Here is a 54,656-nt window from a genome sequence, read left to right on the forward strand (position 1 = left end):
CCCCTCCTTCTTCCCGTCTTCCCGGCAAAATTTTTGTCGCCATGGATTGCAGCCCATGGTAATATTGAAGCATCCTCGCCGTTTGTGGCTTAACTTTAGGGCCAGAGAAAAATTACAAAATGTTCAGACATCAAGGTAAGACCCGGACTTTAAAACATAACCTGAGGATTGCTTCTTTATTATCTTTTGTAGCCGGAATTGTAAATGTGGCCGGTTTTTTTGCAGTTCAACGATTGACGACAAACGTAACGGGGCACTTTGCTTTTTTTGTAGACGAGGTTTTCAAGCTCAACTTCTGGCAGGGGTTTATTTATTTCCTCTATATCTTTTTCTTTTTCCTGGGCTCTTTTGTATCCAGCTTTCTCATAGAGATCATCTCCCGCAAAAGCGACCAGTATATTTATGTAGTGCCTGCTTCCATTGAATGCCTGATCTTATTAACCGTTGGCTTTTTGGGGCACAGGCTCATGCTCAGCAGCCCCGATGCCATTGCCTTCAGTTTACTTTTTGCCATGGGTTTGCAAAATTCACTGGTAACAACCATTTCCAACGCAAGTGTGCGAACAACGCACCTGACCGGGCTTTTTACCGACCTGGGTATCGAATTATCGCAGTTGTTTTTTTACAAAGAAGATCAGCAAAAGACCAGGTTGCTTTCCTCCATAAAATTGCGGTTGATCATCATCAGTTTCTTTTTTATCGGCGGAATTGTTGGCGGCATCTTATATTCAAAACTGGCCCTGTACTCTTTAATTTTTGCCGCAGCTGCCTTGCTATCCGGCCTCATCTACGACAATATAAAATTCAAACTGATCTTACTCAGAAGGAAACTCAAAAGTGGCTGAAAAAAAACGGTGAAGATTGGGCTCGTTTTCGACAATGTTATTTTGGAGCGGGCAATATATTTTGCCGGGCTTCCTGCGCCATAAATAATTTGTGCAGTTGCTGAGATCTTTCGATAATAAAGTAAAACTGCACAACAAAAATTTGTGCAGTTGCGGAAAAATTTTGATTAAAAATTAAAACTGCACAATTACAATTTGTGCAGTTTTTAATTTTTGATTCAAAAAAATAATTTCTGCACAAATATTTTTGTGCAGAAATTTTGTGCAGTTACTCAACTGCACAAATTTTTTGTGCAGTTGTTAAAAATAATTATCTGCACAAAATATTTCAGCATTATTATTAAATTGTGTGATAAGTCGTTGAAAATGCGGCTTTACCCTTAATCCCTTTATTACCGGCAAAACTATCTCACATGTTCCACCTTCGTCTCCTTCGCGATCAGATCCATCTTACCCAGGCCGAAATGGCCCGCGAACTCGGCCTCAAACTAAGTACGTACGCCATGATGGAGCGGGGCGACCGTAAAGTACCGCGGAAATTGTACCCCCTGGTAGACCAGCTGGCCGCCAGGTACAACATTACTTCGCAGGAGGTGAAACCCCTTAAGGCAGCCGAATCTCCCGCCATAGCCGAATTACGCGAAAAATATGAAAGTCAGTCAGCCATAGACATTAAGATGGAAGGCATTAAATGCGATGTTCAATTATACAAACTGGAGAAAGAGCTCAAAAAGATGAAGCAGGATTTTGAGATCGCCATGGAAGTGGTGAATGCGGCAGACAGCGAATTGCCATACCTCAAAGCCAATCCTAACCTCGGGTATGGATACGCTGCCGTGTATACGAGGAGAAAGAAAGCCATGGCCGTTATGGAACGCATTACCAAAAGGAACCCGCGGAAGATAGCGATGCAGATAATGGCGCTCAAACAGCAGCAACTGCTGCTGGAGCAGGCAAAGGACAAAGCGCCGGAATATTGGCTGGAGTTTAAAATTTGATTAACATTACTTATTAGTTTTAGAAAAAATTGACTCCACCATGAAAGGGTTCGTTTCCGGTTGGTAAAAACAGAACCTGTCTCAACCCACCCTTATAATTGTCCCGCCAACACCCGTTATTACAAATTTCAGAACAGTATCTTTAGCAGGCATCAAACCTTATTAAAAAATCAAATTTTTCAACATGAAAAAGATCATCATCCCCGTTCTGCTACTGGCTGCACAATTCAGTTTTCAACAGGTGTGTGCCCAGGAAAAAACTGCCACTGCTACCATAGCGTCTACTGTTCAGCTTACTGCTAAAGAAAAGGACGATGCCGTTAAACTTCTGTCCGAAACGGAAACAGGCGTTTTTAATTCGGTGAAAGGGTTGTCTGCTGCCCAGCTGGCATTCAAGCCCGCGGCAGATAAATGGAGCGTGGAAGAAGGTATCAAACACATTGCGGCAGCCGAAAAAAGTTTGTGGGCAATGGTAGACGATCTGCTCAAACAACCGGCTAATCCAGAAAAAAGGGCCGAGATAAAATTTACGGATGCCGATCTTGTCAAAGCGGTAGAAGACCGTTCGCATAAATCAAAAACATTCGCCATGCTGGAGCCGGCCAATTCTCCCTATAAAACTACGGAAGAAGCACTCGTCGCTTTCAAGGAAAACCGCGAAAAGCTGATTGACTTTATAAAGACCACCCAGCTCGATCTGCGCAATCATGTAGCGGTACTTCCTATCGGTACGTACGATGCCTACCAGTTCGTGCTGCTGATTGCGTCGCATAGCAACAGGCATACGCAACAGATAGAAGAAGTGAAAGCGAATGAGCAATTTCCAAAGAATTAAACTCCTTTGTATTTAACAAAGCCATCTATGCGCCCGTTAACCGACAAAAAATTTACCATTGAACGCCAGGCAACAAAAGGAGGCTGGCATTATGTAACCATAAAAGATATTCCTGCATCCCTTAAAACTTCACAGGGATTGGTAAGGGTAAAGGGGTTTATCGATACTTACGAGATCCGCCAGTTCAACCTGCTGCCCGTCAAAACCGGTGAAATGATGTTGGTGCTGAAAGCCGCTTTGCGAAAAGCGATCGGGAAAAAAGCGGGAGATGCAGTTCATGTAAAACTATTCCCCGACGAATCTGATGTGGACATACCGGAAGAGATCTACGATTCCTTACTGCAGTCTCCGGAGGCTTACGATTTCTTTTCAACGCTTAGTGAAAGCAACAAGAAGTATTATATCGACTGGATCAATGAAGCAAAAAGAGCGGATACAAAAGTGTCCAGGATAGTGAAAACGATCCGGCAACTGGAAAACAAAAAAAAGTTCTGGGACTGGCCAGCTAATGGCTAAATAAAGCCTCTCCGAGCGATGATTTTTCTAATTTTTTTCTAATGTAAACGTAACCTGTTTTGTTGGCAAAATTTTACCAAATCTCTTTGCATAATTCCCCCGCGTTCCTGTAAATTCGTGTCACGATTGCTTGTCAATTTATCAGCCTTTGCAGAGTTTCATCCCGGTATTATTGGGGATGTTATTTTGCGAAGGCTGAGTCAATTTAGGGCAATTACGAATTAAAAATTACGAATGTCGGAACGTGCCTGTGGCGCGTTCTTTTTTTGCCGGGTATTTATGATTCATTTACGTCTGGAATAAATTCCAAAATAAATTCCGAATATCAGCAGGTATAAAATAGTGATGGCAACGATCGACCATTTGATGATGGAAGCTATAAAAGTGATGGCTGCAGAGCCATCAGAAATATTTCCAGAAAGGCTTAGTAACATGCCCGTATTTTCTATAACGTCCAGGAAAGCGGAAACGATGACTGCCTTGCTAAGGAAAGTGCCTAAGAATGTGGTATGCCCTTGATTATTTAACCAGCGTACAGTTGCTTTGCAAAGCATGTAGAATAAGGCTGTGTAGAAGAGAATGAAAATAAAATCGTAGTAGGTATTTTGTTTGGCAGCTTTGATTTTAGCGCCGGTATGTCCAAAAACTGCGGCCATCGACCTGAATCCCCTCGCACGTCCTTCAGGATTTGCAAAGAAAGGAAAACCCCAAGCTGTCAATACTTCTTCTACTTCCGCTTTATTGCCCGCCAGTTCCAGCGCAATGATACCCGAAGGAGTTTCGGGAGTTTTCAAAGGCTTGCCGGTGATGGACATTACTACCACCATCACCAGCGTACCCAATATGATTATTATCCAGGATAATTTTGATCGCATAACCACGAATTAAAAGAATTTTCGCGAATTACACGAATTAACGGCATTTTTTACAAACCTCAAATTACCCTAACAACCTTCGAAGGTTTGACCATTCACCATTCACTATTCACTAAACCGCTGCGAAACGTTTTTCCACATACGCCCAGTTCACCACATTCCACCAGTTGTCGGCATAGTCGGCACGTTTGTTCTGGTATTTGAGGTAGTAAGCGTGTTCCCACACATCGAGGCCGAGTAACGGAAACCCTTTGATATCGCTCACATTCATCAAGGGGTTATCCTGGTTGGGGGTGCTGCCGATCTTCAGGGTTTTATCTGCCGCATCAACATACAGCCATGCCCATCCGCTGCCGAACCTGCCGGTGGCAGCCGCATTGAATTTTGTTTTGAAAGAAGCAAAGGAGGAGAATGATTTTTCTATCGCAGCCAGCAAAGCGCCGGAAGGTTTGTTGTCGTTGGTTTTGGGGCGCATGCTCTGCCAGAACATTTCGTGGTTGTAATGGCCACCGGCATTATTGCGCATCTTGGTGCTGTATTTTGATATGTTGGCCAGGATCGTTTCAACATTTGTACCTGCCGCCACGCCTTCCGCCTGCACGGCTTCTTTGAGCGCTTTGCTGTAAGCCGCGGCATGTTTGGTATAATGTATCTCCATCGTCATGGCGTCTATCACGTTTTCCAATGCATTGTATGCATAGGGCAGGGGCTGCTGATCGTAACCGGTAGAATAGGCCGGTGGCGCCGCCATTTTTTTACTGCCCGTGCAGGATTCGAGGAAGCTGCTGATGCCGATGGCGCCTACAGTTAATGCGATAGTGCCTTTAGCGGTACTGCCGATAAAATTTCTTCTGTTGATGTTGCTCATAAAAATGTTTTTAAATAGAAGAAGCGGAGGCCTTCTTTTTTGTAAAAAATCCTTTTACCCTTTTAAATGCCCTGTTGTAAAGTTCTTTATTGAACAGCTGCGAATCGTGCATGGCCTTATACGTAAGGAACACACCTATGGGCGCAAGTACGATTATAGCCAACCACATGCCAATTGCAGGCGACAGGAGGCCTTCTTTCACGAATTTTTCTCCAAACATATTCAGCAGGTGAAAGATGAGGAAGAAGATGATGGCCACGATCAATGGCATACCCAGCCCGCCTTTGCGGATAATGGAGCCCAGCGGCGCACCGATGAAGAAGAGGATCAGGCAGGCCAGCGACAAAGAGAATTTGCGGTGCCACTCGATACGCCCTGAGCGGATATTTTTTTGCCGGGCCGATATTTCCGTTCCGGAATACTGGATGGTGCTTTTCATCATTTCCGCTACACCCAGCGCTTTGTCTTTTACCAGGCGTTCCGCCGAATCGGGCACCAGCTTCGCTGAAGGCTTTGCGGCAGGCGTAGCTTTCCAGATGCTGTCGCTCACATTGGTGAAATGCAGGTTGCCGTTCAGTATCACGGTCATATTTTTTAACAGGGTATCTGTCAAACGGTCAAGCGAGTCGATGCTTTTGTTGAGCTGGCGTGCACTCAGCATTTTGAGATCGTTTTTGAAAACACTATCAGGAGTACTTTGCTGCTGCAGTATACTGAGGTCAAATAGTTTTTTGAATTCTTTGAAACCTACACGGATGAAGTCTGTGGCGGTATCGTAAACATTTCCCCTTTCTTCGTACCGGTAACCATTCTTCAGGTTGAATTCAAGGAATTTTTTATCGTCGGAAATTTTCATCACACCCGATTCGGCAATGATGCTGTTGTTCTGGACAGGATTGGTGTAAGGATTTTCGTAGATCAGTACATTGCGGATCGTTTTACCGTCCGGATCTTTTTTGCCCACTTTTATGGCGTAACCGGGTATATGGGTAAAAAATACCCCTTCCTTCAGATCGAACGCCGGCTTCTTGTAAAAGATATCGTGGTAGAGCGTAGCGAATTTCAACTGGGAATAAGGGATCACATAATTGGCAAAAAGAAACGTGATGCTGCAAAGTAATATAGCGATCCACATCAGCGGCCGCATGAAACGCAACAGAGAAATGCCCGCTGATTTGATGGCCACCAACTCAAAGCTTTCGCCCAGGTTACCAAAGGTCATGATGGAAGAAATAAGGATGGCGATGGGCATGGCGAGTGTGAGCAACGATGCGCTGGCGTACCAGAGAAACTGCCCGATGGTGATAAGATCGAGTCCTTTACCGATCAGGTCATCAATGTATTTCCAGAGGATCTGCATCATCAATACAAATACCGCGATAAAAAACGTGATGATGAATGGCCCTAAAAAAGATTTAATAATCAGTTTATCTAATTTCTTGATCATTTGCTCGCTAACTCATTTTTCTTATGTTATTTTTGGTAACATATGGATGATGCTGCAAAAATAACACTTTCTGAAGCGGAACTTGATAAAGTCTGTGATAAGGAATGGATTTTAACGAAACAACGCATTACTGAAAAAGTGTATGATCTCCTCGGCCTCCACGCGGCGGCCGTCAGGCAGGCTTTTGCCGCACACGGCGATTTTTTTGGCGCTGAGATCACCGGCTCCTTTCCGAAGATATCCAAAGGGGAAAATTACCTGCAGATGCCGTATGTGATGCTGGATTACCCGTCGGTTTTTGGCCGCGACCATATTTTTGCGCTCCGTACGATGTTCTGGTGGGGGAATTTCTTCAGCTGTACGCTGCTGCTGAAAGGGCATTATGCAGACACGTTCCGCGAAAGTATCATCCATAATTTACAAAAAGGATCGTCGGGCATTTACATCTGCATCGGCCACAATGAATGGGATCATCATTTTGAAGCGGGTAATTATGTGCCTGCATCGGAATACAACATGGAAGAACTGGGGAACAGATCGTTCATCAAGCTTGCCATAAAGTATGATCTGGAAAAGTGGAATGAGATGAGGTGGTTGCTGGAAGAAGGTGCTATGCGCCTTGCCGGATTAATGATATCACCTGCGGTGATATAGAACGGAACGCAGATCATTATGATCTTTAGGATGAACACAGATAAATCCTAAAAGATCATAACCATCATAATCATCTGCGTTGCTTTTTTATCGCGAAGCGAACTAGCTTCCCAACCGGTGAAACAGATCCTTCACCTGGTACTCCCACAACTGGCTCTGGTCCTTGATATCTTTCTTTTCTGCAAAATCCTTGATGATCAAAATCGTCTGGTTGGTTACTTCAGAGCGGTCTATCGCGAATTCAAAATATTCGCCTTTGGGGGCATGCTCCCAATGAAAACGTATGAATTTATCTTCTTCCTGTTCCACCATATTTGCCGTCTCTTCGGTGCCATTCCAGCCAAAAGTGAAAACCCCGTCGCGTTCGTCTACATGATCAGCAAACCATTCCTGCAAACCCGATGGCTGACTTAAAAATTCAAATAAAATCCCTGGAGAACAACGTACCGGGTATTCCAGTGTGTATAAAACTTTTTTACTCATTCTATTTTTTTAATCGTTCAATTGAACAGTGCAATTATAGAAAAAATATTAACCTGACAAAATTTTTAGCGGCTTATTTTGAAACAATTCAAAAATAGGCTGCTTTTAAGTGCAGACAAGGCTTTCAAAAGATGCGTTTACAAAAAAATATTTTAGGAAACATATAATAATTAGATTAAATTACGTTAGTATCTAATATCTTATAAAAATGTTAACGATACAAACCTTTACTACAACTAAAATTGCCAGCTTATGAGTATGCGCCAGCTGAAAATAACGAAATCGATTACCAACCGTGAAAGCCAGAGCCTCGAGAAATATTTACAGGAGATCGGAAAAGTGGAGCTCATTTCACCTGAAGAAGAAGTAAAACTCGCATTACTCATCAGGAAGGGTGACCAGGCAGCCCTCGATAAGCTGACGAAAGCCAATCTTCGTTTCGTGGTATCTGTTGCAAAACAATACCAGAACCAGGGGCTTACTCTTCCGGACCTGATCAATGAAGGCAATCTCGGCCTCATCAAGGCGGCACAACGTTTCGATGAAACCAGGGGGTTCAAATTTATCTCTTATGCCGTATGGTGGATCAGGCAAAGCATATTGCAGGCATTGGCAGAGCAGTCAAGAATTGTTCGCCTGCCGCTGAATAAGGTAGGGCTTACCAACCGCATCAGCAAAGCGTATTCTCAACTCGAACAGGAATTTGAACGGGAACCAACAGCCGACGAACTGGCTACATTCCTGGATATAGATGTAGAAGAAGTAGCGGCTACCATGAGTGTAGCGGCCCGCCACGTAAGCATGGATCAGCCCATGGGCGACGGCGATGATACCAGTACGCTGGCCGACATCCTCATTAACCACAACGCAGTAAGTACCGACAACGACCTTGCCGTCCGCGTTTCTTTAAATACAGAGATCGCCCGTTCGCTCAGCACCCTTACCGAAAGGCAGAAGGAAGTGATCTGTTATTTCTTCGGCCTCGGCATCGATCATCCGCTGAGCCTGGAAGATATAGGAGAACGCTTTTCGCTTACCCGCGAAAGGGTGAGGCAGATCAAAGACAAAGCCATCACCAAGTTAAGGACCACTTCAAAATGTAACCTGCTCCGTAGTTATCTCGGATCATGATTTTTTTCATAGGCGTTTATTTTTCTTTTGATTGCCGCTTACGCGGCAATTTTTTTTAGAACCACAGAGTTGCACAGAGTTTTTTCACAGAGGTTCACCGAGTAGGAACGTGCCTGCGGCGCGTTCATAATAAAACATGCCTGCGGTGCGTTTAATTATAAAACATGCCTGTAGCGTGTTCATTATAAAACGTGCCTGCGGCGCAATCCTCTGTGTTTCTCTGTACCCTCCCTTCCTCTGTTGTTCAAAAAAAAGCCCCGCCCAAATGAGCGGAGCCTTATAAGTATGAAGAAGAGAATCTTGAGCCGGTATTACCTGGCTATTACAAATTTCTGATTGATATAAACGGATGGATCGCTGCTTACGAGTATGTATTCGCCGGCCGGTAGCGTATGTACATCCAGCAGGACGTTGTTGCTGCCCGCATTGATGATAGTATTCGACTGCCTCAACACGATCCTTCCTGTAGCATCTATCACGTTCAGGTTGGTGCGTGCCGCACGGGATGATCTGATCGCTACCGTCAGCCTGTCTTTTGCAGGGATCGGGTACAATAACACATTGATCGATTTCGCTTCGCAACTGCTGCGTTTGATATCGGTGTAAGTCGCACGACCGTTCAGGTCAACCTGCCTGATACGATAAGCCGCAGCTCCTGCTTCCAGGTCGAGGTATTGATAATTTTGCTGTATAGCGCTGCTGCCTGCTGCCGGAGTTCTGCCGATAGCTTTCCAGTCTGTACCGGATCCGTTGGCGCTTTTTTCCACTTCAAAATAATTGCTGTTGTATTCAACCGAAGTGCTCCAGGTAAGGGCTGTACCCCTGTCGGAACATTTTACATCATACCTGGAGAAAGTTACCGGTACAGGGCCTGTTACCAGTGGAAGCGGTGAAGTATACGTCAATGAATTTACTACATATTCGCCGCCCGGCACATCGGACAGGGCATAACTGCCAAACGCGATCCCTGCCGGTACATTTGGCGACACACCGCTGGAGTTGAGTGCTACATATCCGCCATGAGGGGCGCTTGAACCCAATGACCATAATGTTACCGTGAAGAGGTCTACCCAGGTAGTGCTCAGATCAAACACGCCGCCATCAAAACTTCCTGAAGACCTGCGGTTGAATGTTTCTCCGCCGGTGCTGAAGTTTACAGTTCCGCTGCATTGATCAACGTTATTATAGGTAAATCCAAGTCCCGCGAGTACCGGGTTTACGGTCACATTCGATGGAGGGGGGACCGACAAGCCGCAGTTGATACCTGTTGGCAGCATCGCGTTAGCCGTTTGCCAGCACCAGCCTACGGAGATGCCGCTCACCTGTGTGATGGTGCCGCTGGTAGTATGCACCTGCAGCGTAAAGCTAACCGTGCCAGTTGCAGGACCGGCACCATCCGGGTCTACCGGGTTGTAAACCGGGTTGGCAAGTCGCCATTCGCACACCTGTGCGGAAGAACTGATGGCTTTTACCGACAGCAAAAACACGACCGCGACAACCTTATATATGTGTAACATTCTTTTCATAAAAATTTAGTGGGGGTTTATTTTCTTTCTCAATGATTTTATTCCGTGATCGGATCAGGCAGGTTTGTTTTGATAGTGGCAGCCCTTGCGCCCGAACCAGCTCCTGAAGCCGCGATGGTAGCTTTGGTTACCGTGTTATCTGCCGCGTTGATGATACCATTCATATTGATATCGCTGAAACGGTAGCCTGACTGTGATGCCGCGATATCCACTTTTATCAGGTTATTATCAGAAGCGTTCACAAAACCATTCCTGTTTACATCGCCCGGCCACAGGCCATATTTGCCGGTAGCCCCTGCAAGTAATACTACAGGATTAGCCGTGTTGCCGACAGGTTTATAGGAGTTGGCAACTGCCGAAAAATCATTGGCGAAAGTACCGGCCGCGTTCGATGGAATAGAATTGCTGATAACACCGAGGTGATTGCGGTGGCGGACCACTACAAATGCTGCCCCTTGTTTGTTGATGTCGAAGCTGATAGGAGTAATGCCGTCGGTGTTTACAATGCTTCCGTCGTTTAATATGAAACCAACTTTGCTGCCGATGATGGTGGTATTGATAGCATCTTCCGGAAGGTTGGTAGCTGGTTTGCGCAATTCAACCAGTATCCAGTCTACCACATTCGCATTCGGAATAGCACCTACGCCGTCATTGGTGGGATAGTTGAAGGGGATAACGCCGAAATAAGGATTGGTCAATGGCAGAAGGCCATTTGTATTTAAAGTGGTGTTCATGGCGGTAGTACCGTTCCATGCACCTCTCAGGTTTGCATTTACATTAAAAACATAACGGGCATCGGCCAGTTTCCACTCGTTGCCAAGGTCTGCAGCCGCTATGGAAGTGGTAGCTACAAAATTAGCCGAACCATCCCGCAGGTTAGTCGCTGCTGATCTCCATTCGCCGCTTACCAGCTGCCATGGGGCCAGCGTGGGTTCAAGATTGGTATTCAGTTCGGCATCCTGGTAAGCAAAGCGCACATCCGTATTGAACCCGCTTCCGCCTGTCTGGGTAAAAGCGAATTTCCTTTTCACTTCCCTTTCGGCTTGTGCAGGATCGCTGTTTGGCAACATGGTCACTGTGAAATCTGTTGGTGCGGTGCCCGAATTGGTGGCTACCAGCATATTGGTCTGGTTGAAAACAGCGGTACTGTTATTTGTCCAGGAAGTCCTCCTTACTTTCCCGGTGATCTCACGTCCTGCTGTGTAGTTGAACACGGCAGAAACCGGCGCTGAAAAAAGATAAGTGGGGTTGTTGACCGGGTCGGTAGAAAAACTTCCCGAAGTATAATCCAGCTTTTTGCCCAGCAAAGTTGTTCCCGAAAGGGTAACTGTATTGGCATTGGAAGACTTGCTGATGATGAGATAGTTGATGGTGGAAGCCCCGCCTTTGAGCAGCACATTACCGGTTCCGGAAAGGATCAGGGAGTCTTCGGCAGCAACGGAACTATATGTGGCATTGTTGATGAAACTGCCTTGTACTTCCAGTTTGCCGTCGTTGCTGATGGTACCGCTGGAATTGTTTTGTACATCGCCGGCCACAAAAACCACCGCACCCGGCTGGATCTTGATGGAAGCGCCATTGTTGTAAAGCTGTGCCTGGCTCCGTACGGATGATAGTGAAGCCAGTAACAGTAAAGGCAGTAGATTTTTATATCGCATATTTTTTATATTATCTGGTATCGGTTGGCATAAAAGTACGTGTAAACCGTTCTTATGGATGCTGTTCGTTTATCCAACGGTGGTTTTTGGTTAGTATATGGGGATTTCAGGTGAATGTTCTGAGGCGTAAAAATAGGAACTAAATCCCATCCTGATATACCACATATGGGGTATATTTTTATTATAGGGATTTTTAAAATTACTAGCCTGATAATCCCTTTTTTATCCGAAATTTGCCCGTACAAAAAATAAACTCTTAATGGCTATAGAAATAAAAGTTCCTACAGTAGGAGAAAGCATTAGTGAAGTAACACTGGTAAAATGGTTGAAAAAGGAAGGCGAATGGGCCGACCGGGATGAGGTGATTGCAGAACTTGAAAGCGAAAAAGCCACTTTTGAAATAAATGCCGAACAGGCCGGCGCGGTGCACCAGGTAGCAAAGGAAAACGATACGCTCGCTATCGGCGACCTCGTTTGCACCATCGATACCGAAGCGGAAAAACCGGCGTCAGCTGCTCCTGCAGCCGAAAAAGCCCCCGAAGCGTCTAAGCCGGAAGCCCCTAAAGCGGAAGCTCCCAAACAGGAAGCTAAAGCAGCCCCTGCTACGGATGTAAAAGCTACACCGGTAGCTGCCGCCATCATCGCGGATAAAAAAGTTGACAGCAAAAATATTACGCCCACCGGCAGCAATGGTAAAATAGTGAAGCAGGATGTGCTGGAATTGCTCAACAACCCCGGCCGTAAACCAGGCACTGAGTTATTCGGCCGTACCGACAGGCCGGAAAAAATGAGCAATCTCCGCAAAACTATCAGCCGCAGGCTGGTGGAAGCAAAAAATACCACCGCCATGCTCACTACGTTCAACGAAGTGGATATGGGGCCGATCATGGAGATCAGGAAAAAACACAAGGATAAGTTCAAGGAAGTGCATGGGGTAAACCTTGGCTTCATGAGCTTTTTTACGAAAGCATGTTGTTATGCCTTGCAACAATTTCCTTCGGTTAATGCCTACATCGACGGGGAAAACATCATTTACCACGATTACTGCGATGTTTCCATAGCGGTGAGTGCGCCAAAAGGACTGGTAGTGCCGGTGATACGCAATGCGGAAAGCCTCAGCATGGCAGGAATAGAAAGCGCTGTGGTAGACCTGGCCACAAAAGCAAAGAACAACAAACTGACCATCGAAGAAATGACCGGTGGTACCTTTACCATCACCAATGGCGGTATTTTCGGCAGTATGATGAGCACACCGATCATCAACATTCCGCAGAGCGCTATCCTGGGTATGCACAATATCGTGGAGCGCCCGATGGCCGTCAACGGGCAGGTGGTGATCAAACCGATGATGTATGTGGCCCTGAGCTACGATCACCGGATCATCGACGGCAGGGAATCGGTAGGCTTCCTGGTAACGGTGAAGAACCTGCTGGAAAACCCGGCGTTGCTGTTGTTTGGAAAAGACCCGGTGAGCACGTTGCTGGAACTATAAATTTTATTACACGAATTTTTTCGAATTACACGGATTACACGAATTATAAAACCCGCCAATGGCGGGTTTATTATTGACTTTCCACCTCTAAATTATTGAATCGTGAATTCATGTTTTAAACTTGTTTCTTCATAATCAATTCGTGTAATTCGTGTAATTCGCTTTAATTCGTGTAATATAAAAATGAGTAAATACCACTCCCACATATCATCCGCTCAAAAGATCACCGATGCTTACAAAGGCGAAGAACCTTTTGTGCATTTTATCCGGAAATATTTTGCCGCCAATAAAAAATACGGTTCCAAAGACCGCAAAGCCGTTGCAGCGATATGTTACGATCATTTCCGAACGGCTACTGCATTAAAGGAAAGATCAAGGGATGACCAGTTCATACTGGCAGTTTTTTTATGCGAACAGCAGCACAGCGAATTGCTGGCTTTCTTTTATCCTGAGCTGAATGAAAAGATCGGTTTGCCTGTGGAAGAAAAGATCGGTTTGCTGAACATCGATGCGCAACAATTATTTCCTTTTCATGAGCAGCTTTCGCCCGAACTGGATGAACCATTATTTTCGCGTTCGTTTCTTCAGCAACCGAAATTGTTCATTCGCCTGCGGCCAGGCCGGGAGCAGGTGGTAAAAGACAAATTCAAGGAGGCCGGGATCATATTTGAAGAGATCAATACAAATTCGCTGGCGTTGAAAAATGCGACTTCATTGGAAGAGATCATCAGCATCAACCGGGACGCCGTCATACAGGATCTCAACTCGCAGCATGTACTGGATTACCTGGATGAACATACCGCTGATCTCCCTGCCGGGAAAAAAACGCCTGCCTGGGATTGTTGCGCCGCCAGCGGCGGTAAAGCGATCCTGCTGCATGATAAACTGAAAGGAAAAGTTCAGCTAACGGTTTCGGATATACGAAAATCGATCCTGCATAATTGCGAAAAAAGATTGCAGCAGGCGAGGGTGGATATCTACCGGTCTTTTGTGGCGGACCTCACGCAAAAGAACGACGGGCAATTGCCCGAAGATTTTCCCATCATCGTATGCGATGCGCCGTGTACCGGCAGCGGCACCTGGGGCAGAACACCGGAACAACTTTTTTTCTTCCACGAAAAAACGATCGGCGAATATGCACAAAAGCAACAGACAATTGCGGCTGCCGCATTACAGCATTTACAACCCGGCGGGTTATTCTTTTATATCACCTGCTCTGTTTTTGAAAAAGAAAATGAAGGGGTGGTGAAATTTCTTCAGGAAAAAAAGGGCGTTAAATTGCTACAGGCAAAATATTATAAGGGATACGAAAAGCAGGCGGATACGATGTTTGCGGCAGTGTTCACGAGGTGAATGGTGAATGGTGAAATCTTTGAGGTTTAAAATAATCTACCATGAATTTTATCGGCAATATTTTATGGATCATCTTCGGCGGTTTCTTCGCATGCCTCGGATATTTTATCGGCGGACTGGTGCTTTGTGCCACCGTGGTTGGAATACCATTTGGGTTGCAATGTTTCAAACTCGCGATAACGGTATTGGCGCCATTCGGCACACGCATAGAATATAAACCATCGAGTGGCGGATGCCTCACGCTTTTGCTGAATATCGTCTGGTTACTTTGCGGCGGATTGGCCACTGCATTGAATCATATTGTCTGGGGAGTATTGCTGGCCATCACCATCATTGGATTACCCTTTGCAAGGCAGCATTTCAAACTAATAGAAATATCGTTGATGCCCTTTGGGAAAAAACTGGTGAATGAGTGAATGGGTGAATGGGTGAATAGCGAATAGTCAATAGTTAAACCTTTGGAGTTTCCGCCACATTACAGTAGACAGTCATTATGAAGAGATAGCTTTGCTTGGTGCCTCGCAATGGCTGCTATGAAAAATTCGTGTAATTCGTGTAATTCGAAAAATTCGTGTAATAAAAAACTACCGCATCACCTGCTTCACCACTTCCCGTTTGCCATCCACAAACACCGTTACAAAATAAATACCCCTGCTCATTCCCGCCATTGGCACGGCTTGTACATTGTACCCTGCAGGCTGCTGAAAGGTTTTGGTGAATACTTTCTGACCCAGGGCATTGGTTACCACGATATCCATTTTGGCGGCAGTTGTCCGTTCAATGTTGATGAAAAGATCGTTGGCCACCGGGTTTGGCCCCATGCTGATATTATTCGCCGAAGGCAGGCAACTCTGGATATAATTCACCGTCATCGAATCGAGGTAGAAAGTAGTATCGGTGCCGATCGTCATTTTAATCCTGTATTTCACGCCGCCATAAGCGGAGAAGGAAAGGTCGTCCGTAAAATCGTAATCACGTTTGGCAAAAGCACCTTCGCCATTGAAAGTTTTTATGCTTGAGTATGTGTTTTCGTTGACAGATCTGCGTTCAATTTCCACCATCATATCAGCGCCGGTCTTTACCGAAAAAGAAACGCCGGTCTTGCAGCTGTTGAGGGAAATATTCTGTGTGTATAATTTTTTGATCAGCAACACGAATGCTTTTTTCATATCCGGGATACCGTATCCCATCCTGTTGTCGGGGGTAGTGGCTCTCGTAGCAGATCTTTGCGTAGCATCAATGACCGCCATGTTGTTCACTTCCGGGAAAGCCTGCCAGAGGCAGGTAACCAATCCGGCCATATTCGGGCAGGCATAAGAAGTACCAAAGCCGAGCTCAGGGAGGCCGGTAAAAGAATTGGCCACATACGCGGGAGAACCCACGGCAGCCACCGAAGGCTTCACCTGTCCATCGCTGCTGGGGCCGTAAGCGCTGAAACTGCCTACAATACCCGTTGTATCTACGGCGCCAACACTCAAAACGCTGTCGGCATCTGAAGGAGTGATCAGTTGGTTCCACGTAGGATCGTTACCTGTGTTGCCGGCGGCAATTACCACCAGCATTCCCTTGCGGGCCGCCATATCGGCTCCGCGTGCGCTGATGGAAGTGTTGCCGTTCATGTCGGCATAAGTATAATCCAGGGCTGGGTTGTCAAAACGATTATATCCCAGGGAAGTGGAAGATACGGGCACGCCGAGGCTATCGGCCCGTTCCATACCGGCTACCCAGTTTTGTTCTTCAATAGGGTATTCGCTGAAAACGTCTTCTGTGCGATAAAGGTAAAATGAAGTCTTTGGGGCCGTTCCCACCAACACGCCCGGTATGTTTGCGGCGATGGTGCTCAGGCATTTCATCCCGTGATCATAATCTTCATCCACACTGGCTTCGTTGTTCACAAAATCCCAGGTGCCTAAGATCTGGTTGTTCAACCTTACACTGTCGAAAGTGGGTAAGCTGAGGTAATGAAAAAATCCGGCATCCAGTACGGCCATCTGCATCCCTTCGCCTTTGAACCCATGATCGTGGAGGAAACTGCCCTGGTGTATTTTTACCTGTCCATTGCTTTTGCCATAATTGATGATGCTTTCAACAAAATCTTCCGGCCCGGGAGACGGGGGAGGATTACCCTGGGTAAGATCAGCGTCCAGTTTTTTATTGACCGGCACGATCGTTTCGCCCGCAAAAGAACCAACCGGCGAGGCTGCAATGACAAAAGGAAATGAATTGATCTTCGCGAGCGCTGCCGCATCGGTAGTGCGGATAGCCACCTGGTTCAGCCATTTGGATGTATTCAGGATCGTCACATTGCCCGCCAGGCGGATGCTGTCGATGTAACGTGGCGTAACGGGGAGATCGGTACTGTCGATGGCGACATTATATTTCGTGCGGCGGTCCACCGCTTTCTGTGAAAGATATTGCACCGGGTTCGCCAGCGTGTAAGGATTGGTCCCTTTATCTTTCAGGCGGATGATGTAGCGGGAGTATTGGGCGTTCGTCTGCTGCTGAAAGAATAAGAGCAGAATGGAAAATATGGCCAGAATTTTATTCATTGGAACATTGTTATTACAGCTAAACGATAAAATCCGTGAAGTATTTTTAAAACGGATAATTGATAATGGATAATGGATAATGTTTTCTTCTCGAAAGTTGTTCCACTACTACTGAAGTAATTTCCGGTAGTAAGCATTATCCATTATCCATTATCAATTGGTATCATACGCCCATTTCACCCACGTAGCGCCCCAGGTAAATCCTCCGCCAAAAGAAGCCAGGATGATATTATCGCCTTTTTTCAATTGTTTTTCCCAGTCCCACAGGCAAAGCGGCAATGTGCCCGCGGTGGTATTACCGTATTTCTGGATGTTGATCATCACTTTTTCTTTCGGCAGGTCCATCCGGTTGGCGGTGGCATCAATGATGCGCAGGTTAGCCTGGTGCGGCACCAGCCAGGCAACATCATCGGCGGTGAGGTTGTTGCGCTGCAGCAATTCATAACTCACATCGGCCATGCCTTTTACGGCAAATTTGAAAACGGCCTGTCCTTCCTGGTATACAAAATGTTCTTTTGCTAAAACGGTTTCTACGGTTGCCGGTTTCACCGAGCCGCCTGCTTTCATGTGCAGGTGTTTGGCACCGCTGCCATCGCTGCGCAGGATGCTGTCGAGTATACCATCGCCGTCTTCGCTTGGTTCGAGCAGCACTGCGCCGGCACCGTCGCCAAAGATGATGCAGGTGGTACGGTCGCTGTAATCGATGATGCTGCTCATTTTATCTACCCCAACCACGATCACTTTTTTGAAGCGGCCGCTTTCGATATAGGTTGCGCCGGTGGTCAATGCAAAGAGAAAGCCCGAGCAGGCGGCGCTGATATCATAACTGAACGCGTTGGTGATGCCTGCCTTATCGGCAATGAGGTTGGCAGTAGCCGGGAAAACCATATCCGGGGTAACGGTTGCGCAGATCACGCAGTCGATCTCATCCGGGGATATATTTTTTTTCCTTAATATTTCTTTCACCGCTTCTACCCCCATATCGCTGCTTCCGAGGCCTTCGCCTTTCAGAATCCTTCTTTCTTCAATGCCGGTCCTGGTCCTGATCCACTCGTCGGTGGTCTCTATCATGGTTTCAAGTTCCTTGTTGGTAAGCCTGTGTTCCGGCACATAACCCCCTACAGAAGTGATGGCGGCAGTAATTTTTCCCATTGATTCGTGTTGTTTTGATGATTGGTCTGCTGCAAAATTAATGGAAAAATGCCGATGCTGGATGCCGGAGGGCAGATACTGCATTCTGGTGGCTGGATGCCGGAAGTTTATACCGATTGTGTTTCGCTAAGTTCTATTATACGATATTCGTATAGACTTCTGCAAGCCCGGGCTGACAGATAAGGCGGAATCCGACATCCAGCATCCAGCAACCAGCTCCCAAAACAAATATCCCCACTAACGCCCTCAGCTAACAAAATATCCTTATTTTCGCTACTTGACAGATTAGGAAATTATGTATGCATATTTGGAGGGGAAATTTACTTATAAAAGTCCAGCGCAGGTACATGTAGATGTAAACGGGGTTGGCTATGAAGTGAATATAAGCCTCACCACCTATTCTGCCATACAGGGGCTTACCGGCGGAAGGCTTTATACGCATCTCCAGGTAAAGGAAGATGCACATACATTGTATGGGTTTTTCGAGCGCCAGGAAAAGGAAATGTTCATTTTGTTGATAAGCGTTTCCGGTGTAGGTGCAGCTACTGCCCGCATGATGTTGTCATCATTGCGCTCAGAAGAAGTAGGCCATGCCATCGTACAGGGTAATGTGCGCCTGCTGGAAGGGGTGAAAGGGATAGGAAAAAAGACTGCGGAAAGACTGGTATTGGAATTAAAAGACAAGGTAAATAAACAAACATCCGGAACCGACATTATTGTGCCCGCAGGCAATAGATTGGAACAGGATGCGTTAACTGCTCTGACTGCCCTGGGGATTTCCCGTATACAGGCCGAGCAATCGATCCAAAAAATAATCCGTGCTGAACCTGGTATCTTACATTTAGAAGATTTGATAAAAAAAGCATTAAAAGTCATTTGATTCCATTGCTACGTTAATTAATTTACCGGATGTTGCTTATTAGAAAAACAATTCTTTCAATAGTCACCTGTTGCAGTATACCTCTGTTGCTATCAATGATCAACGCGAATGATGCGTTTCAGCCGCCGCCAACGCAGCAGGTACCTGTAAGGGATACCCCGCCGCCTGTTGGTTCCGACAGCCTCAGGTACCCCATTAAAGACAGGAGATCCGATTATGTAGCCGGAGGAAATTCATCCCGTACATACGATCTTAAAGATCCTTCCAACATTACCGATTCGGTGGTATACGATGCCATCACCCGCAGGTATACCATTTATGAAAAAGTGGGGTCAAAATATTACCGTGTACCTACTACCTACACTTTCGATGAATACTGGCAGATACGCAACCGCCAGGCGGAAATAGCTTATTTCCAAAAACGTGCCAATACCACCAGCCTGCTCAACCGCGGTAAACTGGTAAAACCAAAGCTTTCGTTGACGGATAACCTCTTCAACAGGCTTTTTGGCAACGGGAAGATAGAGATCAGTCCGCAGGGTAATGTCAACATCACCGCAGGTTACCAGGGGCAAAAAACAGACAATCCCACATTGCCCGAACGGGCGAGAAAAAATGGCGGGCTGGATTTCAACATGAATGCCCAGGTGAATGTGAACGCCAATATCGGTGATAAGCTCAAATTCCCCATCAATTATAACACGCTGGCCAACTTCGACCTGGAAAACCAGCTGAAGCTCGATTATACCGGTAAAGACGATGAGATCCTCAAACGTTTTGAAGCGGGTAATATCAGTTTCCCGAGCCGCGGTACGCTCATCCCGGGAGCACAGCAGCTGTTTGGTATCAAGACGCAGCTGCAGTTTGGTAAATTATTCGTGATGGGTGTATTGGCCAACCAGAAATCACAGCGCCAGAATGTGAACCTGCAGGGCGGTACCGCTTCGCAGAATTTTGAGATCAAGGCAGATGAATACGAAGAGAACAGGCACTTCCTGACGGCGCAGTACTTCCGCAATAATTACAACCAGGTCATGAGCAAACTGCCGGCCATCACGGCACCGGTGCAGGTACTCCGTATGGAAGTATGGGTGACCAACCGTATCGGTACCACTACCGAAACAAGGGATGTGGTCGGCCTGATGGATCTTGGTGAGCAACAGCCTTACCTGCAGCCACCGCTGATAAACGTGCTTACCAGTTCGCCTATCCCCAACAACAATACCAATGACCTCCTCGCAAAGATCAAGGCACAGCCTAATTTCAGGAGTCCTTCGGTGGTTTATCAGAACCTGCGCAACCTCGGCCTCAGCCCGGTGCAGGATTTTGAAAAAACATTCGCACGCAAACTCGACAGTACACAGTATACCTACAATAAACAACTGGGAACTGTCTCGCTGAGCCAGCCACTGCAGACAGACGAGGTATTGGCGGTAGCCTACCAGTATACCTATCTCGGAAAAGTATTCCAGGTGGGTGAATTTTCGCAGGATGTACCACCGGATACCACTTCGGGTGCAAGCGCGGGAATACAAAAGATCTTGTTCCTCAAATTGCTGAAAGCTACTTCCCAGCGTACCAATCTCCCGATCTGGGACCTGATGATGAAAAACGTGTACTCTATCGGGTATGGCGTATTATCACCGCAGGATTTCAAACTGGACGTATTGTACCAGGAGCCCGGGCTTGGCGCAAAAAGATATTTCCCCTTTGGCGATCAGAACCAGGGTACACCGATCATTTCACTGATCAACCTCGACCGGTTGAACAGTCAGCTTGATCCCCAGCCCGACGGGGTATTTGATTATGTAGAAGATTTTACCGTGGTATCACCGTACAGCAGGGTCATCTTCCCGGTACTAGAGCCATTCGGCCGAGATCTTGCTACAGGGTTGTACAGCAACCCCGCACTTCCTACCATCAAGGATACATTATACTACGCACTGTATGATTCCATCAAAGCGGTGGCACAGCAATATCCCAATCTCAACAGGTTTGTGCTGAAGGGATCTGCCAAAACTTCGGGCTCATCCGATATCAGTATCGGTTATAATATTCCGCGGGGGTCCGTTACCGTTACCGCTGGTGGACGAACCCTGCAGGAAGGAGTGGACTATGATATCAATTACGATCTCGGAACCATCAAAGTGACCAACCAGGCCATCCTCAATGCAGGCTTGCCGGTGCAGGTGAATTTTGAAAACAACGCGTCGTTCGGTATACAACAGCGTTCTTACCTCGGCTTGCGTTTTGATTACCTCGCAAAAAATACCGCCAAAGAACAATTGTCTATCGGTGGTACCATTGTGCGGCTGAGCGAACGTCCGTTCTTTACGAAAGTAAACCTGAACGATGATCCTATCCGCAACTCCATGTTTGGCCTCGATGTTAATTACCGCAAGGAAATGCCAAGGCTAACCAAATTGCTCGACAAACTGCCTTTTTATTCTACCACTACGCCTTCCACCATTAATGTGTATGGAGAGGCGGCGATGCTGAAACCGGGGCATGCCCCGCAGATCGGCCGGGGAAGCAAGGGGTTGATATATATAGATGACTTTGAAGGAAGCAAGTCGGGCATCGATCTGCGTTTCCCTTCCGTGAGCTGGGCGCTGGCTTCGGCGCCGGTAGGCGCTACCGACAGGACGGGTAACATTCTGTTCCCGGAAGCATCGCTTACCAACGATATCAATTATGGAAAGAACCGTGCGAAGATCGCGTGGTACCAGATCGAGCAGACATTGCAGCAATACCGCGGACAAAATAACCCCATCACCGATCCTATACTGCTGAGCGACCCGCGTACAAGGCAGGTTTACCAGAAAGAAATTTTCCCGCAAAGGACAACCGGTTTCGGCGAAAGCCAGCTGGTAACATTTGACCTCGCATATTACCCAACGGATAAAGGCCCGTACAACTACGATGACCTGCCGGGGCCGATAAGTGCAGGTGTGGCTTCCAATGGCAAACTCAACCAGCCACGCAGAAGGTGGGGCGGGTTGATGCGTGCGCTGGATCAGACGGATTTTGAAACCAGCAATATCGAGTTCATTGAATTCTGGGCGCAGGATCCTTTTATCAATTCTCCATTAAACCCGAATGCCGCTAACTCTATAGGTGGTAAATTATATTTCAACCTCGGTAATGTATCGGAAGACGTGTTGAAAGATGGCAGAAGGTTCTACGAAAATGGCCTTGCCACTCCCAATGCGCCGTCCCCCGAAGACCAGACCGTATGGGGAAGGGTGGCACGTAACCCGATACAGGTTACCAATGCCTTCAGCAATATTCCTGAAGACAGGTTGTACCAGGATCTTGGATTTGACGGATTGAGCGATACAGCCGAAGCCAACAGGCGCGCAACATACCTTACAAATCTGCAGGCCGCAGGTGTGGGAGGTGCCGCCTATCAGCGTGCATTGAACGATCCTTCGAGCGATAACTACCGCAACTATCGTGATGCCGCTTTTGGAGCCACTGATGGTTTGCTGGCACGGTATAAAGATTATAACAGTCCGCAGGGCAACTCGCCGGTTGATAATGGCGGAGAATTTTCTGCGGCAGCAACTTTATATCCCGATGCGGAAGATCTGAACCGTGACAATACCATGAGCGAAACGGAAGAATATTTCCAGTACATCGTGGATATCAAACCGAAAGGCGCTGCAGAAATGCAGATCGGCCAGAATTTTATAGTCGACAGGAAAGATGTTGGCGTGGGCCTGGTAGATGGAACATCCCGTACCGAAACCTGGTACCAGTTCAGGATACCGATTGCCAACTACGAAAGAAAAATAGGTAATATCCCTGATTTCAAATCGATCCGTTTCATCAGGATGTTCATGACTGATTTTGAAGACAGCGTGGTACTTCGTTTCGGTGAATTGCAACTTACCAGGAATATCTGGCGTAAGTTCAATAACAAAATAGACTCTACCGGGCTTTACACTGCAGCCAGTACTACACCGTTGAATGTGGGTGCGGTAAACATTGAAGAAAATGATAAACGTACCCCGTTGCCTTACCGTACTCCTTCGGAAATTGAAAGGGTGCAGACGCAAAGTAACAATGGGGTTAATCTTTTGCAGAATGAACAGGCGATGAGCCTTCAGTTCTGTAATCTTACTACAAAAGATGCCAAAGGCGTTTTCCAAACCTTTGCCAACAGGGATCTTCGCCAGTTCCGCAAACTTTCCATGTACATACATGCAGAAGAATCGCAGAAGCCGGTCAATACATTTGAAGACTATGACCTTACCGCGGTGATCCGTATGGGTACGGATTTCGTGAGCAACTATTACGAGATACGCATCCCATTGGTTAAAACCGGATTGGGTGCTGGCACCAGCCTCAACCCGAATTCAGATCAGTACAACGATACTTTGTGGAATCCCCGTAACTCACTCGACGTGGACCTGACCGTTCTTACCAAGCTGAAACAGCAACGTAACCTTACCGGCAACCCCGTACAGATATTCCGGCAGTTGCAGGCCAACGGGCAAACCTATTCCGTAATGGGAAGCCCGAACCTCGGCGAAATAAAAGGCATACTCATAGGTGTGGAAAATACCCGGGCGCTCAGTGCCTGCGGTGAAGTATGGGTAAATGAATTACGCCTTTCTTCCATCGATGAAAAAGGAGGCTATGCGGCATTGGGAAGAGTGGATGTAACGCTTGCCGACCTGGGAACCTTATCCATTTCGGCCAATGGCCATACCACAGGCTTCGGTACATTGGAACAAAGAGTGAACGAACGCTACCGCGATAACTTCTTCCAGTTTGATGTGGCGGCCAACCTTGAACTGGGTAAATTATTACCGAAAAAAGCAGGCATGTCTATACCCGTGTTCGCCAGCTATTCACAGGCGGTGAGTACACCGGAATACGATCCGTATGATATCGATATCAAACTGAAGGATAAAAAGAATGCAGCGCAAACCAAAGCGGCAAAAGATTCTATCCGCAATGCCGCGATCGATTTCACTTCTACCAAAACGTTGAATTTTACCAACGTCCGCAAAAACAAGACGAATGGCAAAGCGCCGAAAATATACGATATCGAAAACGTGGATGTGAGTTATTCGTACATCAACATCAGCAGCCATAATCCGCTGATCGAATACAACGATGTAACCAGGCACCGCGGTGCGCTGGGGTATAATTTTGCTCCGCAACCGAAATACATAGAGCCTTTCAAGAAAATGAAACTGTTCAGGAAAACGAAGACGCATTGGTTTGACCTGATCAAGGATTTCAATTTCAACTATGTGCCTTCGCAACTGACTTTCAGGGCCGATATCAGCAGGCAGTTTGGCGTCATCCGTCCACGCAGCGTGGGTACGGATAAATACCGCATACCCGAAACTTACGATAAATATTTTGTGTTCCAGAGGGATTACATCGTCCGTTGGAATTTCACCAGGTCGCTCAGCTTCGATTACAGCGCTACGAATAATTCCCGTATCGATGAACCGGCAGGAAGGCTTGATACCAAAGAGAAAAAGGACAGTGTGTGGAGAAACCTCCTGAAAGGCGGAAGAAATACCATTTTCACACAGACAGGTAATTTCGCCTACACGTTGCCGACAGCTAAGTTCCCGATACTCGACTGGACAACCATCAACCTGAAATACCAGGCCAGCTACCGCTGGATAGGCGCATCCCGTCTTGCGGTTGAACTTGGTAACATCCTGGAAAATGGCCAGCAGAGCGAAGCAACTGCACAACTTGATTTTACAAGATTGTATCAGAAATCAAAATGGTTGCGCCAGCTTGATCTGCCGAAAAATATAGAGGATAAGGAAAAATGGAAGAACCGTGTGACTAAAGTGACGGATAGTGTGACCACGAAAGATGGAAAAAGAGTATTGCGCACCCGGCGGATCGTGGATAAAACGGCGATGCCTTATGTGGGTACTGCAGGACGGGTATTGGGCAAATTGCTCACCAGCCTGAAGCAGGCGAACATATCCATTGCTGAAGTAGCCAACACGAGGTTACCGGGTTATACCGACAGTACGCAGTTCTTCGGGCAAAATTTCAAGAGCATGGCGCCGGGCTTCGATTTCATTTTGGGCAGGCAGCCGGATAGCAACTGGCTCAACAGGAAAGCGGCCCAGGGGCTTATCACGAGGGATACCAGCTTCAACTCGCTGTTCCAGCAGAGCTTCGATCAGCGTCTCACTGCAAGCGCCGTGCTTGAGCCGGTACGTGACCTGAATATCACGGTCAATATCAGCAAGACATTCAACAAAAATTATAGTGAGATCTTCCGGTTCATCGATACTTCGGGTGGTACCAACCATAAATTCGTGCACCTGTCACCGTACACGGGTGGTGGTTTCGATGTATCTTATATTTCCTTCAAGACATTGTTTGGCAAGTTTGATCCCAACAGGGTTTCAGCAACCTTCAAGACCTTCCAGAGCAACAGGCTGGTCCTTTCCCGCAGGCTGGGGCAGAAGAACCCTTATTCACTGGCGGGTGGCGGACAAGGTGCCGACGGCTATTATTTTGGATATGGCAAATACGCGGTGGATGTGCTGATCCCATCTTTCATAGCGGCGTACACCGGGCAGAATGCGGAAGATGTTTCGCTGATCAAACAACAGAACAGCAATATCAAATCGAATCCTTTCAAAGCCATCATACCAAGGCCAAACTGGAAGATCGATTACAACGGCCTTACCAAAGTGAAAGGCATGGATAAGATATTCAGCAACTTTACCATTTCTCATGGATATACCGGCAACCTGAGCATGAATGGATTTACATCAGCATTGCTTTACCAGGATGTATCGAGGTTTGGATACCCGTCGTTCTACGATTCTTCTTCCAACGCCTTCGTACCATATTTCCTGGTGCCGAATGTTACCATCAGCGAAAGCTTTGCACCACTGGCAGGTTTCGATATGATGTTTACCAACCAGTTCCAGGCGAAATTTGAATATGCAAAATCAAGGACACTCAGCTTAAGCCTGTACGATTACCAGCTCAGCGAACAGCGTAGTACGGAATATAGTTTTGCGCTCGGCTATCGCAAAAGAGGACTGAAACTGCTCGGTGGATTGAAACTTCCGAAATGGCTGAATAAAGATGGCGGTACCAAACTCGACAACGAGATCAACTTCCGCCTCGATTTCCACCTGCGTGATAATGTGACTGCCAACAGCCGTCTTGACCAGGAAAACAATTTCGCCACAGGTGGAAGTAAGGAGATCACGATCAACCCGACGGTAGATTACTTCCTGAACAACAGGGTCAATATCAAATTCTATTTCTACCAGAGCAAGATCAAGCCGTATATTTCTTCCAGCGCACCGACAACGAATACGAGGGCAGGGCTGCAGTTGAATATTTCTCTGGCGCAATAGGTCAATGGATGAATGAGTGAATAGGGAATAGTCAATAGTCAAACCTTTGAAGGTTTAAAATATTCTTGAAAGTATTTACTATCAGAGCAATAAAATATCCCGCAAGAGCGGGATATTTTATTGTTATTAAGTTGCACCTGGAATTATAAAACAGCTATAACGGTTTAGGGACTGGCGTTAGAGGGAGGAGCAAGGAATTAAAAGGACAACAAAGCTTAAGTCAAAACACTGATTAACCCCATTGTATGGCAAGACAAGCGGAAGAGTACAGTATGTATACTAACGGTTTGGCGTTATAGTGGCTGAAGAATAAAGGCTTAAGTTTAGTGTTTCAATTTATCTTTAGTGCAAGGTTGGGCTGACATATTTATCCTGCTGCAGATAGGATTGCGTATAACTATAAAATTTACGAAGATTTGACTATTGACTATTCACTATTGACTTACCTTATCAACACCGACGTCCCCTTCTGATTCACCCTTCTTCCCGTAATGCTATCAAAATAATTCAGCACCCACACATAAGTTCCCGGATCTGCACCCTGCCCTTTGAAACGGCCATCCCATTGCTTTGTCCAGTCGGTAGTGGAGAATACGAGCTGGCCGAAACGGTTGTAAACACTGAAATGCAGGTCCTGTGCCTTATAGGCGCTGAGCGGGTATAAATGATCGTTTACACCATCACCGTTAGGCGTAAACGCTTTTGGTACGGCTATGTAACAGCTGAATACAACTCTCACCGGGCGTGAGAGCGTATCATAACAACCGTAATCATTTTTCACGATCAACCGTGGGGCGGCGGCATAATCACCGGAATTGCGGGGAACATACGTTTGTGGCGACGGGTTCCTTACTGAGCTGGTGTTTCCATTATCAAAAACCCAGTTCCATTCGGTGATCCTGCCGATCGTTTTGTTGACAAATTTCGCCGGTTCATTCGGACAAACAATGGATGTCACTTCAAAATCGGCGATAAGGAGATTGTCAAAAAAGATGGTTGTTTTGGAAGTATCGCTGCACACACCGTTGGTAACAATCAGTTGCGCCAGCTTCTGCCTGTAATCAGTATAAGGGATCACAGGATTGGGCGTGCTGTTGGTGATGCTGTTATCAAAGAGCCACTTCCAATTGTTCACACCATTGGCGCCGTTGTGTGTGTATTGCACTACGTTTTTATCACAACCATAAATAATGTTGTAAGTGAAATCCGCATTTACCGTATCCTTCACTTCAAAAGTGATATTGCTGCCTACAGGTGTCTGCTGGCTGCATTCATCAAAAATGCTATTGCCATCTGTTCCGTTTTTCAGGCGGATAGTATAAAAACCACCAACCTGCATCGGGGCAGATAAGGTGACAAGGATCTTTTTAGAAAGCCCGTTGGTACAATTCACGCCAGCTGCGGAACTGATGGTGACAGGTACCGGCCCGCCGATCACTTCAAAATCACTGCCATTGGCAGCGATGGAGGAGCAGAGCATCTGTTTTTTAAATACCAGTTCCAGTGTACGCGGGGCACATTTTACTTTTGTAAGGCTGTCCATCGGGGTAGGGATCAGCGGAAACACGGTAAAAGAAACTTTATCACCCACCGGTACTTCACGGTCGCAGTTGTCGAGCAGTGTATTGCCATCACCGCCTCTTTTGGCGGTTACGGTGTAAGTGCCCGGAGGCAGAGGTGTATCAAGTGTGAGTATCAGCGAATCCATATCGAAGCCATTGGTACATACCGAACTGGCTGCTCCGATGATGTTGATACCCGGCGCATTGATGGAGAAATCGGAGCCGTTGGCTGCCATCGATTTGCATTTCATGTCCTTATTGAGCAGGATGCGTATCTGTTTTGCATCGCAGGCGGCTTCGCCACTCAGCAGAGCCGGTAGCTTTGGATCGGTGATACTGGCCGTACCGCCTGTGAAGTCGAGAGTATAACCATCTGTAGAAACAGTAAAATTATTTACCATTAATAAATATTGCCTGCCCACGGTGATCACCGGCATCCGGTTAAATGGACTGTTGGAACTCGCCGCCCCTTCGCAATGTACATCTCCCGTGCCGGCCGGAACGCAACCCGTAGGCGTTTGCGGAAACGGTGGGGAAGTCTCGGCGCCCACGCCATATAAATTGAGCGAGACCTGTAAAGCTGAATTGGTAAAAACTTCGTTGGGGTCCCTGCCGGTAATATCAAAAAGGCACCAGTCGTAATCATCCGCCGCATTCAGGCCTTTGATCACAAATCCCAATGTTCCGGACTGGAAGCAGGTGAATTTATACCAGAAAGCCCTGTCGGAAGTGGCCGTGATCGTACATCCACGGATGGCGATTGCCTGGCCGGTACAGTTGGCCAGGTCGGGTTGCTTGAACTGGGAAGTACCGCATACGGGGATAGCGCTGGAAGGCGTCATACCCGGCAGCGAACATGGCTGCGCCTGCGAATACCTGGAAATAAGGGCGAAGGAAATAAATAATATAAGTAGTTTTTTTACCATAAGCGTTGCAAAGATATCTGAAAGATACTTTTTAAGCTCCGATCGCTGCTGCCTGCCTTACATTTTTTAACAACCTACTTTATTTTGCCTTTGATCTCCTGCAGTTTCAGCAATGCTTCCACAGGGGTGAGCCGGTTGATGTCTACCGTATCCAGCAGGTTGCGGATCTCCTCGAACGTCACTGAATGCACATCAAAAATATTTAACTGCATCTTCGGGGTATTCAGGTTTTTCACCGAAGCTTCGATGCTGCCGTGGCCGGTCTGGTGGTCATCGCGGCTTTCTTCCAGCTGCGCCAGTATCTCATTGGCCCGGTCTATCAGCGATGGAGGCATACCCGCCATACGGGCCACGTGTATACCAAAGCTATGCGTACTGCCGCCAGCGGCGAGTTTGCGCAGGAAAATGATCTTATTGCCCACTTCCTTATTGGTGATGTGATAATTTTTTATCCGGGGAAATTTATTTTCCAGCTCGTTCAGTTCGTGGTAATGCGTAGCAAATAATGTTTTGGGCGCAAAGGGCGATTGATGAATATATTCTGCGATACTCCAGGCGATGGAAATACCATCGTAGGTGGAGGTGCCCCTGCCGATCTCATCCAGTAATATCAGGCTGCGGGAAGTAAGGTTGTTGATGATGCTGGCCGTTTCATTCATTTCCACCATGAAGGTACTTTCGCCGCCACTGAGGTTATCGCTGGCGCCAACACGGGTGAATATCTTATCAGTTAAAGGAATGCTGGCGGCCGATGCCGGAACAAAACTTCCCATGTGCGCCATCAATGTGATGAGCGCCGTCTGGCGCAGGATAGCGCTTTTACCACTCATGTTGGGGCCGGTGAGTATGATCAGCTGTTGCGTGGCAGCATCCAGGTTGATGTCGTTGGTGATGTAAGCTTCTCCGGCAGGCAGGTTGGGTTCTATCACGGGGTGGCGACTGTCTTTCAGCGAAAGTTCGTGGCCATCGTGCAGGATCGGTTTTTTATAACCATATTGCAATGCATTGCCGGCAAAGCAGCCCAGGCAATCGAGCACAGCCATCACATGGCCATTCACCTGCATGGGGGCTATATAATCCTGGAGTTCATTGAGCAGTTCCTGGAAAACCTGTTGTTCGATCTGGAATATCTTGTCTTCCGCCCCAACGATCTTTTCCTCGTATACTTTCAGTTCGGGGGTGATATAACGTTCGGCATTGGCAAGTGTCTGCTTCCGGATCCAGGTTTCCGGAACCTTGCTTTTGTGCAGGTTGGTCACTTCGAGGTAATAACCGAAAACATTATTGAAACTGATCTTGAGGGAAGAAATACCTGTATTAAGTGCTTCTTTTTGCTGAAGCTCGAGCAAATAATTTTTTCCGCCGCTGGCGATCTCACGGAGCTCATCGAGCTCGGCATGTATGCCCCTGGCAATGAGCCCGCCTTTATTAGCGGCCGCCGGCGGATTCTCCGCGATCTCGGTGATAATTTTTTCTAAGATATAATTACAGCTGTTGAGCGAATCGCCCAGCCTTTTCAGGTAACTGTTGGAAGATGCGCTGCAGATAGTTTTGATCGCTTCTGTTTGCTGCAATCCTTTTGCTACCTGCAATACTTCGCGTGGATTGATCTTTTTCAGCGGCACTTTACTCGCCAGCCTTTCCACATCACCGGCCTGTTTTATATGCGATGCGATCTTGTTGCGGGTATCGGTTTCCTTGATCAGGTATTCTACCGTATCCAGCCGTTCGTTGATGCGGGTGATATCGTTCAACGGCATCAGCATCCATCTGCGCAACAGACGCGAACCCATCGGGGAAACGGTATTGTTGATGGTTTTGAAAAGCGTGTTCTGTTCGCCATTACCCATCAGTTCGAGATTGCGGATGGTGAAACGATCCATCCACAGATGGTCATCTTTGTTGATGCGCTGCAGTGAAGTGATATGTTGCAGGTTGGGGTGCTCGGTATCCTTGAGGTAGTGGAGTATTGCGCCGGAGGCGATGATCCCGTTCTTCAATTCTTCTACCCCAAAACCTTTGAGGCTGTGTGTACCAAAATGCTTCAACAGGTTTTCCTGTGCATACTGCTCAGTGAAGATCCACTCATCCAGAGAGTAGGTAAAAAAACTGTTACCGAAATATTCTTTGAACAGTTTTTGCCTGTTGCGCTGAAAGATCACTTCGGCGGGTTGCAGGCTCTGCAATAATTTATCGGTGTATTCCTTATCCCCTTCGGCGATGAAAAATTCTCCCGTGCTGATATCTAAAAATGCCAGCCCTATGAGATCATCTGTAAAATGCAGGGAAGCGAGAAAGTTGTTGTTGTTATGTTCGAGTAATTTGTCGCTGGTAGCTACTCCCGGCGTAACGAGTTCTGTTACCCCTCTTTTTACAATTCCTTTGGCTGCTTTGGGATCTTCGAGCTGATCGCAGATGGCTACGCGATAACCGGCTTTTACCAGTTTGTGCAGGTAAGTATCCATGGCGTGGTGCGGAAATCCTGCCAGCTCGGAGGCATCGGGATTGCCATTGTTCCGCTTGGTTAATGTGATACCCAAAACCTGCGCTGTGATGATGGCATCCTGCCCGAAAGTTTCATAAAAATCACCCACCCTGAAGAGCAAAATAGCATCAGGATATTTCGCCTTGATGGCGTTGTGCTGCTGCATTAAAGGGGTTTCGCCTGCTGATTTTGCCATAGCGACAAAAATAGGGAAAATGTATGATCTATGATGTATGATCTATGATCTGGTTCATTCGGTCTGGAATTTTAAATGAGCCTCCAGATTTTAGGAGATCCGAAGTGTTTATTATCGTTTCATCCTAAAGATACCATACATCATAGATCAAAGATCATAGATCATACATCATAGATATTTTAGTTCTCCTGCTTCGTAAGCACTTCCTTCTTCATTCTTTCCCACAATCCATCGAGGCTCTGGTGTTTATTTTCTTTCCACTGCTGGCTGAACGCTTTTATTTTTTCGTCGCGCTGATCTTTGGTGAGGGAGAAAAAATCTTTGATCGCCTGCTGGTCATTTTCAAAAGCCAGCTGGTTGTACATTTCTTTGAGCAGTTGTTCTTTTCTTGTATTAAAATTCGCCATCTCTATTTCCATGTCTTCGCGGAGCACTACTTTTTCATCATAACTTCCCGAAGGCAACATGGTCTTTGCAATCACCGGCATCAGTTCTATAAGCATGAGAATAAAAACGATGAGGTAATACCTGAATTGCAGTGCACTGCTGGTTTTTAGCAGATTCGATAAAGCTTCCACCCGGGTAAGGAAACCATTGTTGAGGTAGTTGGTAAATTCCGTTTCGGCCTGCTTTATACTGGTTTCAATTCCTTTCAGTTCACTGGCGATGGTATCCAGTTTTACCTTGTTATTTTTTTGCAGTTGCTGGTATTCCCCATCCAGTTTCTGGTATTCATTCCTTTTGGCGATAGCGATATCTTTTATCCCCACCTTACCCGTTCCACCGCTGCCATCGGTTTCCGAAAGGAAATCGGCACGGGCTTTTGTCACATCCTCATATTTTGCAGAGTTTTCAACTTGCAATGCCGCCTGTTGCTTCAGCAGTTCATCTTTTCTATTCTTATACAAGGTATCCAGTTCGCTGCGTTTGGCCAGTTTTTTCTTTTCATTGTCCAGCGAAGTCTGCAGTTTTATTTCCTTATCGAACATATACAATACAGCCGGCTGCGCCATAAAGGTGCCGATAGTCAGCGCCAGTAGTCCACGGAAGAGCAGTGGTGTAAATCTTTTCTTGTTAAATTTTGTGATGCCTTTTATCAAAGCCCGGTCGATGGTGAGGATGATGAAACCCATGAAAATGCCGAGCAGTACGGAGATGAATATCGAATCCACGATGGTGCTGAAAAAGTAGGTCCAGGTAAAAGTGGCGAACAGCCAGGTGGTCAGTACTGTCATGCCGATGATGCGGTAGCGGTTGCGGTCTACCACCGAATCTACGAGCAGTTCCTTTTCGGCGGTAGAAAGCCACCATAAGAATTCACTGAATTGCGACGGGGCATAATGTTCCCGCTGGGAAATAGGGATGTTCTTTTCCATGATAAAGGGATAAGTTGATTACTAAATATGAATCAATAGGGGAGCTGAGTTGAAGGACTAAAGTAATATTTAATATGCTGAATGTGGAAAGAAGTAACCCTGAATATTTCCCGGCAGCCATACATTAACAGTTTATTAATTAAGGGGCTTAAACCGCTGTGCTATAAACAGGTCTATTGCCTATCTTTGCGCCACTTTGGCAAAATGGCAAAGTAATTGTTTTAGTAAAAGAAAAAAATATGAAAAAGTTCTACAGCAGCCTGGTACTCATTTTCGCAGCGGTCTTATTTGTACAGGCACAGGTGCCAAAAGGAATGGGTACAAGCGATCCCGAAGGGAAAAAAGTATTGGATGCGGTAAGTGCCAAGTTCAAAACGTACAAATCCGTACAGGCAAAATTCTCCCTTAAAATAGAAAATGCCTCCGGCAAAAATGTAGGCTCAAAAAGCGGTACCGTTTATATGAAAGGGTCCAAATACAGGATCAGCGTTACCGGCCAGGAAATATTCAGCGATGGCAGCAATGTGTGGACATACGATAAGGCTTCCAACGAAGTGACCGTCACCAAGCTGGATGCATCGGCTAATTCGATCACCCCACAGAAATTATTCACCAATTTTTACGATAAGGACTTTTTATACAAACTCAACGGTAATGTAAAAGTGGGCGCAAAGCAGATGAAAGAAATCGAACTTACGCCGGTAGACAAGACAAAAGCATTTCACAAGGTTTTGTTGTACGTGGATAACAACGTGATCAACACCACCAAAATATTTGAAAAGACCGGTAACAGGATCACTTACAGCACCAGCAGCATGACGCCCAACGGTGCAATCGGAGACGATATGTTTGTATTTGATGCAAAAAAATACCCTGGTGTGGAAGTGGTAGACCTCCGGTAATCTATGATCTGAGATGTATGATCTATGATCTTATTTAAATCGAATAATATAAAAATCCCCGAAGTTTATAAGCTTCGGGGATTTTGTTTATCGTTCAAAAGTTAGAGAGATCATAGATCATACATCATAGATCATACATCATAGATCATAGATTTTCCTGGCTTCCCCACCTGAATGATGTTGCCGTCAACCCGGCCAGGTCTATCACCCTATCTACCACCGTGGCTGCCACTTCTTCCACTGTTTTTGGCTGGCTGTAGAATGATGGTGTTGCGGGGCAAATGATACCGCCGGCCAGTGTGATCGTTTCCATATTACGAATGTGAATAAGGCTGTAAGGAGTTTCCCTGGCTACGCAAATGAGTTTGCGACGTTCTTTCAACATCACATCGGCCGCTCTTGTAATGACATCATTTGATATCCCGACGGCGATGCGTCCCAAAGTACCCATACTGCAGGGGATGATGATCATGGTGGTATATTGCCCTGAGCCGGAAACGAATGGTGCGGAGAAATCATCGGCTTCGTAGTATTTTACCGGGAAATGCCGGTGGCTTTCATCGCCTAATTCGGTCTCCCATACCAGTCGTGCATTTTTGGTGAAAACGACCGATAATTCAGCAACCTGGGCCTTTAAGTCCAGTAATTTTGTTAATAATAGCTTTGTATATACTGATCCGCTGGCTCCCGTTACTGCTACAACAATTTTTTGCATTATTTTCCCGTTTAATAAGCTAAGCTACTAAACAATTAAAGGATGCAAAAGTTTAAATGGTTTTTACTGTCAATCGTCCTCATCGCCACGGGTTTTGCATTTACGGCGCCTGCCGGAAATGGTTCCAAAGAAAAGATCCACTGGATCACGCTGCAGGAGCTCAATGAAGTCTATTACAAAAATCCCAAACCGATATTGATCGACGTGTATACCGATTGGTGCGGATGGTGCAAACAGATGGATCGAACCACTTACCAGAACAGCAAGCTGGCGGCTTATGTAAATGAAAAATATTATGCCGTGCGGTTCGATGCAGAATCAACAGACACCGTTTTTTTCAATAAACAAAAATTTGCTTACAATCCTGCCGTGAAGGCCAACGAACTCGCGATGTACCTCACTTTCGGCCGCCTCGAATTTCCACATACTATTTTCCTTTCTGCCATTGATGCAAGGCCTGCACCGTTATCCGGCTACATGAAACCGAAAGAGATGGAAGCCCCGGTGAAATTTTTTGGCGAGAAAGCAGATGCCAATCAAACCTTCATTGAATTTAATAAGACCATGAAGAAAGAATGGTAATTCAATTAAGAATTAAGAATTAAAAATTAAGAATGCAGGCAGGAGCAAAAATTTCTGTTGATACAAACTTCTCTGAATGGGTTAAGCTGCATATTTTCACCATTTACCATTCACTTTGAATATGGGATGCTGCTAACACACGCCCTGGTCGGCGGAAGTCATCAGGACGGATTGCTTTCTGGGGTTCATGAAAAGTTTGCGACAGTTGTTGTTTGTAACACACCAACAATTTTTTTAAAATGTATTTTTATTTTTACGAAGTAAAAAATAATCAGCGAAATCATTTTATCCTTTAAAATCAGCGATTATTTTATTTCAAATCATCATTCTGAAAGTATCTACATTTTCACCATTCACTATTGACTATTCACTATCTTGTGACGGATAAATCACCACTTGTACACTACAACGTTTTCGCTTTGCTTTGTTGCTTCGCGGAATAAAAAATCAGCTCAACAATGAGAATCAGTATTGCTATTGCCGCCCTGATGTTACTCGGATCTGTAAGGATGCAGGCGCAGACAAAAACACCCGTTTATCTCGACGAAACAAAACCGATCAGGGAACGTGTGGAAGATGCCCTTTCCAGAATGACCACGCAGGAAAAGATCGCGATGATACATGCGCAGTCGAAGTTCAGTTCGGCCGGCGTACCCCGCCTTGGCATCCCCGATATCTGGATGACAGATGGGCCGCATGGCATCCGTCCCGATGTACTCTGGGACGAATGGAAGCAGGCAGGTTTTACCAACGATTCCTGTATCGCGTTTCCCGCGCTCACTGCGCTGGCGGCTACCTGGAACAAAGACCTGGCATTGCTGTACGGAACTTCCATTGGCGAAGAAGCACGCTACCGCAACAAAACCGTATTGCTTGGCCCGGGGGTAAATATTTACCGTACTCCGCTCAACGGCCGAAATTTCGAATACATGGGAGAAGATCCTTTTCTTACTTCCAAAATGGTAGTGCCTTATATCAAAGGGGTACAGTCGAATGGCGTGGCTACCTGCGTAAAACATTTTGCCCTCAACAACCAGGAAACCGACCGGCATAAAGTAAATGTGAATGTAGACGACCGTGCTTTGTACGAGATCTACCTGCCTGCATTCAAAGCGGCGGTGCAGGAAGGCGGAACACTGGCCATCATGGGTTCTTACAATAAATACAAAGGCCAGCATTGCTGCCACAACCAATACCTGCTCAATGATATCCTCCGTGGTGAGTGGGGCTTTGAAGGCGTAGTGGTAGCTGACTGGGGCGGTGTGCATGATACCAGACAGGCCATCACCAACGGACTGGATATGGAATTCGGTACCTGGACTGACGGCCTTTCCTGGGGTACCAGCAATGCGTACGATAACTATTATCTCGCAAGGCCATACCTCGACCTGATCAACAAAGGCGAAGCAGGCACCAAAGAACTGGATGAAAAAGTGCGCCGCATCTTACGCCTGTCATTTTTGACGAACATGAATACCAAAAGGCCTTTTGGGTCATTCGGTACACCGGAACATGCATTGGCCGGCCGCAGGATCGCGGAAGAAGGGATCGTGCTGTTGCAGAACAACAACAATGTATTGCCCATCGATCTTTCCAAAACAAAAAAGATAGCGGTCATCGGCGAAAATGCCATCAAGATGATGACTGTTGGCGGAGGTAGTTCTTCGCTGAAAGCGAAATATGAAATATCACCCCTGGAAGGCTTGAAAAAAAGGATCGGCACCCAGGCGGAGATCGTGTATGCACGTGGTTATGTAGGCGATACCAGCAATAATTACAATGGTGTGGCATCCGGCCAGGATCTTTCAGAAAAACGTTCGGCTGAAGTGTTGCTCGCGGAGGCGCTGAAAGTAGCCAAAGATGCCGATGTGGTGATCTTTTTCGGAGGCCTCAACAAAAGCGATTTCCAGGATAGCGAAGGTAACGACCGTAAATCACTGGGGCTTCCATACAACCAGGATAAAGTAGTGAGCGAACTGGCAAAAGTGAATAAAAAACTGGTTTTTGTAAATATTTCCGGTAATGCCGTAGCGATGCCATGGGTAAAAGAAGTGCCTTCTATAGTACAGGGCTGGTTTCTTGGAACTGAAGCCGGTACTGCGTTAGCGGAAGTATTGGTAGGAGATGTGAACCCTTCGGGGAAACTCACATTCACCTTCCCGGTAAAACTGGAAGACAATGGGGCTCATTCTACAGGAGAATTTCCGGGTAACGGAGAAGTGACCTACAAAGAAGGCATATTCGTAGGTTACCGCTGGGCGGAAAAACAAAAGATAAAACCTTTGTTCAGCTTTGGCCATGGCCTGAGCTACACTACATTTGAATACGGGGCTGTTACAGCAGATAAAAAAACAATGTCTTCTTCCGACAAGATCACTTTCAACGTTACCATAAAAAACAAAGGTACCCGTGATGGTTCCGAAACGGTTCAGTTGTATATCACCGATGTAAAATCGTCGTTGCCACGCCCCGTGAAAGAACTGAAAGGATTTGAAAAAGTATTCCTGAAAGCAGGGGAGCAAAAAACGGTCTCTATCACCGTGGATAAATCTGCGCTCAGTTTCTTCGACGATAAAAAACACGCGTGGGTAGCTGAACCGGGCGATTTTGAAGCGCTGATCGGCGCATCTTCCTCAGATATCAGGTCGAAAGTAAAATTTGCGTTGGCGGATTGATCTTCCCGCAAAGACGTTGGAATAAAATACAAAACGCAAAGGAAACCCTTTGCGTTTTTTGCGTTAAATACTATTAACTTCATTCCCAAAAACTGCACAAATGAGAATCATTTATTTGCTTTTATTTTTATTGGCTGCCGCAACAGGATATGCGCAAACCGCTAAACCCACCATCAACGATCTTTCTTTCATGGCAGGCACCTGGACGCAGGACCACGAGTGGGGATGGATGGAAGAGCATTGGAGTAAACCTATGGGCAATTGTATGGCTTCCAGCTTTCGCTGTGTGAAGGATGGCAAAGTAGTTTTTTATGAATTTATGGTGATCGAGCAGGACTCATCAGGACCGGTATTGAAGCTGCGGCATTTTAATGCAGGCAATATCGCCTGGGAAGATAAAAATTCACCTGTTGAATTTGTGGTCTTGTCCATTCAAAAAAACAGCGTCGTTTTTGAATCCAGGGATAAAACGTTGAAAATTACCTATACAGTCGTTCCGGAAAAACAGATGAATATCATTCTTGATGAAAAAAATAAAGAGGGCATATGGAGCGCTACCAGCTTTAACTTGAAGTACAGTAAGAATTAGGCGGGGTTTCCATCAAATAAGGTTAGTCCTGTACAACAGGCGCAAAGGAAATATCCTTAGCGCCTCTTTTGTTTTTAACTTGGCGCCTTTGCGTGAAATCTCTGTTCGTCTACCTCTTTTCCACATTCGTCTACTTCGGCCGATTTGCCATTGCCGGTTGACGGAAATTTCGTTTCTTTAGAGGGCAACATCACCCGTGCAGCACAGCACAAAAATCCACAGTTGCTTTATCCTTACAAGTTGTGCACCAGGCAGATAGGCACTTGCACCTATAATACACACTCGTTTAACACGATCTTGCCTGGTTGTGAAGGCTTTTCTTTGCGTTTATTCAGGCATTTTATTCTCATACCAACTGATCGTCACCGTGTAGTGGCGGAGCTAAACATATTTTAAAAAGCAGGAAATTGGACAACGAAACAAAACTACCTCAGCAGGACCCACCAGGGGATGAGCCATTGAAACAAACCCCGGACGAAACGGCTTCGTCTGCGGATGTATTTTCAGCAACGAATGAAATTTCAGATCTGGAACCGCAGCCTTCAACCCCCAACCCTCAACCTTCAACCACCGAAGACATGGAAGTTCATCACCATACACACGCCGGCCACGGCAAAAAAACATGGAAAGATTATTTTTGGGAATTCCTGATGTTATTCCTCGCCGTGTTCTGCGGTTTCCTGGCGGAATATCAGTTAGAGCATGTGATCGAGCATCAGCGGGAAAAAGAATTCATCCGGTCGATGGTGGAAGATCTGCAAACCGATCATCAGCAAATTGATAAGTATGTATCCAAACTCGAGCTTGGCCGCAACCAGATGGATTCGTTGATCACCCTGCTGGATGACAATGCCCATATCAAACAAAATGGCAACCTGTTATATTACTTCGGCAGGATCAGTCCAAGGTTGGATGCACTCACCATCAATAACCGCACATTCGACCAGTTAAAGAATTCCGGCGGCTTCCGGCTGATTCGTAATAACAAGGCAGCAGAAAAGATCATGAGTTATTACGGCAGCATTCAATACGTACGCCAACTCGAAGAATTGTATGCCCAGGAATTTTACGAATATAAAAAACTCGCATCAGGAATATTTGAACCATCTGTTTTTAGAAAGATGGAACGCCCGGATGGCAGTATTTCCCGCGAAGCGGATAACCCGTCTCTGCCGACAAACGATCCCAAACAGCTGAAAGGGCTCAGTGTGTTTGCGGTGTACATGAATGGCAGCAGGCGATCATTGATACCGGTGGTGGATTCGGTGCAAAAAAGTGGAGATGAACTGGCGGCTTATCTGAAGAAATCTTACAAGCTTGACTAATGTACGTTGAAGCTCCAGCTTCGACTGTATATTGAAGTTCCAGCTTCGACAAATAAAAAAGAAAACAACAAAACCCAATACTAACATCAATGAAACAATTAACCCTACTAACCTTCACGTTTATTTTTTTTGCAGCATGCAAAACACCGGTACATGACCAACACGCAGATACTGCCAAAGTAAATGCCGTGCTCGATTCATTGAATGCTACTGCCGCCCGTGCAGATTTCAATGCATATTTCAAACTATATGCAGACCAATCGATCTTCACCGGAACGGATGCCACCGAACGCTGGGACAAAAAACAATTCATGGCATATGCCAAGCCGTTTTTTGATAAAGGCAAAGCCTGGAACTTCCGTTCGATGGAGCGCCATATCAGCTTCGACACTACCGGTAACCTTGCCTGGTTTGATGAATTGCTGAATACACAAATGAAGATTTGCCGTGGATCAGGCGTGCTGGTAAAACAAGGCGATGACTGGAAGATCAGACAATATATTCTTTCCACTACCATTCCGAATGAACAGATGGATTCGGTAACGGGAATGAAGGCCGCCATTGAAGATGGCATCATCGGTAGTTATCCGGTTAAATAATAAAAAGCGTGCAGGATCGGAAAACGTGGGGTACACACTCATTCCCTTTTTCCGGAACATTGCAAAGGCCACAACGGGGAATTGAAAGTAGCAACCGAAGAAGAAAAAGGTATCACATTCACGATCATTTTACCAACAAATAATTCCTGATGAGATCATGCTGTTTATATATCGTTTTATTGTTGGTTTCTGTTCATACGTTGGCGCAGCAGGCTTTTCAGCTGAAAGAGTTGCCCAAAGCGGAAACCTTGCTCACGGGCTGGAAAATGTATGCGGGTGATGATCCGCGATTTGCTGATCCGTCTTTTGATGACAGTAAATGGCAGCCTGTTGATCTGAAAAGAGATGTAGCAGAATTTTCTGAATTTAAAAAAACGGGTATCATCTGGGTACGTTTGCAACTCAGTGTAGATAGTGGAGTGGCCGTGAATCAACTCGCTGCACACGTTGCCCAATACAGCGCTTCCGAAATTTACCTGAACGGTAAACTGATCAAAAAATACGGAACGGTAAATGCCGATCCCGCAAAAACAGTGGCTTACCTGCCTTCCGGTATGCCGTTCGATCTCAACCTTATCCCCGGAAAAAGCAATGTGATGGCCGTAAGGCTGGCCTGGCAAAAAAATATCCCTTACATCTCTTACCTGAATGAATCTTTGCCGGCCTTTAATTTTTTTATAGATGATAAAGAAAATGCTGTAAAGAGTTATGAGCATTCGCAATGGCATACGAAGATGTACATTATCATTTTCAGTATCAGTTCCGGCACAGTACTGATCATTGGCTTCATTTACCTGTTATATTTTTTATTCGACAGGAGCCAGAAATTGCATTTGTATTATGCACTGGCAATGTTGGCGCAATGCCTGAATGCTTTACCGGTAGAGGTTTTCGGCACAGACCGCTTTGGTGTGCTGGGTCCACTCATGTGGGTGTTTTTTGCGGAAGCGGCGGCTTACACACTCAGTATGTTCTTCATCGTGTTGACGATCTACACCATTTTCAATTATCCTTACCGGTTATTCTTTAAGATTGTGTCTGTAGTCAGCATCATACTTGTAGTAAGCATGTATTGGTATGGCACGAAGTCATTTTTTATCATCTCCTATATATATCCGGCATTGTATCTTTTTACCGCTGTATACGCCTGCATCTGGGCGATGAAGAAAAAGAAACGGGATGCCGGTATCCTGCTGGCGGGGTTGTTGGTATTTGCGCTCACCACACTTTTGTCGGCGGTGATCACGATCAACAGCATTTTTGCACAATTGTTTTTTTACATTTCTCAAATGTTCTTCCCCATCGGGATGTCTTTTTATTTAGCGATACAAAGTTCGCTGCGCAGTAAACAATTGCAGGCAAGCCTCGAAGATGTTCAGACATTATCGGAAAAAAACCTGGCGCATGAACAGGAAAAACAATTGTTGTTATCTAACCAGAATACGCTGCTGGAGTTACAGGTAAATGAACGCACGGCTGAACTGAACAAATCTTTGATTGATCTCAAATCCACGCAATCGCAATTGATACAGGCGGAAAAAATGGCTTCACTCGGCGAACTCACCGCCGGCATCGCTCACGAAATACAAAACCCGTTGAACTTCGTCAATAATTTTTCGGAAGTAAGTAATGAACTCATTGATGAAATGAATGAAGAATTGGAAAAAGGTGATATCGGAGAAGCGAAAGCGATCTCAGCGGATATCAAACAAAATCTTGAAAAAATAAATCATCACGGAAAACGTGCCGATGCCATTGTAAAAGGCATGCTGCAACACAGCAGCAGTAAGGGCGGACAGAAAGAACTGACTGATATCAATAAATTGGCAGACGAATATTTACGACTGGCCTATCATGGATTGCGGGCAAAGGATAAATCTTTCAACGCTACTTTGAAAACCGATTTCGACGAAACCATTGGTAAGATCAACATCGTTCCGCAGGATATGGGAAGGGTTTTGCTAAACCTTATCACGAATGCTCTTTACGCAGTAAACCTCCGGGGTTTTCAAAAACCCGGAGGTTTACTCCCAACCTCCGGGCGTTTGAACGAATCAAACACTCCGGGGTTAGAAGAAAACCCCGGAGGTTTACTTCCTTACGAACCCACCGTTACAATAACGTCTTCCCGTCTTCCCGGCAAAACCCCTGGAAGCATTTTAATTTCGGTGAAAGACAATGGCAACGGCATTCCACAAAACATCATCGAGAAAATCTTCCAGCCCTTCTTCACCACCAAGCCCACCGGGCAAGGAACTGGCCTGGGTTTGAGCCTGGCGTATGATATTGTGAAAGCGCATGGCGGGGAATTGAAAGTAGAAACGGAAGAAGGAGCAGGGACAACATTTATCATACAACTGAACGGAACCAATTGATATGAAAAAAATTATATTGTTATTGCTGTTATTCACTTTGCTTGGCAATGCATTTGCCCGGCAAAATCCCGAGCAACTTGTGCGGCATAAAGTTGATTCTATTGTTACACTTGTAGCAAAGGAGAAAAACGAAAAAGGCAAGGTGGATCTGCTGCTGTCCATATACACGGTGTCGATAGATGCATATCCGGTATTGTTATTGGAAACTTACCAAAAGCTCTATACGCTTGGCATCAACAACAAGGACAAGATCATAGAATCAAGCGCATGGAGCATGGGAGGACAAGGTTATCGGCTTGCAGGTAATTATGTAAAAGCACTCGAATGCCATTACAAGGCTGTGGCTTTGGCCAGCCAAACAGGCAATGCCAACTTATTAAGTTATGCCAGAAACCAGATGGCTCATATTTATAAGGATCGGCAGGAGAATGAAAAAGCTCTGGCGTTGTACCGGTTAGCAAGTGATGGAGTGATGAATAGCCGAAACACAAATACCAGCTGGTGGGCATACATGAATATGGGCGCTGTATACCTGAATATGCTACAGCTTGATTCGTCTTTATTTTATTCACAAAAATCGCAATCACTGATCCCGTCATCAAATCTTAAAGAGACTACATACTGTTATATTTTATCAAACATCGCCAGTGTGTATAGCCTTAAAGGTGATCCGGCCAAAGCCATGATATATTTTGATTCAGCATTGCATATAGCAGAAATTGCGAGATCGCAACGCTACATTAATTCAGTCAGCGTGGCCATAGCCGATCATTATTACAGGTATAAACAATTTGATTCCAGCGCAGCGTATGCGAAAAAGGCAATCGAAATATTAAACGGAACGATGCTCAGCAATTTTGCGCTTAGTCCTGCAAAGATGCTGGCCCGTTTATATGAAAACAACCAGGCAGATAGTGCTTTAAAATATTGGAAAGTGTACATGGCAGCGAACGATAGCCTGTATAGCATACGTACGAACCAGCAGCTAATGATGATGTCTTTTGAAGAAACGCAGCGCCAACGTACAATTGAAGATGAAAAGAGAGTTTACCGCAATAAAGTAATTACAACATTATTGATAACAGGCTTGTTGATATTTTGCCTGGTAGCACTAATACTTTATCGTAATAATAAACAAAAACAAAAGGCAAACTCGGCACTGGCTGCTACTTTGTCTGAACTTAAAAGCACTCAAACTCAACTGATCCAGGCGGAAAAGATGGCCAGCCTCGGCGAGCTTACTGCCGGCATTGCACACGAGATTCAAAACCCGCTGAATTTTGTTAATAATTTTTCTGAGGTAAATAAAGAATTGCTCGAGGAAATGGAAGACGAAATTGCAAAAGGGAATTATGATGAAGTAAAAGCCCTTGCCACCGATATAAAAGATAACGAACAAAAAATAAATCACCATGGCAAACGTGCCGATGCGATCGTGAAAGGAATGTTGCAGCATTCGAGGTCGTCTTCAGGCCAAAAAGAGCTTACGGACATCAATGCTTTGTGTGATGAATATCTGCGGTTAAGTTATCATGGCTTAAGAGCGAAAGACAAATCTTTTAACGCGACATTAAAAACAGATTTTGATCAAAGTATCGGAAAAATAAATATCATTCCCCAGGATATGGGCAGGGTGGTGATGAATTTGTTGACGAATGCTTTTTATGCGGTAAACCTCCGGGGTTTTCAAAACCCCGGAGGTTTGCTTTCAACCTCCGGGCGTTTGAACGAATCAAACACTCCGGGGTTAGAAGAAAACCCCGGAGGTTTGGAGGTATACGAACCAACCGTTTCCATCCATACAAAAAAGAAAGATCATTCCATTGAAATAACCATCGAAGACAATGGCACCGGCATTCCGCAGGAAATAATTGAGAAGATTTTTCAGCCGTTTTTTACCACCAAACCAACCGGTCAGGCCACAGGTTTGGGGTTAAGCCTCAGCTACGATATCATCAAGGCGCACCAGGGCACTTTAAGTGTTGAAAGCAAACCATCGGAATATGCGAAGTTTACTATTACTTTGCCTGTGTAAAACCACTCCAGAATATGATAATGCAAGCGATATTTATATTTATCATTTTTAATATACTGCGTAAAACCGCCATCAAAGAAGGCAAACAGCGGGAGTGGGGGCGTATTCTACTGAGTGGAACCATCTTTACGGCAGTACTGATAGTGGTCCATACTATTTATTCGCCATCCCGCACTATCATTAACTGGCTGGCATATGCAGTGCTGGGCGCACAGTATTATGCAGTATTCAAATACAAGGAATTCCGTTCTGTAAAGCCAACCTTGTTTGCTTTTTTACCCATCCTTGGGATCAACTTGCTGGAAGATGTGATACAATTGATCAACCGGCCGTTTTACAAAAAGTGGGACGACTATTTTGAGATAGCCGAGTTGGGCGCTCTTATCTGGATGATCACGATGCTGGTCAGTAATAACCGCCAGAGGAAGGCGCTCGAAAAAGCAAGGCTGAAGGCCGAGGAAAGAGAAAAAGAAATCCAGGTCACGCAAAAGCTGAAAGCAGAACTGGAAGTGCAGGTGCAGGAACGTACCGCGGAAATAACACGACAGAAAGAAGAATTGGAGCAGACGATCCATGAGCTGCAATCTACGCAGGAGCAACTGGTGCAGTCGGAAAAAATGGCCAGCCTCGGTGAACTGACCGCCGGTATTGCACATGAGATTCAGAACCCGTTGAACTTCGTGAACAACTTCAGTGAAGTGAGCAACGAGCTGATCGCTGAGATGGTGGAGGAACTGAACAAGGGAGATTTTGAAGAAGCGAAAGCCATCGCCGCAGATATCCGCCAGAATCTTGAGAAAATAAACCATCATGGCAAACGCGCCGACGCGATCGTAAAAGGAATGTTGCAGCACAGCCGCAGCAGCGATGGTAAAAAGGAACCGACGGATATCAACGCCCTGTGCGATGAATATTTGCGGTTGAGTTATCATGGCTTGAGGGCAAAAGATAAAAGTTTTAACGCCACATTGAAAACGGATTTTGATCCAACTATCGGCCTGGTCAGTATCGTTCCGCAGGATGTGGGAAGGGTGGTGATGAACCTGCTGACAAATGCGTTTTACGCGGTAAACGAACGTAAAGCAAACCCCGGAGGTTTGGTTTCAACCTCCGGGAGTTCATTCGAGTCAAACGCTCCGGGGTTAGCGGAAAACCCCGGAGGTTTTAATTCAACCTCCGGGCGTTTGGATTTGTACGAACCAACTGTTACCGTAAAAACTTGCCTGGTTCCCCCTTCAGGGGGCGGAGGGGGTGTCCTGATCACCGTATCCGACAATGGCGGCGGCATTCCCGCTGATATTAAGGAAAAGATCTTTCAACCATTTTTTACCACCAAACCTACCGGCAAAGGCACCGGTTTGGGGTTGTCGCTGAGTTATGATATTATTGTAAAAGGGCATGGAGGAAAAATGAGCGTGGAAACAGAAGAGAACAAAGGCACCACCTTTATCATTTCTTTGCCAAAATAACACGGAAGATGACAGCAGAACGGGAAAATTTATTGAACGAGACATACCAGAAAATTCTGCGGATAGGTTTTGCATTGGAACCAACCCAGGACCTGAAGGAGTATTTTTCAGAAAAATTGTACATCATCGGGACTACGAAAGATGAAATGATCGATACCCTTCAGGATCTGCAGCAGCTCATCGACCGACAGAAGGAGCAAAGTGCAGGGATGGAAGTAAGCTTTACTACAAAAGAGGTGGACCGGCAATATTATTCCCAGGATACGATGGCTATTGTAACTCACGAGATCATTGCCCGCATTATTATAAGCGATGGACAGGAGACCTCGTTTGATATGCGCTCTTCCGGCATGCTGAGATTTGAAGATGGAAAATGGAAACTATTCTACTGGCATGCGTCCAAACCAGAAAACGTACAAAGCGACGAAGATACTTTTGGCATCAACGAGTGGAAACAAAAGAATGAGGAACTCGAACGGCTGGTGGCTGAACGTACCGCCGATCTTTCGAAGAAAAATGAAGAACTGAAAGCTACGCTCGACCAACTGCAGGCAACACAGACCCAACTGATACATTCTGAAAAAATGGCTTCGCTGGGTGAACTCACGGCGGGCATTGCACACGAGATACAAAACCCGCTGAACTTTGTGAATAATTTTTCGGAGATCAATAAAGAATTGCTGGCCGAAATGAATGAAGCCATCGCCGGTAAAGATTATGAGGAAGTGGAAGCGCTGGCAAAAGACATCACAGAGAATGAAGAAAAGATCACGCATCACGGCAAACGTGCCGATGCCATCGTGAAAGGGATGCTGCAACATTCCAGAAGCAGCAACGCCATAAAAGAACCCACGGATATCAACCAGCTGGCCGATGAATACCTTCGCCTGGCATATCACGGATTGAGGGCGAAAGACAAATCGTTTAACGCCACGATGAAGACAGAGTTTGATGAAACCATCGGCAAAGTGAATGTCATCCCGCAGGACATCGGAAGAGTTATTCTGAATTTGCTCACAAATGCATTCTATGCAGTGAATGAACGTAAAAACCCCGGAGGTTTTCTTTCAACCTCCGGGAGTTTGAATCAATCAAACGCTCCGGGGTTAGAAGGAAAACCCGGAGGTTTGCCTGAGTACGAACCAACCGTAACTATTAAAACCTTACGTACCGCAGGCAAAGAAATACAGATCAGTGTAAGTGACAATGGTGGCGGTATTCCACGATCGACGCTGGACAAGATATTCCAGCCATTCTTTACCACCAAGCCTACAGGACAGGGAACAGGCCTGGGCCTGAGCATGAGCAATGATATCGTTACCAAAGGCCATGGCGGTACATTGAGCGTAAAAACAAACGAAGGGGCCGGTACCACATTTACTATCACTTTACCCGAATAAAAACAAAAGCAATGAAAATTTTAGTTGTAGATGATGAGCAGGATGTGCAGGTGTTGTTTCAGCAACGTTTTCGCAAAGAAATAAAGAGTGGGGAAATGCAATTTGATTTTGCTTTTTCCGGCGAAGACGCCATCAAATACCTGAACGAACATGAGCAGGAAGCAGTACTCATTTTGTCCGACATCAACATGCCGGGTATGAGTGGGTTGGAATTGCTCGGGCATATCAAACAAAAATATTTAAAGCCACCACCGATCGTGATGATGATCACCGCGTATGGGGATGCAGAAAATTACAACATGGCCAAGCAACTGGGGGCAGATGATTTCCTGACCAAGCCGGTGGATTTTAATTTATTGAAAGAAAAACTTAAACCTATTTCTCAATGACCAAGATATTAGTAGCGGATGACGAAGCGGATCTGGAAGTGCTTATCAGGCAGAAATTTCGCCGTAAAATAAGGGAGCAGGAATATGAATTTGTATTCGCGGCCAATGGCAATGAAGCATTGGAAAAAATATCACAAAACCCGGATGTGGAGATCGTGCTGAGTGACATCAATATGCCTGAAATGGACGGGCTTACGTTGCTCACCCGCCTGAGTACCGGCAACCCGTTGATCAAAACCGTGATGGTATCGGCCTACGGCGATATGGATAACATCCGCGTAGCGATGAACCGTGGCGCTTTTGATTTTGTGACCAAACCCGTAAACTTTGAAGACCTTGAGCTCACGATGGAAAAAACCATCGTGCAGGTACGCCAGGCAAAAGAAACTTTGAAAGCCATCAAAGAAAATAATATTCTCAAAATGTACGTGGATGAAAACGTACTCAATTTCATGGGTACAAGGGAATACGAATCTTCTCTCACGGACAATGAGACCATTGAAGCATCGGTAGCTTTCATCGATATTTGCAGCTTCACTTCCATCAGTGAAAAAGAATCGCCGGATGTGGTGGTGAAAATGCTCAACCAGTATTTTGATGTGATGGTGAAAGAGATCATCGCACAGGGCGGCATCGTGGATAAATTTATCGGCGATTGTATCATGGCGGTTTTTAAAGGGGATTATCATCTCGACAGGGCCATCGATGCCAGTCTGGCCATCAAAAAAACAATTGATGCCATGCCTTCCGATCATCAATTCTTACCCAAAGTGGCCATAGGGGTCAACAGCGGCGAAATGATCTCCGGCAATATCGGCTCGGCTACCCTGAAGCGGCTCGATTATACCGTGATCGGCGATACGGTAAATACCGCACAACGATTACAGAGTGCCGCAAAAGCAAGCCAGATAGTGATTTCAGCAGACTGTTATGAGAAAGTGAAAGGCTCTTTTCAATGCAAGGAACTCGGGATGGTGACGTTGAAGAATAAGGCGCAAGAGGTCTTGCTATACGAGGTGATTAATTAATAATGAATAATTAATAATTAATAATTCATTCCGCCGAAGGCATTAACTTATCCGAACATACTACATTATACATTATCAACTATTAATTATTAATTATTAATTCATGAGATACGAAGAAGTATACTCTTTCCTCATCAACAAATTAGAAACCGGCCTTCCCTCTTTCATCACTTATCACGATGTGGGGCATACCAAACAGGTGATTGCGGCAGCAGAAGAACTGGCTGTGGGGGAAAATGTTACCGGGGATGAACTGACGTTGCTGAAGACCGCGGCCTTGTTTCATGATGCCGGTTTTTTGCAGAACCATAAAAATCATGAAGAGCTGTCGTGTAATATCGCCCGCAAATATTTACCGGAATATGGCTACACTAACGACCAGGTAGAACGTATCTGCACGATGATCCTTTGCACCAAACTGCCGCAAAGCGCCAAAGACCATCTCAGCAAGATGCTGTGCGATGCCGATCTCTATTACCTCGGCGGCGATGATTATGAAGAACGGGCCGAAAAATTATATGCGGAATTCAAACGCAATGGTATCGTGAAGAACCCCACCGAATGGGCGCTCAGGCAAGCCAGTTTTTTATCGCTGCATCATTATTTTACCGAAACGGCCGTTAACAACAGGAACGATAAAAAACTGGAGAACCTGAAAGATCTGCAGCAGCGCATTGCGGCCACCATGCCACATGAGCGCAAGAAAAAAGAATCAGACATGATCTCCGATTTTTTCTTTGTAGCGGTAGGGGTATTAATGGCGGGGTTTGCGCTCAAATATTTTCTGGTGCCCAATCACTTTTTCGATGGTGGTATCACCGGTATCTCGCTGCTGTTGCATGAGCTCTATCATTTCAATCTCGCCGCGGTGATCATCATCCTGAACCTTCCCCTGATCATCATCAGTTCTTATACCGTGGGCAAAAAATTCGCCTTCCGCACATTTCTCAGCGTGATATTATTGGGAGCGTGCCTGGTATTTCTTCCCGGATATTCGCTCACGCACGATAAATTACTCATCTCCATCTTCGGCGGCGTCTTCCTCGGCACCGGCATCGGGCTGGTGATGCGGGGCGGCGCAGCACTCGACGGCATTGAAGTGCTGGCATTGTATACACTCAAACGCACGTCGTTCACCATTACCGAAATTATCCTCGGCATCAATATCCTCATCTTCAGCATCGCGGCGTTTTCATTCGGCATCGAAACAGCTTTGTATTCCGTACTTACTTATTTCTGCGCTACCCGCTGCATCGATTATGTGGTGGAAGGTATACAGGCATTTACCGGCGTAACGATCATCTCCGGCAAAAGCGAAGTGATCAAATACGAGCTGGTAAATAATCTCGGAAGGGGCATCACGGTGTACAAAGGCGAACGTGGTTTCCTACCCGGAAAATTTGATGTGAGTGCCGATGTAGATATCATCTTCACCGTGATCACCCGCCTCGAATTGCGCAAGCTGAAAAACCTGGTCTATGAAGTGGACCCGGCGGCATTTATTTTTGCCAGCACCATCAAAGAAGCAGCTGGCGGGGTGATCAAGCGGAGGCATGTACATTAAAAAACCCCGGAGGTTTTCTTCAACCACCGGGCGTTTGTGCTATAAAAACGCTCCGGGGTTAGGGCAAAACCCCCGGAGGTTTTTCTTCAACCACCGGGCGTTTGTGCTATAAAAACGCTCCGGGGTTAGGGCAAAACCCCGGAGGTTTTTCTTCAACCTCCGGGCGTTTGTATCACTTCTCTGGCGCCAGTGATCCTTCGGAACACTGGCGCCAGAGAAGTAAAGGCTGCTTTGCCATCTGTTCTGCACAAAACAATAAAATATCGCCCCCTTTCGTTATTCCCCTTGGCAAAACCCTTTTTACTTTTAATCCTTCTATCTAAATGAAACTTTCTCCTAAAACCAGCGCTGCCCTGCAATATATTTGCGCAGCAGCCATGTTCATTTGCGCCGCCGGTATGTTATCTGATCGGTCTTACTTAGGCGCACTGGCGCTTATTGTTGGCGCATTGGTATGTATGCCGGTTACCCGCAGCCTGCTCGAAAAAGCCTCCGGCAAAGCGATGAATTCCACTTTACGGTATTCCATAATTGTAGCCGCGTGGTTATCCATCGGTGTATTTGCCAAAGCGGTTCCTGCAGAAGATAAACAACCCGGTGTAGCAAAAAATACAGCGGATACTACCATTACGGTGAAGGCGGATACCACACCAAAAGTAGCCGCGGTGGCCATAGATACTACCCCCTCATTGGTATCGGTGCCGGTAGATACTACTCCTGTATATGCTGCAGCTACTCCTTCCACGCCGGTTGACAATACAGTAGCGACCGATAATACAGACGCAACAGATAATACAGATGCGGTTAATACCTCCACTTCTTCCACCACCACTTCCACCAGCAAGTGGAAGGGCTATGGCAAAAGCAAAACCTCCGGCACCAGTGGCTACACGTTAGGCCCAAGGGGTGGATGTTATTATATCAATGCCAAAGGCAAAAAGGTATATGTGGATCATAGTTATTGTAATTAACCAATTGTAAAATAAATAGATCATTTTTCCTCCATCGTCGCTTACGTCCTCCGCGTCAGTCGTCTGTCGTCTGTCGTCTGCGGTCTGTGGTCAGTCGTCAGTGGTCTTTCACCCTCAAAAACCTGCCCGTGAAACTAATCATCGCATTCCTGTTCCTTTTCGCGGGCAGCCCATCGTATTCCCAACACCTTACAATCGTTTCGTGGAACATCGAGAACATAGGAAAATCGAAATCCGATTCTACGATCGGTGTCATTGCCCATACCATCAGGGGTGCCGACATAGCCTGCATCATGGAAGTGGTAGCGGGGCCGGGTGGGGCACAGGCCATAGCAAGACTGGCGGAAGCCCTCAGCCAGACCGGGACACAATGGGACTACCGCATCAGCGACCCCACCATCAGCAGCAGTTACAAAACCGAGCGCTATGCTTTTGTATGGAAGAAGCACCGCGTAAAGCTGGTAGGCAATGCCTGGCTGGAGCAGCAGTACAGCCAGCTGATAGACCGTGAACCCTATTACGCTACTTTCAATTTTGCCGGCAAAGAATTTACCCTCGCTGCTTTTCATGCCATCACCAAATCGAAACAACCCGAAACGGAGATCAAATATTTCAAATTTCTGCCTGCCCAATATCCCAACCTCAACCTCATCTTCTGCGGCGATTTTAATTGTCCGCAAACCCATACCGTTTTTAACCCCCTCAAAAAAATGGGGTATGCCCCCGTACTCACCCATCAAAAAACATCGCTGCGCCAGCAGTGCATCAACGATGACTGCCTTGCCTCCGAATTAGACAATATCTTTTACGATACCAGTAAAGTGAAACTGCTCAACGCCGGTGTGTGGAAGTTTTATGAATCGATGGAAAGCCTGCAGGACGCCCGCAGGGTATCGGACCATGTGCCGGTGTTTATGAAGTTTGAGCTGATCTATGATCTATGATCTATGATCGATGCCGCCGTCGTCTGGTCTCCAGACCAACGACGTTAGGAAGAAGAAGCCCTCACCTTCAACCTCCCCATCAACCCTCCACCTTCAACCTTCAACTTTCAACCTTCAACCCTCCCCCTTCCCGGCCAACTTTTTTTTATTAAAATTTCCGCACTGCTATTGACTTTCAGGGTAGGTGCTGTCACCCTCCGCACTAGACTCGCACCGGATAAAGTAGTTGTTTTGTGATCAGAAAGCGTACCTGGCCCCTTAACCGGGGTAGAGAAAAAAAATAAAAATTTTTTTGCCCATAAGCTATTCAGTATCAAAACTGTTGGGGGTTGACCAACCGGTTGGCCAACTGGTCTGGCTTTGAACTTTTGTTTTGCTTTGTTCCCGGGTATCAAAAAAAAATCCTGGTAGTCAACAAATGAATTAATTATTGAAAAATCTTTTTAAAAAAAAGTTGATGGTATTTGAAACGTTTTTATCAAAAAGTGGCAATAGTATATGGGGGGAATTTCAGTGTGGGAAAAAAGTCGCCTTTTTCTGCAACGTTTTTGCCAAAATGGGTGAATACTCTAAGACGTTTATTCATTGCTTTAAACAGAAGGGCATAAAAAAGAATGTACCCACCCTTCGTAAAAAAAGGAGGGTAGGTACAAATTGTACCAGGGGAGTAGAAAATACAATGTCCCGGTACAAAATGTACCGGATTAATAAAAAAGATAGGGGGCTGGTACAAAACGTACCAACCATTCATTTAAAAAACAGGGCCGGTACAAAAAGCTGATAGCATGATACAGATAGACGTTTTAAAAAGTTTCAGGCAACGCTTCGGGTTGAGTCAACAGGAAGCAGCTACCATGTTGAGTACTACCCGAAGCCAGATTAAACTGGCCGAAAAAGGAGTGCGGCCGATACCTATTGATGTAGGTATACGCCTGCTCGAATTGGTGCAGCAAGTAGATGCCGGAAAGAACGATCGGCAACCGCAGTTACATATTACCGGGGCAGCAGAGCGCCAAAGTTCTATGCTACTGAGTGAACTGAAAGATGAACTGATAATCACCCGTTCTCAATTGACGGCCACCCATGCACAATTGATCAGGCTGCAACAAGAACAGGAAGTTTTATCTGCCTGTACGCAAAAGAGGGGCGAGTTGATAGACGTGTTGCAACAACAAAAAGTAGATACTGCTTTTCTGAACTGGGGAAGCAACGATATAAAAAGGAAATTAAGCGGCTGCCATGCAGATAAAAAACTCCGCCTGCAGCTGCAAAGAGATTTGCTTTTGGCCAAAGCAAATGTGATATCACAATACCTGGGCACCGGGGAGTAATTAACCCCCTGCCCACCCCGCAAAGGCCACGCGAACCTTTGCGGAAACGGAATTTTATTTTTTTAATCAAAAAAACAACTAACATGAATTACTCATTATTGAAACTGGAAACCATCGAAGCCTGCGACCAGAAACTCGCAGAGCTCACCCTCGAAAAAGAAGACCTCAATGTAAAGAGGGTGCAGCTGGTGCGCAGGCACACCGCCGCCGAAGTAACCGCCCCGCAGGTAACTACACAGATAGCCGAAGTACAGCTGGAGATCAACGGCCTCGACGCCATGATAGCCACCTACCCCGATGGCGACCTTAAAAACGAGTACCTCGCCAAACGCAGCAGCAAAGTAGCCAGGCTCAACGCCCTTACCCAGCGCCTCGAAGGCTTCAACGACATGGCCCTGCTCGACCAGGAATATGAAGTGAACTGCATCGACCGCAGCCTGGTAGAAACGGATGTGTTTATTGCGGCTATCAATGGGCGCAAGGCAGAACTGTAGGATCTATGATCTATGATCTAAGATGTATGATCTAAGATGTATGATCTATGATCTGTGTGGTTCGTTCACTGTCGCCGTCGTCTGGTTCC

40 protein-coding genes are annotated in these 54,656 nt (G+C 46.1%); 28 read left to right on the forward strand and 12 right to left on the reverse strand.

The features are described from left to right. The first annotated feature begins 119 nt into the window (after window positions 1-119). The 4 genes from EGI32_RS06585 (at window position 120) to EGI32_RS06600 (ending at window position 3,194) form a co-directional block, all read left to right on the forward strand. A complete protein-coding gene (locus EGI32_RS06585) occupies window positions 120-845 on the forward strand; it encodes a YoaK family protein (protein ID WP_255154590.1) in 726 nt (241 codons plus the stop codon). Window positions 846-1,258: 413 nt separating this feature from the next. Then, window positions 1,259-1,843, forward strand: a complete 585-nt coding sequence (locus EGI32_RS06590) for a helix-turn-helix domain-containing protein (RefSeq protein ID WP_255154591.1) — start codon at window positions 1,259-1,261, stop codon at window positions 1,841-1,843. A gap of 184 nt (window positions 1,844-2,027) precedes the next feature. Beyond that, the gene (locus tag EGI32_RS06595) at window positions 2,028-2,678 is read left to right on the forward strand and encodes a DinB family protein (protein WP_255154592.1); all 651 of its coding nucleotides are present in this window, start codon (window positions 2,028-2,030) and stop codon (window positions 2,676-2,678) included. A gap of 27 nt (window positions 2,679-2,705) precedes the next feature. Continuing rightward, window positions 2,706-3,194, forward strand: a complete 489-nt coding sequence (locus tag EGI32_RS06600; RefSeq protein WP_255154593.1) for a YdeI/OmpD-associated family protein — start codon at window positions 2,706-2,708, stop codon at window positions 3,192-3,194. A gap of 284 nt (window positions 3,195-3,478) precedes the next feature. Here EGI32_RS06600 and EGI32_RS06605 read toward each other — a convergent pair whose 3' ends face one another. From EGI32_RS06605 to EGI32_RS06615, 3 genes are all read right to left on the reverse strand, one after another. Beyond that, complete coding sequence (locus EGI32_RS06605; RefSeq protein WP_255154594.1) at window positions 3,479-4,069, reverse strand: hypothetical protein; 591 nt, start codon at window positions 4,067-4,069, stop codon at window positions 3,479-3,481. A gap of 112 nt (window positions 4,070-4,181) precedes the next feature. After that, complete coding sequence (locus tag EGI32_RS06610) at window positions 4,182-4,937, reverse strand: superoxide dismutase (RefSeq protein WP_255154595.1); 756 nt, start codon at window positions 4,935-4,937, stop codon at window positions 4,182-4,184. A gap of 10 nt (window positions 4,938-4,947) precedes the next feature. Further along, the gene (locus EGI32_RS06615) at window positions 4,948-6,384 is read right to left on the reverse strand and encodes an LptF/LptG family permease (RefSeq protein ID WP_255154596.1); all 1,437 of its coding nucleotides are present in this window, start codon (window positions 6,382-6,384) and stop codon (window positions 4,948-4,950) included. 42 nt (window positions 6,385-6,426) lie between these two features. Between EGI32_RS06615 and EGI32_RS06620 the strand changes: the two genes are divergently transcribed. Continuing rightward, a complete protein-coding gene (locus tag EGI32_RS06620) occupies window positions 6,427-7,038 on the forward strand; it encodes a hypothetical protein (RefSeq protein WP_255154597.1) in 612 nt (203 codons plus the stop codon). A gap of 102 nt (window positions 7,039-7,140) precedes the next feature. Here the strand turns inward: EGI32_RS06620 and EGI32_RS06625 are convergent, their stop codons facing one another. Beyond that, complete coding sequence (locus tag EGI32_RS06625) at window positions 7,141-7,521, reverse strand: START-like domain-containing protein (protein WP_255154598.1); 381 nt, start codon at window positions 7,519-7,521, stop codon at window positions 7,141-7,143. Window positions 7,522-7,773: 252 nt separating this feature from the next. On the opposite strand from EGI32_RS06625, the gene EGI32_RS06630 reads away from it, so the two are divergent. After that, complete coding sequence (locus tag EGI32_RS06630) at window positions 7,774-8,652, forward strand: RNA polymerase sigma factor RpoD/SigA (protein ID WP_255154599.1); 879 nt, start codon at window positions 7,774-7,776, stop codon at window positions 8,650-8,652. Window positions 8,653-8,963: 311 nt separating this feature from the next. On the opposite strand, the gene EGI32_RS06635 is transcribed toward EGI32_RS06630, so the two are convergent. Together EGI32_RS06635 and EGI32_RS06640 are read right to left on the reverse strand one after the other, a co-directional pair. Then, a complete protein-coding gene (locus tag EGI32_RS06635; RefSeq protein ID WP_255154600.1) occupies window positions 8,964-10,169 on the reverse strand; it encodes a T9SS type A sorting domain-containing protein in 1,206 nt (401 codons plus the stop codon). 47 nt (window positions 10,170-10,216) lie between these two features. Then, window positions 10,217-11,836 (reverse strand): dockerin type I domain-containing protein, encoded by a 1,620-nt coding sequence (locus EGI32_RS06640; protein ID WP_255154601.1) that lies wholly within the window; start codon window positions 11,834-11,836, stop codon window positions 10,217-10,219. 259 nt (window positions 11,837-12,095) lie between these two features. On the opposite strand from EGI32_RS06640, the gene odhB reads away from it, so the two are divergent. From odhB to EGI32_RS06655, 3 genes are all read left to right on the forward strand, one after another. Continuing rightward, window positions 12,096-13,328 (forward strand): 2-oxoglutarate dehydrogenase complex dihydrolipoyllysine-residue succinyltransferase, encoded by a 1,233-nt coding sequence (odhB, locus tag EGI32_RS06645; protein ID WP_255154602.1) that lies wholly within the window; start codon window positions 12,096-12,098, stop codon window positions 13,326-13,328. A 183-nt stretch (window positions 13,329-13,511) separates the two neighbouring features. Beyond that, window positions 13,512-14,681 carry an Fmu (Sun) domain-containing protein gene (locus EGI32_RS06650; protein WP_255154603.1) on the forward strand — a complete coding sequence of 390 codons (1,170 nt, stop codon included), beginning with the start codon at window positions 13,512-13,514 and terminating at the stop codon, window positions 14,679-14,681. A gap of 41 nt (window positions 14,682-14,722) precedes the next feature. Then, window positions 14,723-15,097, forward strand: coding sequence for a YccF domain-containing protein (locus tag EGI32_RS06655; RefSeq protein ID WP_255154604.1), 375 nt, complete (start codon window positions 14,723-14,725; stop codon window positions 15,095-15,097). Window positions 15,098-15,265: 168 nt separating this feature from the next. Here the strand turns inward: EGI32_RS06655 and EGI32_RS06660 are convergent, their stop codons facing one another. Both EGI32_RS06660 and EGI32_RS06665 read right to left on the reverse strand, forming a co-directional pair. Next, window positions 15,266-17,230 (reverse strand): S8 family peptidase, encoded by a 1,965-nt coding sequence (locus tag EGI32_RS06660; protein WP_255154605.1) that lies wholly within the window; start codon window positions 17,228-17,230, stop codon window positions 15,266-15,268. Window positions 17,231-17,383: 153 nt separating this feature from the next. Continuing rightward, on the reverse strand, window positions 17,384-18,382 hold the full coding sequence (locus tag EGI32_RS06665; RefSeq protein WP_255154606.1) for a beta-ketoacyl-ACP synthase III: 999 nt from the start codon (window positions 18,380-18,382) through the stop codon (window positions 17,384-17,386). Between the two features lie 295 nt (window positions 18,383-18,677). Here EGI32_RS06665 and ruvA point away from each other — a divergent pair, with 295 nt between their 5' ends. Both ruvA and sprA read left to right on the forward strand, forming a co-directional pair. After that, window positions 18,678-19,262: a Holliday junction branch migration protein RuvA gene (gene ruvA / locus EGI32_RS06670; RefSeq protein ID WP_255154607.1), complete on the forward strand. Its 585-nt coding sequence runs from the start codon at window positions 18,678-18,680 to the stop codon at window positions 19,260-19,262. A 95-nt stretch (window positions 19,263-19,357) separates the two neighbouring features. After that, entirely contained in the window at window positions 19,358-26,635 is a 7,278-nt protein-coding gene (gene sprA, locus EGI32_RS06675; RefSeq protein WP_255154608.1) for a cell surface protein SprA, read from the forward strand. Between the two features lie 442 nt (window positions 26,636-27,077). Here sprA and EGI32_RS06680 read toward each other — a convergent pair whose 3' ends face one another. The 3 genes from EGI32_RS06680 to EGI32_RS06690 all read right to left on the reverse strand — a co-directional run bounded on the left by EGI32_RS06680 (window position 27,078) and on the right by EGI32_RS06690 (window position 33,180). Continuing rightward, window positions 27,078-29,123 (reverse strand): gliding motility-associated C-terminal domain-containing protein, encoded by a 2,046-nt coding sequence (locus EGI32_RS06680; RefSeq protein WP_255154609.1) that lies wholly within the window; start codon window positions 29,121-29,123, stop codon window positions 27,078-27,080. Between the two features lie 74 nt (window positions 29,124-29,197). Continuing rightward, window positions 29,198-31,804 carry a DNA mismatch repair protein MutS gene (mutS, locus tag EGI32_RS06685; protein WP_255154610.1) on the reverse strand — a complete coding sequence of 869 codons (2,607 nt, stop codon included), beginning with the start codon at window positions 31,802-31,804 and terminating at the stop codon, window positions 29,198-29,200. A 179-nt stretch (window positions 31,805-31,983) separates the two neighbouring features. Further along, a complete protein-coding gene (locus tag EGI32_RS06690) occupies window positions 31,984-33,180 on the reverse strand; it encodes a DUF4407 domain-containing protein (RefSeq protein ID WP_255154611.1) in 1,197 nt (398 codons plus the stop codon). A 239-nt stretch (window positions 33,181-33,419) separates the two neighbouring features. Between EGI32_RS06690 and EGI32_RS06695 the strand changes: the two genes are divergently transcribed. Beyond that, window positions 33,420-34,082 carry an outer membrane lipoprotein carrier protein LolA gene (locus EGI32_RS06695; protein ID WP_255154612.1) on the forward strand — a complete coding sequence of 221 codons (663 nt, stop codon included), beginning with the start codon at window positions 33,420-33,422 and terminating at the stop codon, window positions 34,080-34,082. 145 nt (window positions 34,083-34,227) lie between these two features. On the opposite strand, the gene EGI32_RS06700 is transcribed toward EGI32_RS06695, so the two are convergent. Then, window positions 34,228-34,797 carry a UbiX family flavin prenyltransferase gene (locus EGI32_RS06700; RefSeq protein WP_255154613.1) on the reverse strand — a complete coding sequence of 190 codons (570 nt, stop codon included), beginning with the start codon at window positions 34,795-34,797 and terminating at the stop codon, window positions 34,228-34,230. Window positions 34,798-34,839: 42 nt separating this feature from the next. On the opposite strand from EGI32_RS06700, the gene EGI32_RS06705 reads away from it, so the two are divergent. From EGI32_RS06705 to EGI32_RS06780, 16 genes are all read left to right on the forward strand, one after another. Next, window positions 34,840-35,379 carry a DUF255 domain-containing protein gene (locus tag EGI32_RS06705; RefSeq protein WP_255154614.1) on the forward strand — a complete coding sequence of 180 codons (540 nt, stop codon included), beginning with the start codon at window positions 34,840-34,842 and terminating at the stop codon, window positions 35,377-35,379. A gap of 458 nt (window positions 35,380-35,837) precedes the next feature. After that, on the forward strand, window positions 35,838-38,054 hold the full coding sequence (locus EGI32_RS06710; protein ID WP_255154615.1) for a glycoside hydrolase family 3 C-terminal domain-containing protein: 2,217 nt from the start codon (window positions 35,838-35,840) through the stop codon (window positions 38,052-38,054). Window positions 38,055-38,154: 100 nt separating this feature from the next. After that, window positions 38,155-38,643: a DUF6265 family protein gene (locus tag EGI32_RS06715; protein WP_255154616.1), complete on the forward strand. Its 489-nt coding sequence runs from the start codon at window positions 38,155-38,157 to the stop codon at window positions 38,641-38,643. A gap of 407 nt (window positions 38,644-39,050) precedes the next feature. Further along, window positions 39,051-39,968 carry a hypothetical protein gene (locus EGI32_RS06720; protein ID WP_255154617.1) on the forward strand — a complete coding sequence of 306 codons (918 nt, stop codon included), beginning with the start codon at window positions 39,051-39,053 and terminating at the stop codon, window positions 39,966-39,968. Between the two features lie 89 nt (window positions 39,969-40,057). After that, window positions 40,058-40,567: a nuclear transport factor 2 family protein gene (locus EGI32_RS06725; protein ID WP_255154618.1), complete on the forward strand. Its 510-nt coding sequence runs from the start codon at window positions 40,058-40,060 to the stop codon at window positions 40,565-40,567. A 149-nt stretch (window positions 40,568-40,716) separates the two neighbouring features. Then, entirely contained in the window at window positions 40,717-42,942 is a 2,226-nt protein-coding gene (locus tag EGI32_RS06730) for an ATP-binding protein (protein WP_255154619.1), read from the forward strand. A gap of 1 nt (window position 42,943) precedes the next feature. Beyond that, window positions 42,944-44,977 (forward strand): ATP-binding protein, encoded by a 2,034-nt coding sequence (locus tag EGI32_RS06735; RefSeq protein WP_255154620.1) that lies wholly within the window; start codon window positions 42,944-42,946, stop codon window positions 44,975-44,977. Between the two features lie 20 nt (window positions 44,978-44,997). Next, window positions 44,998-46,446, forward strand: a complete 1,449-nt coding sequence (locus EGI32_RS06740) for a sensor histidine kinase (RefSeq protein WP_255154621.1) — start codon at window positions 44,998-45,000, stop codon at window positions 46,444-46,446. A gap of 8 nt (window positions 46,447-46,454) precedes the next feature. Next, window positions 46,455-47,846 carry an ATP-binding protein gene (locus EGI32_RS06745; protein WP_255154622.1) on the forward strand — a complete coding sequence of 464 codons (1,392 nt, stop codon included), beginning with the start codon at window positions 46,455-46,457 and terminating at the stop codon, window positions 47,844-47,846. An 11-nt stretch (window positions 47,847-47,857) separates the two neighbouring features. Continuing rightward, window positions 47,858-48,235 (forward strand): response regulator, encoded by a 378-nt coding sequence (locus EGI32_RS06750; protein WP_255154623.1) that lies wholly within the window; start codon window positions 47,858-47,860, stop codon window positions 48,233-48,235. Continuing rightward, the gene (locus EGI32_RS06755; protein WP_255154624.1) at window positions 48,232-49,263 is read left to right on the forward strand and encodes an adenylate/guanylate cyclase domain-containing protein; all 1,032 of its coding nucleotides are present in this window, start codon (window positions 48,232-48,234) and stop codon (window positions 49,261-49,263) included. Before EGI32_RS06750 ends, EGI32_RS06755 begins: the two co-directional genes overlap by 4 nt. Before the next feature lie 103 nt (window positions 49,264-49,366). Continuing rightward, on the forward strand, window positions 49,367-50,827 hold the full coding sequence (locus EGI32_RS06760; protein WP_255154625.1) for a YitT family protein: 1,461 nt from the start codon (window positions 49,367-49,369) through the stop codon (window positions 50,825-50,827). Between the two features lie 323 nt (window positions 50,828-51,150). Next, the gene (locus tag EGI32_RS06765) at window positions 51,151-51,798 is read left to right on the forward strand and encodes a hypothetical protein (protein ID WP_255154626.1); all 648 of its coding nucleotides are present in this window, start codon (window positions 51,151-51,153) and stop codon (window positions 51,796-51,798) included. A gap of 128 nt (window positions 51,799-51,926) precedes the next feature. Beyond that, window positions 51,927-52,742: an endonuclease/exonuclease/phosphatase family protein gene (locus tag EGI32_RS06770; protein WP_255154627.1), complete on the forward strand. Its 816-nt coding sequence runs from the start codon at window positions 51,927-51,929 to the stop codon at window positions 52,740-52,742. A gap of 785 nt (window positions 52,743-53,527) precedes the next feature. Further along, complete coding sequence (locus tag EGI32_RS06775) at window positions 53,528-54,073, forward strand: helix-turn-helix transcriptional regulator (RefSeq protein WP_255154628.1); 546 nt, start codon at window positions 53,528-53,530, stop codon at window positions 54,071-54,073. An 83-nt stretch (window positions 54,074-54,156) separates the two neighbouring features. Continuing rightward, on the forward strand, window positions 54,157-54,567 hold the full coding sequence (locus EGI32_RS06780; protein WP_255154629.1) for a hypothetical protein: 411 nt from the start codon (window positions 54,157-54,159) through the stop codon (window positions 54,565-54,567). Window positions 54,568-54,656 lie beyond the last annotated feature (89 nt).

It is taken from the genome of Ferruginibacter sp. HRS2-29 (assembly GCF_024343615.1).
Classification (GTDB): domain Bacteria; phylum Bacteroidota; class Bacteroidia; order Chitinophagales; family Chitinophagaceae; genus Ferruginibacter.

Excerpts from the sequence above, each read along its gene's own strand:
- EGI32_RS06585 (WP_255154590.1), top strand. The coding sequence starts at position 120 with ATGTTCAGACATCAAGGTAAGACCCGGACTTTAAAACATAACCTGAGG.
- EGI32_RS06590 (WP_255154591.1), top strand. The coding sequence starts at position 1,259 with ATGTTCCACCTTCGTCTCCTTCGCGATCAGATCCATCTTACCCAGGCC.
- EGI32_RS06595 (WP_255154592.1), top strand. The coding sequence starts at position 2,028 with ATGAAAAAGATCATCATCCCCGTTCTGCTACTGGCTGCACAATTCAGT.
- EGI32_RS06600 (WP_255154593.1), top strand. The coding sequence starts at position 2,706 with ATGCGCCCGTTAACCGACAAAAAATTTACCATTGAACGCCAGGCAACA.
- EGI32_RS06605 (WP_255154594.1), bottom strand. The coding sequence starts at position 4,069 with ATGCGATCAAAATTATCCTGGATAATAATCATATTGGGTACGCTGGTG.
- EGI32_RS06610 (WP_255154595.1), bottom strand. The coding sequence starts at position 4,937 with ATGAGCAACATCAACAGAAGAAATTTTATCGGCAGTACCGCTAAAGGC.
- EGI32_RS06615 (WP_255154596.1), bottom strand. The coding sequence starts at position 6,384 with ATGATCAAGAAATTAGATAAACTGATTATTAAATCTTTTTTAGGGCCA.
- EGI32_RS06620 (WP_255154597.1), top strand. The coding sequence starts at position 6,427 with ATGGATGATGCTGCAAAAATAACACTTTCTGAAGCGGAACTTGATAAA.
- EGI32_RS06625 (WP_255154598.1), bottom strand. The coding sequence starts at position 7,521 with ATGAGTAAAAAAGTTTTATACACACTGGAATACCCGGTACGTTGTTCT.
- EGI32_RS06630 (WP_255154599.1), top strand. The coding sequence starts at position 7,774 with ATGAGTATGCGCCAGCTGAAAATAACGAAATCGATTACCAACCGTGAA.
- EGI32_RS06635 (WP_255154600.1), bottom strand. The coding sequence starts at position 10,169 with ATGTTACACATATATAAGGTTGTCGCGGTCGTGTTTTTGCTGTCGGTA.
- EGI32_RS06640 (WP_255154601.1), bottom strand. The coding sequence starts at position 11,836 with ATGCGATATAAAAATCTACTGCCTTTACTGTTACTGGCTTCACTATCA.
- odhB (WP_255154602.1), top strand. The coding sequence starts at position 12,096 with ATGGCTATAGAAATAAAAGTTCCTACAGTAGGAGAAAGCATTAGTGAA.
- EGI32_RS06650 (WP_255154603.1), top strand. The coding sequence starts at position 13,512 with ATGAGTAAATACCACTCCCACATATCATCCGCTCAAAAGATCACCGAT.
- EGI32_RS06655 (WP_255154604.1), top strand. The coding sequence starts at position 14,723 with ATGAATTTTATCGGCAATATTTTATGGATCATCTTCGGCGGTTTCTTC.
- EGI32_RS06660 (WP_255154605.1), bottom strand. The coding sequence starts at position 17,230 with ATGAATAAAATTCTGGCCATATTTTCCATTCTGCTCTTATTCTTTCAG.
- EGI32_RS06665 (WP_255154606.1), bottom strand. The coding sequence starts at position 18,382 with ATGGGAAAAATTACTGCCGCCATCACTTCTGTAGGGGGTTATGTGCCG.
- ruvA (WP_255154607.1), top strand. The coding sequence starts at position 18,678 with ATGTATGCATATTTGGAGGGGAAATTTACTTATAAAAGTCCAGCGCAG.
- sprA (WP_255154608.1), top strand. The coding sequence starts at position 19,358 with ATGATCAACGCGAATGATGCGTTTCAGCCGCCGCCAACGCAGCAGGTA.
- EGI32_RS06680 (WP_255154609.1), bottom strand. The coding sequence starts at position 29,123 with ATGGTAAAAAAACTACTTATATTATTTATTTCCTTCGCCCTTATTTCC.
- mutS (WP_255154610.1), bottom strand. The coding sequence starts at position 31,804 with ATGGCAAAATCAGCAGGCGAAACCCCTTTAATGCAGCAGCACAACGCC.
- EGI32_RS06690 (WP_255154611.1), bottom strand. The coding sequence starts at position 33,180 with ATGGAAAAGAACATCCCTATTTCCCAGCGGGAACATTATGCCCCGTCG.
- EGI32_RS06695 (WP_255154612.1), top strand. The coding sequence starts at position 33,420 with ATGAAAAAGTTCTACAGCAGCCTGGTACTCATTTTCGCAGCGGTCTTA.
- EGI32_RS06700 (WP_255154613.1), bottom strand. The coding sequence starts at position 34,797 with ATGCAAAAAATTGTTGTAGCAGTAACGGGAGCCAGCGGATCAGTATAT.
- EGI32_RS06705 (WP_255154614.1), top strand. The coding sequence starts at position 34,840 with ATGCAAAAGTTTAAATGGTTTTTACTGTCAATCGTCCTCATCGCCACG.
- EGI32_RS06710 (WP_255154615.1), top strand. The coding sequence starts at position 35,838 with ATGAGAATCAGTATTGCTATTGCCGCCCTGATGTTACTCGGATCTGTA.
- EGI32_RS06715 (WP_255154616.1), top strand. The coding sequence starts at position 38,155 with ATGAGAATCATTTATTTGCTTTTATTTTTATTGGCTGCCGCAACAGGA.
- EGI32_RS06725 (WP_255154618.1), top strand. The coding sequence starts at position 40,058 with ATGAAACAATTAACCCTACTAACCTTCACGTTTATTTTTTTTGCAGCA.
- EGI32_RS06730 (WP_255154619.1), top strand. The coding sequence starts at position 40,717 with ATGAGATCATGCTGTTTATATATCGTTTTATTGTTGGTTTCTGTTCAT.
- EGI32_RS06735 (WP_255154620.1), top strand. The coding sequence starts at position 42,944 with ATGAAAAAAATTATATTGTTATTGCTGTTATTCACTTTGCTTGGCAAT.
- EGI32_RS06740 (WP_255154621.1), top strand. The coding sequence starts at position 44,998 with ATGCAAGCGATATTTATATTTATCATTTTTAATATACTGCGTAAAACC.
- EGI32_RS06745 (WP_255154622.1), top strand. The coding sequence starts at position 46,455 with ATGACAGCAGAACGGGAAAATTTATTGAACGAGACATACCAGAAAATT.
- EGI32_RS06750 (WP_255154623.1), top strand. The coding sequence starts at position 47,858 with ATGAAAATTTTAGTTGTAGATGATGAGCAGGATGTGCAGGTGTTGTTT.
- EGI32_RS06755 (WP_255154624.1), top strand. The coding sequence starts at position 48,232 with ATGACCAAGATATTAGTAGCGGATGACGAAGCGGATCTGGAAGTGCTT.
- EGI32_RS06760 (WP_255154625.1), top strand. The coding sequence starts at position 49,367 with ATGAGATACGAAGAAGTATACTCTTTCCTCATCAACAAATTAGAAACC.
- EGI32_RS06765 (WP_255154626.1), top strand. The coding sequence starts at position 51,151 with ATGAAACTTTCTCCTAAAACCAGCGCTGCCCTGCAATATATTTGCGCA.
- EGI32_RS06775 (WP_255154628.1), top strand. The coding sequence starts at position 53,528 with ATGATACAGATAGACGTTTTAAAAAGTTTCAGGCAACGCTTCGGGTTG.
- EGI32_RS06780 (WP_255154629.1), top strand. The coding sequence starts at position 54,157 with ATGAATTACTCATTATTGAAACTGGAAACCATCGAAGCCTGCGACCAG.